At 39.8% G+C, this 57,671-nt stretch carries 58 protein-coding genes and 2 pseudogenes (1 of these 60 running past the window's edge); 14 read left to right on the forward strand and 46 right to left on the reverse strand.

Going from position 1 to position 57,671, the window contains the following annotated elements; all coding sequences use genetic code 11:
- Nucleotides 1-731: 731 nt before the first annotated feature.
- The 4 genes from HMPREF9703_RS06965 to HMPREF9703_RS06980 all read right to left on the reverse strand — a co-directional run bounded on the left by HMPREF9703_RS06965 (nucleotide 732) and on the right by HMPREF9703_RS06980 (nucleotide 3,809).
- Complete coding sequence (locus HMPREF9703_RS06965) at nucleotides 732-1,478, reverse strand: hypothetical protein (protein WP_004636677.1); 747 nt, start codon at nucleotides 1,476-1,478, stop codon at nucleotides 732-734.
- Nucleotides 1,479-1,638: 160 nt separating this feature from the next.
- Entirely contained in the window at nucleotides 1,639-2,991 is a 1,353-nt protein-coding gene (locus HMPREF9703_RS06970) for a glucose-6-phosphate isomerase (protein WP_004636678.1), read from the reverse strand.
- Nucleotides 2,992-3,022: 31 nt separating this feature from the next.
- A complete protein-coding gene (locus HMPREF9703_RS06975; RefSeq protein ID WP_004636679.1) occupies nucleotides 3,023-3,406 on the reverse strand; it encodes an NUDIX hydrolase in 384 nt (127 codons plus the stop codon).
- A gap of 22 nt (nucleotides 3,407-3,428) precedes the next feature.
- On the reverse strand, nucleotides 3,429-3,809 hold the full coding sequence (locus tag HMPREF9703_RS06980; protein ID WP_004636680.1) for a CvfD/Ygs/GSP13 family RNA-binding post-transcriptional regulator: 381 nt from the start codon (nucleotides 3,807-3,809) through the stop codon (nucleotides 3,429-3,431).
- A gap of 134 nt (nucleotides 3,810-3,943) precedes the next feature.
- Here HMPREF9703_RS06980 and HMPREF9703_RS06985 point away from each other — a divergent pair, with 134 nt between their 5' ends.
- Entirely contained in the window at nucleotides 3,944-4,816 is an 873-nt protein-coding gene (locus HMPREF9703_RS06985; RefSeq protein WP_004636681.1) for a formylglycine-generating enzyme family protein, read from the forward strand.
- Nucleotides 4,817-4,897: 81 nt separating this feature from the next.
- Here HMPREF9703_RS06985 and HMPREF9703_RS06990 read toward each other — a convergent pair whose 3' ends face one another.
- From HMPREF9703_RS06990 to HMPREF9703_RS07055, 14 genes are all read right to left on the reverse strand, one after another.
- Nucleotides 4,898-5,764 (reverse strand): ROK family protein, encoded by an 867-nt coding sequence (locus HMPREF9703_RS06990; RefSeq protein WP_004636682.1) that lies wholly within the window; start codon nucleotides 5,762-5,764, stop codon nucleotides 4,898-4,900.
- A gap of 18 nt (nucleotides 5,765-5,782) precedes the next feature.
- Nucleotides 5,783-6,376 (reverse strand): peptidylprolyl isomerase, encoded by a 594-nt coding sequence (locus HMPREF9703_RS06995; RefSeq protein WP_040377036.1) that lies wholly within the window; start codon nucleotides 6,374-6,376, stop codon nucleotides 5,783-5,785.
- A 111-nt stretch (nucleotides 6,377-6,487) separates the two neighbouring features.
- A complete protein-coding gene (locus HMPREF9703_RS07000) occupies nucleotides 6,488-7,909 on the reverse strand; it encodes an alpha-L-fucosidase (RefSeq protein WP_004636684.1) in 1,422 nt (473 codons plus the stop codon).
- An 11-nt stretch (nucleotides 7,910-7,920) separates the two neighbouring features.
- On the reverse strand, nucleotides 7,921-8,874 hold the full coding sequence (locus tag HMPREF9703_RS07005; RefSeq protein ID WP_004636685.1) for a glycosylasparaginase: 954 nt from the start codon (nucleotides 8,872-8,874) through the stop codon (nucleotides 7,921-7,923).
- Between the two features lie 15 nt (nucleotides 8,875-8,889).
- A complete protein-coding gene (locus HMPREF9703_RS07010) occupies nucleotides 8,890-11,097 on the reverse strand; it encodes a GH92 family glycosyl hydrolase (protein ID WP_004636686.1) in 2,208 nt (735 codons plus the stop codon).
- A gap of 13 nt (nucleotides 11,098-11,110) precedes the next feature.
- The gene (locus HMPREF9703_RS07015; protein ID WP_004636687.1) at nucleotides 11,111-13,801 is read right to left on the reverse strand and encodes an alpha-mannosidase; all 2,691 of its coding nucleotides are present in this window, start codon (nucleotides 13,799-13,801) and stop codon (nucleotides 11,111-11,113) included.
- Nucleotides 13,802-13,818: 17 nt separating this feature from the next.
- Entirely contained in the window at nucleotides 13,819-15,222 is a 1,404-nt protein-coding gene (locus HMPREF9703_RS07020) for a glycoside hydrolase family 1 protein (protein WP_004636688.1), read from the reverse strand.
- A 2-nt stretch (nucleotides 15,223-15,224) separates the two neighbouring features.
- Nucleotides 15,225-16,523 carry a glycoside hydrolase family 125 protein gene (locus tag HMPREF9703_RS07025; RefSeq protein ID WP_004636689.1) on the reverse strand — a complete coding sequence of 433 codons (1,299 nt, stop codon included), beginning with the start codon at nucleotides 16,521-16,523 and terminating at the stop codon, nucleotides 15,225-15,227.
- A gap of 169 nt (nucleotides 16,524-16,692) precedes the next feature.
- A complete protein-coding gene (locus HMPREF9703_RS07030) occupies nucleotides 16,693-18,345 on the reverse strand; it encodes a type 2 periplasmic-binding domain-containing protein (protein WP_004636690.1) in 1,653 nt (550 codons plus the stop codon).
- A 49-nt stretch (nucleotides 18,346-18,394) separates the two neighbouring features.
- Nucleotides 18,395-19,330: a carbohydrate ABC transporter permease gene (locus HMPREF9703_RS07035; protein ID WP_004636691.1), complete on the reverse strand. Its 936-nt coding sequence runs from the start codon at nucleotides 19,328-19,330 to the stop codon at nucleotides 18,395-18,397.
- A 21-nt stretch (nucleotides 19,331-19,351) separates the two neighbouring features.
- A complete protein-coding gene (locus HMPREF9703_RS07040) occupies nucleotides 19,352-20,317 on the reverse strand; it encodes an ABC transporter permease (RefSeq protein WP_004636692.1) in 966 nt (321 codons plus the stop codon).
- 362 nt (nucleotides 20,318-20,679) lie between these two features.
- A complete protein-coding gene (locus HMPREF9703_RS07045; protein ID WP_004636693.1) occupies nucleotides 20,680-22,914 on the reverse strand; it encodes a helix-turn-helix domain-containing protein in 2,235 nt (744 codons plus the stop codon).
- An 18-nt stretch (nucleotides 22,915-22,932) separates the two neighbouring features.
- Nucleotides 22,933-23,577: a YesL family protein gene (locus tag HMPREF9703_RS07050; RefSeq protein WP_004636694.1), complete on the reverse strand. Its 645-nt coding sequence runs from the start codon at nucleotides 23,575-23,577 to the stop codon at nucleotides 22,933-22,935.
- Between the two features lie 78 nt (nucleotides 23,578-23,655).
- Nucleotides 23,656-24,159, reverse strand: a complete 504-nt coding sequence (locus HMPREF9703_RS07055; protein ID WP_004636695.1) for a hypothetical protein — start codon at nucleotides 24,157-24,159, stop codon at nucleotides 23,656-23,658.
- A 163-nt stretch (nucleotides 24,160-24,322) separates the two neighbouring features.
- Between HMPREF9703_RS07055 and HMPREF9703_RS07060 the strand changes: the two genes are divergently transcribed.
- The 4 genes from HMPREF9703_RS07060 (at nucleotide 24,323) to HMPREF9703_RS07075 (ending at nucleotide 26,751) form a co-directional block, all read left to right on the forward strand.
- Nucleotides 24,323-24,580, forward strand: a complete 258-nt coding sequence (locus HMPREF9703_RS07060) for a hypothetical protein (protein ID WP_004636696.1) — start codon at nucleotides 24,323-24,325, stop codon at nucleotides 24,578-24,580.
- Between the two features lie 139 nt (nucleotides 24,581-24,719).
- Entirely contained in the window at nucleotides 24,720-25,211 is a 492-nt protein-coding gene (locus HMPREF9703_RS07065) for a divergent PAP2 family protein (protein ID WP_004636697.1), read from the forward strand.
- Between the two features lie 20 nt (nucleotides 25,212-25,231).
- Nucleotides 25,232-26,218 (forward strand): NAD(P)/FAD-dependent oxidoreductase, encoded by a 987-nt coding sequence (locus tag HMPREF9703_RS07070; RefSeq protein ID WP_004636698.1) that lies wholly within the window; start codon nucleotides 25,232-25,234, stop codon nucleotides 26,216-26,218.
- Between the two features lie 17 nt (nucleotides 26,219-26,235).
- Complete coding sequence (locus HMPREF9703_RS07075) at nucleotides 26,236-26,751, forward strand: phosphatidylglycerophosphatase A family protein (RefSeq protein ID WP_004636699.1); 516 nt, start codon at nucleotides 26,236-26,238, stop codon at nucleotides 26,749-26,751.
- Nucleotides 26,752-26,800: 49 nt separating this feature from the next.
- Here HMPREF9703_RS07075 and HMPREF9703_RS07080 read toward each other — a convergent pair whose 3' ends face one another.
- The 3 genes from HMPREF9703_RS07080 to HMPREF9703_RS08780 are packed head-to-tail and all read right to left on the reverse strand — an operon-like array spanning nucleotide 26,801 to nucleotide 28,709.
- Nucleotides 26,801-27,433: a TIGR01906 family membrane protein gene (locus HMPREF9703_RS07080; RefSeq protein WP_004636700.1), complete on the reverse strand. Its 633-nt coding sequence runs from the start codon at nucleotides 27,431-27,433 to the stop codon at nucleotides 26,801-26,803.
- A gap of 12 nt (nucleotides 27,434-27,445) precedes the next feature.
- Complete coding sequence (gene nucF, locus HMPREF9703_RS07085) at nucleotides 27,446-28,213, reverse strand: 5' nucleotidase NucF (RefSeq protein ID WP_004636701.1); 768 nt, start codon at nucleotides 28,211-28,213, stop codon at nucleotides 27,446-27,448.
- Between the two features lie 28 nt (nucleotides 28,214-28,241).
- Complete coding sequence (locus tag HMPREF9703_RS08780; protein ID WP_004636702.1) at nucleotides 28,242-28,709, reverse strand: YutD family protein; 468 nt, start codon at nucleotides 28,707-28,709, stop codon at nucleotides 28,242-28,244.
- Nucleotides 28,710-28,871: 162 nt separating this feature from the next.
- On the opposite strand from HMPREF9703_RS08780, the gene HMPREF9703_RS07095 reads away from it, so the two are divergent.
- Nucleotides 28,872-30,086, forward strand: a complete 1,215-nt coding sequence (locus tag HMPREF9703_RS07095; RefSeq protein WP_167535655.1) for a YncE family protein — start codon at nucleotides 28,872-28,874, stop codon at nucleotides 30,084-30,086.
- A gap of 66 nt (nucleotides 30,087-30,152) precedes the next feature.
- Here HMPREF9703_RS07095 and HMPREF9703_RS07100 read toward each other — a convergent pair whose 3' ends face one another.
- The 5 genes and pseudogenes from HMPREF9703_RS07100 to HMPREF9703_RS09295 form a co-directional block, all read right to left on the reverse strand.
- A complete protein-coding gene (locus HMPREF9703_RS07100; protein WP_004636704.1) occupies nucleotides 30,153-31,463 on the reverse strand; it encodes a nucleobase:cation symporter-2 family protein in 1,311 nt (436 codons plus the stop codon).
- A gap of 138 nt (nucleotides 31,464-31,601) precedes the next feature.
- Nucleotides 31,602-32,318 (reverse strand): DNA/RNA non-specific endonuclease, encoded by a 717-nt coding sequence (locus HMPREF9703_RS07105; protein ID WP_004636705.1) that lies wholly within the window; start codon nucleotides 32,316-32,318, stop codon nucleotides 31,602-31,604.
- Nucleotides 32,319-32,516: 198 nt separating this feature from the next.
- Nucleotides 32,517-33,026 carry a GNAT family N-acetyltransferase gene (locus tag HMPREF9703_RS07110; RefSeq protein ID WP_004636706.1) on the reverse strand — a complete coding sequence of 170 codons (510 nt, stop codon included), beginning with the start codon at nucleotides 33,024-33,026 and terminating at the stop codon, nucleotides 32,517-32,519.
- A gap of 32 nt (nucleotides 33,027-33,058) precedes the next feature.
- On the reverse strand, nucleotides 33,059-33,544 hold the full coding sequence (locus tag HMPREF9703_RS07115; protein WP_004636707.1) for an NUDIX hydrolase: 486 nt from the start codon (nucleotides 33,542-33,544) through the stop codon (nucleotides 33,059-33,061).
- A 65-nt stretch (nucleotides 33,545-33,609) separates the two neighbouring features.
- Nucleotides 33,610-33,717: pseudogene (locus HMPREF9703_RS09295) on the reverse strand (restriction endonuclease subunit M); the annotation flags it as partial.
- A gap of 676 nt (nucleotides 33,718-34,393) precedes the next feature.
- Here HMPREF9703_RS09295 and HMPREF9703_RS07120 point away from each other — a divergent pair.
- Nucleotides 34,394-34,594 carry a hypothetical protein gene (locus HMPREF9703_RS07120; protein WP_004636708.1) on the forward strand — a complete coding sequence of 67 codons (201 nt, stop codon included), beginning with the start codon at nucleotides 34,394-34,396 and terminating at the stop codon, nucleotides 34,592-34,594.
- 120 nt (nucleotides 34,595-34,714) lie between these two features.
- On the opposite strand, the gene HMPREF9703_RS07125 is transcribed toward HMPREF9703_RS07120, so the two are convergent.
- Nucleotides 34,715-35,347 carry a copper homeostasis protein CutC gene (locus HMPREF9703_RS07125; protein ID WP_004636709.1) on the reverse strand — a complete coding sequence of 211 codons (633 nt, stop codon included), beginning with the start codon at nucleotides 35,345-35,347 and terminating at the stop codon, nucleotides 34,715-34,717.
- A gap of 106 nt (nucleotides 35,348-35,453) precedes the next feature.
- Between HMPREF9703_RS07125 and HMPREF9703_RS07130 the strand changes: the two genes are divergently transcribed.
- Entirely contained in the window at nucleotides 35,454-36,038 is a 585-nt protein-coding gene (locus HMPREF9703_RS07130; protein WP_004636710.1) for a ribonuclease H1 domain-containing protein, read from the forward strand.
- A 4-nt stretch (nucleotides 36,039-36,042) separates the two neighbouring features.
- Here HMPREF9703_RS07130 and HMPREF9703_RS07135 read toward each other — a convergent pair whose 3' ends face one another.
- Together HMPREF9703_RS07135 and HMPREF9703_RS07140 are read right to left on the reverse strand one after the other, a co-directional pair.
- Nucleotides 36,043-36,849 (reverse strand): aldo/keto reductase family protein, encoded by an 807-nt coding sequence (locus HMPREF9703_RS07135; protein ID WP_004636711.1) that lies wholly within the window; start codon nucleotides 36,847-36,849, stop codon nucleotides 36,043-36,045.
- 87 nt (nucleotides 36,850-36,936) lie between these two features.
- A complete protein-coding gene (locus HMPREF9703_RS07140) occupies nucleotides 36,937-38,520 on the reverse strand; it encodes a peptide chain release factor 3 (RefSeq protein WP_004636712.1) in 1,584 nt (527 codons plus the stop codon).
- Nucleotides 38,521-38,782: 262 nt separating this feature from the next.
- On the opposite strand from HMPREF9703_RS07140, the gene HMPREF9703_RS07145 reads away from it, so the two are divergent.
- Nucleotides 38,783-39,247, forward strand: coding sequence for a GNAT family N-acetyltransferase (locus HMPREF9703_RS07145; protein WP_004636713.1), 465 nt, complete (start codon nucleotides 38,783-38,785; stop codon nucleotides 39,245-39,247).
- Nucleotides 39,240-39,692 carry a GNAT family N-acetyltransferase gene (locus tag HMPREF9703_RS07150; protein WP_004636714.1) on the forward strand — a complete coding sequence of 151 codons (453 nt, stop codon included), beginning with the start codon at nucleotides 39,240-39,242 and terminating at the stop codon, nucleotides 39,690-39,692. Before HMPREF9703_RS07145 ends, HMPREF9703_RS07150 begins: the two co-directional genes overlap by 8 nt.
- A 41-nt stretch (nucleotides 39,693-39,733) precedes the next feature.
- On the opposite strand, the gene HMPREF9703_RS07155 is transcribed toward HMPREF9703_RS07150, so the two are convergent.
- From HMPREF9703_RS07155 to HMPREF9703_RS07165, 3 genes are read right to left on the reverse strand one after another with little or no spacing between them, the layout of a single operon-like run.
- The gene (locus HMPREF9703_RS07155; RefSeq protein ID WP_004636715.1) at nucleotides 39,734-40,633 is read right to left on the reverse strand and encodes an RluA family pseudouridine synthase; all 900 of its coding nucleotides are present in this window, start codon (nucleotides 40,631-40,633) and stop codon (nucleotides 39,734-39,736) included.
- A complete protein-coding gene (locus HMPREF9703_RS07160; RefSeq protein ID WP_004636716.1) occupies nucleotides 40,623-41,435 on the reverse strand; it encodes an NAD kinase in 813 nt (270 codons plus the stop codon). Before HMPREF9703_RS07160 ends, HMPREF9703_RS07155 begins: the two co-directional genes overlap by 11 nt.
- Before the next feature lies 1 nt (nucleotide 41,436).
- The gene (locus HMPREF9703_RS07165) at nucleotides 41,437-42,066 is read right to left on the reverse strand and encodes a GTP pyrophosphokinase (RefSeq protein WP_004636717.1); all 630 of its coding nucleotides are present in this window, start codon (nucleotides 42,064-42,066) and stop codon (nucleotides 41,437-41,439) included.
- A 92-nt stretch (nucleotides 42,067-42,158) separates the two neighbouring features.
- Here HMPREF9703_RS07165 and HMPREF9703_RS07170 point away from each other — a divergent pair, with 92 nt between their 5' ends.
- Together HMPREF9703_RS07170 and HMPREF9703_RS07175 are read left to right on the forward strand one after the other, a co-directional pair.
- Nucleotides 42,159-42,746 carry a CYTH domain-containing protein gene (locus HMPREF9703_RS07170; RefSeq protein WP_004636718.1) on the forward strand — a complete coding sequence of 196 codons (588 nt, stop codon included), beginning with the start codon at nucleotides 42,159-42,161 and terminating at the stop codon, nucleotides 42,744-42,746.
- A 93-nt stretch (nucleotides 42,747-42,839) separates the two neighbouring features.
- On the forward strand, nucleotides 42,840-43,466 hold the full coding sequence (locus HMPREF9703_RS07175) for a DsbA family protein (protein WP_004636719.1): 627 nt from the start codon (nucleotides 42,840-42,842) through the stop codon (nucleotides 43,464-43,466).
- A 123-nt stretch (nucleotides 43,467-43,589) separates the two neighbouring features.
- Here HMPREF9703_RS07175 and pepF read toward each other — a convergent pair whose 3' ends face one another.
- The 12 genes from pepF to HMPREF9703_RS07230 all read right to left on the reverse strand — a co-directional run bounded on the left by pepF (nucleotide 43,590) and on the right by HMPREF9703_RS07230 (nucleotide 54,452).
- A complete protein-coding gene (gene pepF, locus HMPREF9703_RS07180) occupies nucleotides 43,590-45,404 on the reverse strand; it encodes an oligoendopeptidase F (protein ID WP_004636720.1) in 1,815 nt (604 codons plus the stop codon).
- Nucleotides 45,405-45,489: 85 nt separating this feature from the next.
- Nucleotides 45,490-46,602 (reverse strand): competence protein CoiA, encoded by a 1,113-nt coding sequence (locus HMPREF9703_RS08635; protein WP_004636721.1) that lies wholly within the window; start codon nucleotides 46,600-46,602, stop codon nucleotides 45,490-45,492.
- A gap of 102 nt (nucleotides 46,603-46,704) precedes the next feature.
- Nucleotides 46,705-47,349, reverse strand: a complete 645-nt coding sequence (locus HMPREF9703_RS07190; RefSeq protein WP_004636722.1) for an adaptor protein MecA — start codon at nucleotides 47,347-47,349, stop codon at nucleotides 46,705-46,707.
- A gap of 102 nt (nucleotides 47,350-47,451) precedes the next feature.
- Nucleotides 47,452-47,844, reverse strand: coding sequence for an ArsC/Spx/MgsR family protein (locus tag HMPREF9703_RS07195; RefSeq protein WP_004636723.1), 393 nt, complete (start codon nucleotides 47,842-47,844; stop codon nucleotides 47,452-47,454).
- A 24-nt stretch (nucleotides 47,845-47,868) separates the two neighbouring features.
- A complete protein-coding gene (gene lplA, locus HMPREF9703_RS07200) occupies nucleotides 47,869-48,888 on the reverse strand; it encodes a lipoate--protein ligase (protein WP_004636724.1) in 1,020 nt (339 codons plus the stop codon).
- A gap of 272 nt (nucleotides 48,889-49,160) precedes the next feature.
- On the reverse strand, nucleotides 49,161-49,298 hold the full coding sequence (locus HMPREF9703_RS08985; protein WP_004636725.1) for a hypothetical protein: 138 nt from the start codon (nucleotides 49,296-49,298) through the stop codon (nucleotides 49,161-49,163).
- Between the two features lie 731 nt (nucleotides 49,299-50,029).
- Nucleotides 50,030-50,392 carry a 50S ribosomal protein L20 gene (gene rplT / locus HMPREF9703_RS07205; protein WP_004636727.1) on the reverse strand — a complete coding sequence of 121 codons (363 nt, stop codon included), beginning with the start codon at nucleotides 50,390-50,392 and terminating at the stop codon, nucleotides 50,030-50,032.
- A gap of 30 nt (nucleotides 50,393-50,422) precedes the next feature.
- Complete coding sequence (gene rpmI, locus HMPREF9703_RS07210) at nucleotides 50,423-50,623, reverse strand: 50S ribosomal protein L35 (RefSeq protein ID WP_004636728.1); 201 nt, start codon at nucleotides 50,621-50,623, stop codon at nucleotides 50,423-50,425.
- Between the two features lie 26 nt (nucleotides 50,624-50,649).
- Nucleotides 50,650-51,156: a translation initiation factor IF-3 gene (gene infC / locus HMPREF9703_RS07215; protein WP_004636729.1), complete on the reverse strand. Its 507-nt coding sequence runs from the start codon at nucleotides 51,154-51,156 to the stop codon at nucleotides 50,650-50,652.
- 241 nt (nucleotides 51,157-51,397) lie between these two features.
- Nucleotides 51,398-53,512 (reverse strand): polyribonucleotide nucleotidyltransferase, encoded by a 2,115-nt coding sequence (gene pnp, locus HMPREF9703_RS07220; protein ID WP_004636730.1) that lies wholly within the window; start codon nucleotides 53,510-53,512, stop codon nucleotides 51,398-51,400.
- A 154-nt stretch (nucleotides 53,513-53,666) separates the two neighbouring features.
- On the reverse strand, nucleotides 53,667-53,936 hold the full coding sequence (rpsO, locus tag HMPREF9703_RS07225) for a 30S ribosomal protein S15 (RefSeq protein ID WP_004636731.1): 270 nt from the start codon (nucleotides 53,934-53,936) through the stop codon (nucleotides 53,667-53,669).
- A 177-nt stretch (nucleotides 53,937-54,113) separates the two neighbouring features.
- On the reverse strand, nucleotides 54,114-54,452 hold the full coding sequence (locus HMPREF9703_RS07230) for a DUF4298 domain-containing protein (RefSeq protein WP_004636732.1): 339 nt from the start codon (nucleotides 54,450-54,452) through the stop codon (nucleotides 54,114-54,116).
- Nucleotides 54,453-54,659: 207 nt separating this feature from the next.
- Between HMPREF9703_RS07230 and HMPREF9703_RS07235 the strand changes: the two are divergent.
- Nucleotides 54,660-54,974: pseudogene (locus tag HMPREF9703_RS07235) on the forward strand (transposase); the annotation flags it as partial.
- 350 nt (nucleotides 54,975-55,324) lie between these two features.
- Nucleotides 55,325-55,678, forward strand: coding sequence for a hypothetical protein (locus HMPREF9703_RS07240; protein WP_004636733.1), 354 nt, complete (start codon nucleotides 55,325-55,327; stop codon nucleotides 55,676-55,678).
- A 123-nt stretch (nucleotides 55,679-55,801) separates the two neighbouring features.
- On the opposite strand, the gene HMPREF9703_RS09300 is transcribed toward HMPREF9703_RS07240, so the two are convergent.
- Nucleotides 55,802-56,131 (reverse strand): LytTR family transcriptional regulator DNA-binding domain-containing protein, encoded by a 330-nt coding sequence (locus HMPREF9703_RS09300; RefSeq protein WP_077862722.1) that lies wholly within the window; start codon nucleotides 56,129-56,131, stop codon nucleotides 55,802-55,804.
- 170 nt (nucleotides 56,132-56,301) lie between these two features.
- Nucleotides 56,302-57,671: the 3' portion of a PTS fructose transporter subunit IIABC gene (locus HMPREF9703_RS07245; protein ID WP_004636734.1), read on the reverse strand. Its footprint extends 601 nt past the window's final position; the window shows 1,370 of its 1,971 coding nt (coding positions 602-1,971); its start codon lies beyond the right edge, outside the window; its stop codon occupies nucleotides 56,302-56,304.

The following is a 57,671-nucleotide window of genomic DNA, read 5'->3' on the forward strand; positions in this document are numbered from 1 at the left end:
AACTTACAAAAATATGAATTGTCCTGATTCGATTGAACCAGAGACCCTTGCACATCTTGGTTGTATTCTTTTGTTCAGTTTTCAAAGATCTATGCCGTCGCTTTGTTTAACAGCGACATTTACCATTATATCATCGGTAAATTATTTTGTCAAGAGAAATTTTGAATTATTTTGAATTAATTTTTTTCTTCCTTTGACAACAACACTGATTATTGTATCATTTACAAAATATGATGTCAAGTGTTTTTTAGAGAAGTTTTTCCCTAAATCACTCAATTAATTCTACAACATTTTGTCTTACTTGTCAACAAATATTTCAGTGTAAAAATTAATTTTTATGATACTTGAGTCGTACATGTCTCAAGCGACAATAATTATTTTACCATCATTATAAATAAGAGTCAAGCCTTTTTGATAAATTAATTTTTTTAGCAATATTATTAATCCTCTGTAAGGTTTATCCAATAGAGGATTGGCTAGTAACTGGCAAGTCTAGCACTCACTCTATCATGAGATACGGTTCGATGGACAAGGGTTCCTAGACACAAATAATTACTGAGTGTAGTTTCTTAAATCAATTAATGAATTCTCTTCTCCTTGCGTTACTCACTTACAATTTCTACATCGAAGTTTGAAATGGGCTTTAGCCAACAAGTTATCACACCTCATGAGTACACTAAAAAACGCAAGTTCCCAATAAATGGTTACTTGCGCAAAGTTATTTCGTTTAACTATTTAAAAAATCCATCTTGGAAGAAATCTACCGTACTTCGTTGCGTTAATGTGGTTGCAAGGCCTTTAGCCAGTAAACCAACAAGAACAACGAGCCCAATCGACAATAATAGTGTAATAAATGGAATAGTTCGTAACATAAATATACCAAGACCTCCGACAATAATGATGGAAAGTCCTGCAATTATCCAAGTAAGACGAGTGGATCGATAATGAATACCAAATATACCTGCTAGTGATACCATTGAAATTGTAAAGAATGATACACTCCACGTACCCAAGATTAGCTGCATGACATGAGCAAAATTAAATACACTAATCTGGCTATTCAAGACAGGCAAGATTGACTCTAACAAAAGAAAGACTCCACTTCCAACCGCTAATGCGAGCAACATCTGTAGTAGCATCTTGCCTACAAAAATAACAAGTTGTAAAAGAAACATAATACCTTTTCCACCTGGTATTTGGAAAGATTGAATTTCTACTACTCCTATAAATTGTTTTACGAGTTGGTTATTCATTAATAGGGTACCATAAATAACTGCACTTGCTAAAGCAGCTGTTAATCCCCAAGCAATAATCGTCGCATATGAATTAATTGATCCGTCAAGTGTTACATTGGATCGACCAATTATTGTAAATAGGTATAAACTAAACAGATAAATAGCTCCAATCACGGCCGGAAACCATTTTACTTCAGGTGGAGATTGACGGTTCATATATGTTTTTAAGATAGTTTTTATCATATTATTGGCTCCTTTTTATTGTTCTATCTAACTAAGTGCTTCTCTATTACGTTGACTTTGGCTGAAGCTATGAACAGCCACGTGTTCCAAAAAATTAAATCCCCTGAAGTAGACGCCTCAGAGGATTTAAATTTCTATTTAGATACTTAATCGTTTACTCTTATAGACGGTCGTTCAATTCTTCTGCTAATGATTCAAAGCCTGGTTTACCAAGCAATGCGAACATATTTTTCTTGTAAGCTTCTACGCCTGGTTGGTTGAATGGATTAACAGCATTCAAGTAACCAGAAATGGCAACTGCAATTTCGAAGAAGTAGAACAAGTAACCTAATGTATAAGCTGACATATCTGGAATTTGGATGATAAAGTTCGGCACATCCCCGTCAGTATGCGCTAATAATGTTCCTTCATAAGCTTTCGTATTGACGTAATCAACACCTTTTCCTTCCAAGTAACCTAGACCGTCTAAGTCTTCTGGTGCACTTGGTACATCAATATCTTCAGTCGGTTGCTCGACTTTAATGACCGTTTCGAATAAATTACGTTTACCTTCTTGAATATATTGACCCAATGAATGTAAATCAGTCGTGAAGTTTGCGCTAGATGGGTAAATACCTCGCTGATCTTTTCCTTCAGATTCACCGAATAATTGTTTCCACCACTCTGAGAAATATTGAAGTGTTGGTTCATAATTAATTAATAGCTCTGTATCTTTTCCTTTGCGGTTCAAGACATTTCGAAGGGCAGCATATTGATAAGCTTCATTTTGAGCTAGATCATCGTTGTCGTATGCATTCTGTGCATCGCGAGCTCCCTGCATCAAGTCATCAATATTCGCACCACTGACTGCGATCGGTAGTAAACCAACTGCTGTCAAGACAGAGAAACGTCCACCGACATCATCTGGTACAACAAATGTTTCATAACCTTTTTCATCCGCTACTGTTTTTAGCGCACCTTTTGATTGATCAGTTGTTGCAAAAATACGTTCACGCGCACCCTCTTCACCATAGCGCTCAACAAGTAAGTCTTTAAAAATACGGAATGAAATAGCGGGTTCAGTTGTCGTTCCAGACTTCGAGATGACGTTAACTGAGAAGTCACGTTCTCCAATCACGTCAATCAAATGCTGAATATACGTTGAACTCAGACTATTTCCAGCGAAGAAGATTTGTGGCATGCCATCTCGTTCTTCTTTTGGTAATTCATTATAAAAAGTATGGTTTAAGAAATCAATCGCTGCTTTAGCCCCTAAGTAAGACCCTCCAATACCGATCACAACCAATACATCGGAATTGCCTTGAATTTTTTTAGCGGCCTCTTTAATTCGCGCGAACTCTTCCTTGTCATAATTTGTTGGTAAATCAACCCAACCAAGGAAGTCACTACCGGCACCAGTTCCTTCACGTAACAATTTGTTAGCAGCTGTTACTTGTGATTGCATTTGGTCTAATTCATGCGCTTGGATGAATGTATCGATAACATTAGCTTTATTGAATGTAATATGTGTCATTATATCTTCTCCTTTTTTTAAACTAACTTTTTTAAATAACTTCAATTGTCAATTCTGACAACAGGGGCACACCTTCGATTTCATAATCTTCGAATGTTTCTTTAAGTTCTTTAAAATCGCCCCACTTAAATGGTTTATCAACTTGAAGATTTGGATCATCTCCAACGTATTCAAAGACGTATAAAGGAATACGTGATGACTTGTAAACTGTATTGGTCAATTCCACCAGTTCCATCTGATCAACTGATATACCCGTAATCTCTTTAATTTCTTCAATTACACTTGCCAGTGCTGTGCAATTTTCAATAATTTCGGTCGCAGGGAAGAATTCTTTCTCGCCGGCAAACTCTTGCATTAAAAATACCATGCGATTATCTAACCCTTTCTTCATAATAGTACCTGCTATTAAATGCATCTGTGTCTTCCTTCCATCTCCGTTATTCTTCTGATTGTTCACTGATCTCCTTCAGAGCTGTATCAATCCAACCCGGCATTTTCTCAGCCACTGTATCGAAGCCAATCCCTCGCTTACGATCAAACCGTGGATTTTTACGCGGGTTGGAGAAGGGATGATGGACGGCTTTAATCATGCTGCGAATAGATAGACTGATTTTTTTACTATATTCATCAATATCCATAATCATGACATCTACGTCTTCTCCCACTTCAAATAACTCATGTAAGTCTTTCACATAGGCATGTTTTACTTCGGAGATATGAATTAATCCTTGGGTCTGTTCATCGAGTTCGACGAAGACGCCGTACGGTTGAATGCCCGTTACTTTACCACGAACACGATCTCCTATTGTATATTCCATCTCTTCACCTCACATCACTAGTATAAATTATAACACGTTCTACAATTTTTTTGAATCGTTACGGTTGATCATTTCTTCACTAGAATTACATCACCATTAGCTATATAATGTAGAAAAAGAAAGTAGGGGTTACTATGTCTGATATATTCACAACGATTCCCAGTGGCTCTTTTAAGATGGGGACTATCTGCCAAGAAGGATTTGCAACTGATTTAGAAACGGGTTCAGTAGACGTCGCACTAGAGTCATTCCAAATAAAAACAACGACCGTAACTAATCGCGAATTTAAAGCCTTTATTGCTGCAACTGATTACATAACAGATGCTGAAAAATTTGGCTGGTCATCAGTTTTTCATTTACTTATTCCAGAAGAAGATCGCTTAGACTCCTTAGCTGTGCAAGGGATGGAATGGTGGCTAATTATTAAGGGCGCTTGCTGGCATGCCCCGGAAGGACCCGGGAGTTCTATTGATGGACGACTGGATCATCCCGTTGTTCATGTTTCACGCAATGATGCACTTGCCTATTGTCGGTGGGAAGGCTCAAGACTACCGACTGAAGCACAGTGGGAATACGCTGCACGGGGTGGTTTAGAGATGAAACGTTATCCTTGGGGAGATAATTTACTCATCGATGGAAAATATCCACTTAATATTTGGCAAGGACAGTTTCCTATAAGTAATACGGAAGAAGATGGGTATCTCGGTACTGCCCCAGCTAACAACTACACCCCAAATGGCTACGGCCTCTATCAGATGGTGGGGAATGTTTGGGAGTGGTGTCTGAATCCAGGCAAAATCCCCCTCAATCAGTTCCAAAAACACACGTCCGAGGACTTTTTTAACTACTTTAACCGTTCTTCTCATGGTAAACTTTTCGCCATAAGAGGTGGTTCCTTCTTATGCCACGATTCTTACTGTAATCGTTATCGTGTCGGTGCCCGTAACAGTGTAACTGATGATTCCAGTGCTAGTAACATTGGTTTTCGTACGCTAAAACCTCTTTAACCAAATTTGTCCCGTTTAACCACCAAAAATAAGCAGCTGGCTACTCCTAATGAGTAGCACATGCTGCTTATTTTTATAGTATTAAGATTGTAAGGCGCGTTTTGCAAGTAACAAGCCACCTGTAATTCCGGCATTATCTTCTAATGCTGGCGGTACTAAATACTCATCGAGTGGTGGTGTTGCTACATAATCATTTAACTGCTCTTTAAAGGCTTTTTTCAAGAATCTAAATATTTGGCGTTGCTTCATCACTCCGCCCCCTAATACAATCCGCTCTGGGCTAAGCGTCAAGGTAATATTCACAATCGCTTGTGCCAAGTAGAAAGCTTCTAATTCCCAAACATGGGCTTCTTCCGCCAATTCCTGACCTGACTTCCCATATCGTTGCTCAATAGCTGGTCCTGCCGCCACACCTTCCAAGCAGGTGCCATGAAATGGACAAAATCCATCAAAAGCCGTATCTTCTGGGTGCAGTCGTACCAACATATGTCCAAGCTCTGGATGTCCATATCCTTCCAGTGGTTTACCATCGACAACGGCACCCCCACCGATACCTGTTCCTACTGTAATATAGACACAAGAATTGGTTCCTTGTGCTGCTCCGAGTTCATATTCACCAAGTGCGGCAGCATTCACATCAGTAGTCCAGCCCATTGGTATATCATAGCGAGCTTTCATTCGACCTAAGAAATCTGTATCTTGCCAAGCTAATTTTGGGGTAGAGGTAATGTACCCATACGTATCAGATTCTTTATTAACATCAATTGGACCGAATGACCCAATACCGATTGCTTTCAGTTCATCGTATTGATCAAAAAAGTTAAAGATATGTTCGAATGTTTCATCCGGTGTAGTCGTTGGGAACGAAACCCGTTCAATAATATTTAACGCGTCGTCACCGACTGCACACACTATTTTAGTTCCACCTGTCTCAATTGCTCCTAACATCTCACTAAACTCCTTCCGCTACGGGGTTGAAATATCAATCGTCTCAATAGTCACATCTTCCAGTGGTTTATCAGCGGCATCGCGCTCCACATTTTGAATCGCTTGTGCGACATCTTCACCAGCGATTAGATGACCAAAGACGGTATGCTTATTATCCAACCAAGGTGTGCCGCCACGTTCTTTGTATGCATCAATAATTTCTGCCGGAAAACCTGCCGCTTCAAGTTGTCCAACCATTTGTGCAGGCACTTCATCCATCGTCACAATGAAAAATTGGCTGCCATTTGTATTCGGTCCTGCATTCGCCATTGAAAGTGCTCCGCGTAAATTAAATAATTGATCTGAGAATTCATCTTCGAATTGCTCACCGTAAATACTCTTGCCCCCTCGTCCCGTACCGGTGGGGTCGCCACCTTGAATCATAAAATTCGGAATGACACGGTGAAAAATAACCCCATCATAGTAACCATCTTGCGCTAATTCAACAAAATTTTTAACTGTTTTTGGTGCAAGCTTATCGAATAATTGAAGGGTTATATCCCCTTTATTGGTTTTAATTGTTGTGGTTGTTCCTGTTTGTTTTTCTAGATGTAACTGTGGAAATTCACTCATCATTATCTCTCCATTCATTGTTTTATAAGTTGTCAATCTACGTTTAGGATGTTACTTAACGCACTGACATTACTATTAGTATACCGAACTTGGCCCTATTCACCAACTGATTTATTTATCCGCAATAATCCCGACTGCACTGATCGCAATCGTTGAGCGGTATTGCTTAATTGCAATCGTTAGATTATCTGTCTGGACAGTAGGGAACTCGATAAATTTTTGGTAACCAATACTACGAGCTTCTGCTAGAATATATTCCTGTCCATCAATCACTGTGCGTATTTCGATGTGTTCAATCTGTTGACCGGCTGGAATATATTCGCGCAAAATAACTGTATGAAGAGCCTGCTTCTCTGCGAATGTTAATTGAATATTCGGTGTTTCATCCTCTGGGCTTGGTCGCCACGGTTGGCCATCCAATGACAACTGACGTAGCTCTTCCATATCAACACTAACTGCCTCCGATGACCATTCAATCTTAGCTTGATCAATAATATTACGTTTATAAAACTCATTAATTTGTCTACCTAGATTTTCTAGTCTTTGCACATCTGGGTCAGCAAATAAGCCATCTGGGTTGGGCGGAATGTTCAATAAGAATGTACAGTTATTCCCAACGGATTGTTTGTAAATTGACCATAAATTATCCAGTGACCGAACTTCTTCATCTTCAGTTGAATGATAAAACCATCCTGGACGAATAGACACATTCAGTTCAGCCGGGTACCAGACCAGTTCTCCGTCATATGAAAAGAGGCGTTCACGACTCCCTAAATCTTCATCAGCAGAATCAAATAATTTCATAGTTGATCCATCTGCTTCTTGTTGACTATCGGCTGCAATTTTTTCATTATCTTGGAGCGATTTCGGAACGACACTCCACTCATTAGCACGAGAATGTCCCCCTTCATTACCAACCCACCGCACATCAGGACCACAGACGCTGATCACCGCTTGTGGTTGCAGTCGGCGAATTAATTGGTAATAAGCCTCCCAGTCATAGGTTTGAACTTGTCCGTTCTCTCCTTCACCACATGCCCCATCGAACCAAACTTCGAACACATCTCCATATTGCGTCAATAGCTCTTCTAATTGATTTAAAAAATAGGTATTATAGGCTTTTCCTTGACCATATGTCGGATGATTCCGATCCCATGGTGATAAGTAGATCCCAAACTTGAATGACTCGGCCTGGCACGCCTCACTAAATTCACGGACAATATCACCTTGGCCATCTTGGTAAGGAGCGGCTGCGACTGAATAATCCGTATACTGACTCGGCCAAAGACAAAACCCATCATGATGTTTTGCTGTTAAAATGGCACCTTTCATTCCCGCTGCCTTCATGCTACGAACCCATTGACGTACATCTAAGTTCTTAGGCTGAAATAATGCGGGCGAATCCGTCCCGTCACCCCATTCTTTATCCGTAAATGTATTTAGACCGAAGTGAATAAATCCGTAAAATTCCAATTGCTGCCACTGAATTTGTCTAGAACTTGGCGTCACGTTTGCCATTTTTTGTAAAGTCATCATCACCCCTCCTATTCTGCTTCCGTCTCAATTTTGGTCAAGAAATCAGCCACAGCCTCACTACTCATGGCTTCAATTGACAGCTCACCATCATCGGTACGATCTGCTATATAGATAGTTGGCTCTTGTTCAGCAGTTGCCACAACGAATGTAAATTCACAGTTCGTCGCAATCCCCCATTCACCTGCACGATTCATACAAATGACTGACATTGCCCCGACTTTTCCATATTTGCGTTCTAGTTTTTTCTCAAATGTAGTAAAACTCTGCTTCGCAGCTTCCATTGGTGAAAGTCCTTTTTCCATCTGACAGACAATATCGTACGAGAGAATTCCCTTCATCAAGTCTTCCCCTAGGCCAGTTGCTGTGGCAGCTCCAACATCACTATCGGCATAAAAGCCTGAGCCAGGCAGTGGTGAGTCACCAATGCGACCGGGTTCTTTCATAAATAAACCCGAGCTTGACGTTCCGGCACAAATAGAGCCATTTTGATCCACAACAACTGTTCCAATCGTATCATGCCCGTCATAAGGGCTTAGTTCACCAGTTGCCACTTTTTCTGATCTGTCTTTGTATCGATCCTCAGCCTTTTCACTTAACAAATCACTTGCTTCAAATCCATGACTAAGGGCGTAATCATCCGCGCCTTTTCCGACTAAGAAACAATTAAAGCGCTCCTTACTCAATTGTCTTGCTACAGAAATCGGATTAGCTACCTGTTCCATACCAGCCACCGCTCCAATCGCCAAGCGATCACCATCCATAAAAGCCGCATCCAATTGTACGACACCCTTCTTATTCGGTAATCCTCCAAGACCAACCGAAACAAAGTTAACAAAGTTTTCAACTTCATTAATTGATTGTTCCAAAACATCCCCAGCGTACGCTCCACCTAACAAAGCATCATATTGATTCTTCACACCAGAATAGGCCATTCGCCAAGTTGCAATCATGCCATAAGTCATCATTATTCCTCCTTTTTATCTTTTTGTTTCTATATCTGTATCTGTTGTTAATGAATACGGTAATTGATCGTTAGAATAGGTTCTTGTCCGTGGAAGCAAACTCAATCGAACGGTCATCTGTCCCCCTTGCATCAATTGCTCATGGGTTATAAATAAGCGCTGATAATCCGTCTGATTAAGGGTCACCTGATCGACAAACGAATATTGCGGATAATTATTAATTGTTTCTACCGTAAATGTTTTATTATTCAGCAAATGAATGGTCACCTCATCGAACTGAGGAATCCCTAACACGTACTCTCCCGTTCCCGGAGTAACAGGGTAAAATCCTAATTGACTAAACACATACCACCCACTCATACTCCCATTATCTTCATCACCTGGGAAGCCATCCACGTCCGTCGAGAACAGATGGGTACATAATTGCTTGACCACATGTTGCGTATAATCTGGTCGTCCCGCATACGTATAAAGATAGGGTAAGTGAAAGCTCGGTTGATTCGAAATCCCCACTTGTCCCATATTGGCCACACTCAACTCACTCATCTCATGGATTTCCATCCCATAATTACCAATGCCAAAGATAGGTTCTTCATTTGCAAGGGTAATTAATTGAGCTAAAAAAGCTTCTCTCCCGCCAATAAGTTCCATGTACCCTGCCACATCATGATAAAACCCAAATGCATTCTGCCAGGCACTACCTTCTGTATAATCAAAGCCCCAATCTTCGGGAATAAATTGCTCTCGCCATGAACCCATCTCATCTTTTCCACGCAAAAAGCCTGTCTTCGGATCAAAAAGATGTTGATACTGAAAGGCTCGTTGCCGATATGTTTTTGCGATCTTAGATTTTCCTAGGAGTTGGGCAACCTTCATAATCGCAAAATCACTATACGTATTATCAACCGTTTGATTGACGTTTTCTCGGTGTGCAGTTGTTACATATCCATGATTCAGCATATCTTCAACACCCGCACGACCAAATTTTGCATCTTTAGCTGGAATGTTCGCATCTTGGATCATTGCTTGTAAGTATTCTGTCATCATATCTTCAGTCAGAATCCCTTTGACCGCAGCATCGGCAATCACACCATTAATAAGCGTTCCCGGCATAATCCCGCGTTCATCCGGACTTAACCATTTCGGCAGATGACCGACTTCTCGATAAACATGCAGGTAACCACTCATCATCTCCTGATGGCGCTCAGGAATAATCAATGAAAAGAGCGGATAGACAGTACGAAACGTATCCCAAAAACCATTATTCGTGAAGTAGACCCCTGCGCTCACTCGTTCATTATACATATCCCAATGTATCGGTTCCCCTTCCTTAGATTCTTCATAAAATGTCATTGGGAATAAAAACAACCGATACAAATAATGATTGAATGCTTGAACTTTTTGTTCGTCACGATCAGATACTTCGATTTTTCCGAGGAATTCATTCCATTCAGCTTGTGATCTTGCAGCAAGATCGTTGAGTGTTAAATGTCCAACTTCTTGATCTAAATTATAGCTAGCTTGTTGAGCGCTAATAAAAGACGTCCCGAAAGATATAGTGGCTTCATTTTGCTCATTTGCGATTTGAACCCAGACAGGACCTGTTGTTGCTGTATCAACTGACTGCCACGTATCTTCTTGATAACTTAAGAGAGAGACCGGCGCATCAAAGACATACTGGATATAGAAGGTTAAGGTTGAAGCGCCATCTCTTACCGGTTGCTTAATCGTTACTAATAAGTGATGCGGTGACAATCCTCTCTCCACAGTCATCGCTTGATCGCTCGAAAGCACGAGTCCTAATGATTGATTATTTTTCTGTTTTATGACGATTTGACCCGCTCGTTTAGTCGGCACAATCGTCGTATTTAATTGATATTGCTGACTGGTTAGCGAGACACGATTAGGCTTGAATACGGCTGTTTCTCGATGATAAGAAGATCTAAGGGCATCCAATGATACACCATTGGGCTGACCAGTTATAGGGGTCATCATGATTGAACAAAAATCTCCCATCCACGGACTCGGCTGATGCGTCAGCCGAAATCCTTGGAAGACAGGAAACGTCGGATTAAAAAATATCGTTGATTGGTCATCTGTTTGGGGGACAATATAATTCATCCCAAAAGGAACACCCGCATAAGGTAGTGTATTCCCATTCGAAAACTGGTAACTATTCAGTGTCCCATGTCGTGTGTCGACGAAGCTCATACGGTTCACCATGACTTGACTCCCTCTAGATTTGATGCCACTTGTGGGTTACAATTTCAAACGGTCGTACCTTTCCATCATCAGCTTGCTCAATTTCTTCCAAAATATTAGATTTTTTCCGGTTAAATCCAGCAATCTGCAAATCATATTGTCCTTCATTCGGTGTAAAATTGTATAGACGTGTAATAATGTCATCCATTTCTTTATGACGCTTTAGCGTTGTCAAGGCAATAGCCTCTCCTTCCACAGATAAGAATTGCTTCGTTGCTGGCAACTCACCACCACTAATGGTTGTTTGGGTCGTAATCAATTCTTGTGCACTATAAATTGCTTGCTGCAAGGTTGCTTGACGATCTGCTTTTCCGTGGAAGCTCAAGCGATAATTAAATGTATAGTGGTGGTCTAATGTTTGCGCTCCAGGTGTAGGGAAGTAACCCCAATCTCCTAGTTCACCCACTGCGCGGAATAAGCTGACCGCCAATGTTTGAGCACCTTCGACATCAACGATCACTTCATATTCGTTCAAGCCATTTGTAGAGACAACGACTCCATCACCAGATTCATCGACTATATTTACAAAACGGTGCATTCGCTGTGCATTCTCTGGATTGGTCCAAGCTGCACTAACTCTATTCGGACGCTCAACGGTCTCGAAAACAGTATCTGCATAATGAACCTCTGAAGTATATCTAGTCGGGAACAGCACGCGCAAACGGTGATCTTTCATTTCATTTTTCAGTGTCGTTTCAAAATCTAACTGCTGGCTTCTGGCATCTAACGTAACAGTCGTATAGATATCCAGTGGTTTGGTTTCACTAATACGTTGAGCTTTTCGGTCACGGAATTCAATAATTTTGCGCTGTTCTAAGTCAAGTTGTTCATCCGCTGAGATTGGCACATCAATTCGATGATGTAAGGATAAAACTTGACGAACGGTACTCCGCTCAATTACCTCTGCCTTTATTAGAGCATCCGTTGACAAAATGGGCTCTTCTCCAACAGGTCGCTTGTACACATATTCATTTCCAATATCACCTAAGTCTTCAAAAATCAACATATTTTCTTGAACAGTATCGTGTACTTTATCAGTAACCGTTAATGTGCCATTATCAGCGACAGCTACTTTTAAATACTCATTTTCAAGTGCTGTTGACTCATCAGAAACTTGTTCGACAGTCTCATCACTCGGTACTAAATACAGTGTGCACCAAGATAACGCAGGGGCCTGTTCAACTAATACCTTCACTTGTAGATTACGCGCCATGTATGGTTGACGGAATTTATCTTTCGGCAAATCGTAGTTAAAGCGTGGATCAAGCTCCACAACATCAGCCGGCAACTCACGGCCCTTACTATCGATAACTTTGTAGCTAGCTGGACGTTCTAGTTGTTCCAGACGTTCGTAAGCTTGAGTTGGGAATTCTTGCTCAAAAGGAATGCGATCGACTTCTAAGGTGATTTCGGCCACACTTGTTTTCTCACCACCTGTTGTATTGAAGACGATAAAAGGAGTGCCTTGCTCAGGAGCATCCGTCTCGGTATCGATTGCATCCGATAATTCACGCAATGACTCAATAATGACATGTCGTGCTGTATTCGCTGCTCTCTCAAAGCGCGACTCCATCCCATCATGCACTTCATCCACTCCACTCGTACAAATACTGTCATGGAACTGATTTTGTAGCACGAATTTCCAGGCATACTCTAACATATTATGTGGATATTTACCGGTTACTTCATACGCCAAGGTGGCAAGTGGCTCTGCAACCATCTCTAACAAACGTGTCGTTGCTTCATTCTGTTGTTTTAAGTAAGAACGAGAAGAAGCCGTATTCGTTAATGTATACCACCCTTCTGTTTCTTGTGATGTCAATTCTCCGTGCACTGTATCTAAATCTTCTGGCACATTTTCCAATAATGCCTTAATATACGTTGGAAAATCAGAATGAATAAACTCATAATCGTCATATAATTCATTAGCTACACGAATTGCTTCAGAGATATCCCGTTGAACAGGCTGATGGTCACAACCATTCATCATCAGCAAGTGATCCGTCGAAGCATAACTCTCTGCATCGGCTAATTTTTGTGTCCAAAAGTCTTTTGCTTGTTTGGGATCAGTCGGAATTTCATTCCCATTACTGTACCAATTCGCGAATAATAAACCAAGCACTTCTGTTCCATCAGCACCGGCCCATTTCATCTCAGAATAGCTCGATACAAAGTTATCTTCCTCATTCGAATCATTGGCAAATCCGGTTGGTTTCACCCCGCGACCATAAGCAACGACATCAAACCCTAATTGATCCATCAACTGTGGCGTCTGCCCAACATTTCCAAACGTATCCGGATAGTAACCGATCTCTGTCGTTTGCCCCCAACGTTTCGCATCTGAGTGACCTTGTAAAAAATTACGAACATGCGACTCACTAGATGATAAGAAGGCATCTTGTAAGGTATAAAATGGCCCTATCCGCAAACGTCCCGCTTCGATGTATTTTTTAAGAAGTGACTCATTCTCCGGTCTAATCTCTAAATAATCATCCAACAAAACCGTCTGACCATCTAAATAAAACGACTTAAACTCCGGATCTGTCTCGAATAATTCTAAGATACTATCGATTAACTCAACTAATAACATGTGATGGCGTTCATACGGCAAATACCATTCACGATCCCAATGTGTATGTGAAATAATGTGTACCGTTTTGGTCATAAAAATCTCCTTCTCTACTATTTTCTTTCGTGATTTAGTTCAGGCAATTCTCCTGAAGCAATAACATCTTTTATCCAGTGGGCACTTTTTTTCGGTGTGCGTTCATGCGTTTCAAGATCTAGACGATAATACCCATAACGATTCTTAAACCCATTCAACCATGACCAACAATCGATAAAGGTCCATAAATGATACCCAAAGCAATTAGCTCCTTCTTCCATTGCTTGAAGAGCATATTCAAGATGATCGTGAATAAATTCAATGCGGTAATCATCTTGTACTTCCCCTGATGCATCAATGAAACGCTCTTCTTCAGCAACCCCCATACCATTCTCAGAGATAAACCAAGGAATATTATTGTAATCTTCTTTAATCATCATCGCAATGTCATAAATACCTTTAGGATAAATCTCCCAGCCACGATAAGGGTTCATCCGTTTCTCAGGCCAATCATAGTGTCTGGAGAAATCTTCTAAGCTCTGCGCTGGATGATGACGCTCTGCTTCCGGTACTTCTTTCACACGAATGGGTTGATAATAATTAACCCCTAAAAAGTCGACCGCTCCTTGTGCAATAACTTCTAAGTCCTCTGCTTCTGTCTCTGGCAATAAGTCATGCTCTCGTAGCAAAGTGACTAAGTGCTCTGGATAAGTTCCGTGAACAGTTGGATCTAAGAAGCTCTTCACATGAATAGCATGCGCATCTTTCGCAGCCTTCAAATCTTCTGCACGCTCACTACGCGGATAGACAGGCGATAAGTTTAAAATATTGCCAATTTTCCCGTCTAAATCTAACGTTCTAAATTCAATAACCGCTTTAGCATGCGCGAGACACGTATGATGAGCCACTTGCACCGCTCGTTTTAAATCATGAACTTTTGGCCAATGATAATCCGCCAGATAACCACATGTCACATGGACAATCGGTTCATTAAATGTGGTCCAATAGTGGACAATATCGCCGAATTGTTGGAACGCAACCTTCGCATAATGCGCAAAGTGATCCGCTGATTCACGCGCTTCCCAACCGCCACGCTCCATCAACCACCACGGCATATCGAAGTGGAATAAATTAACAATCGGCTCGATGCCTTCTTCCTTCATTCGCTTAAAATAATCCCGATAAAATTGAACGGCTTTTTCGTTCACTGTCTTACCATCTGGCAATAAGCGATTCCACGAAATAGATGTTCGATGTGAATTATGGTTAATAGCTGACATCAACTTCACATCATCTTGATATCGCTTATAGACTTGGACTGTTTCTTGTGGGCCTTGATCCTGATTGAAATATTCTGGCTCTAGTTCAAACCACTTATCCCATGTACTCGGCGTACGCCCGTCTTCATACTGCGCACCTTCTGATTGTGGTGCACTTGTTGCCGCCCCCCATAGAAAGCCTTCTGGAAATTTTCGATTCATCCTTACACTTCCGCTCCTTTCAATTTATAGCCATAGTAATCTAACATCAATTCAATAAATAACATATTGGGCCATGAGAACCATTCACGCGTATATTGCGTTGGGTCATCTTTATGAAATCCTTCATGCATTGCTTTCGTATCGGCATCCGTTGCGACCATTAAATCTAACATCGCTTTTTTCTCTGCTTTATCGGAGCTAGTTAACCCCCGCATCGCTAACGCCATATGCCAAATAAAATCTGGTGGGGTATGTTCAGAACCAATTCCGCTAGCTGCCGTTCCTTCATAATAATATCTATTTTCTGAACTATACATTGTCTCACGCGTCCGTTGATAGAGCGCATCATCAATTGTTGTATAACCCAGATAAGGAGCTGAGATGAGATTTGGAATATTGGCATCATCCTCAATCGTATAGTGTCCTAACCCATCCACTTCGAAAGCATAAATATCGTCACCTGCTTTATTTTGAACAATTGCATACTCTCTAATCCCCGCATCAATGGTTTCTTTCAATGCTGTTGTCCGACTCAATAAGTCCTGTTTTTCTGGATAAGCTTCTGTTAATATCTGCTCTGCATAACCTAATACCGCAACTGCGAACATATTAGACGGCACTAAGTAATGATACTCACAACGGTCATCACTGGGACGGAAACCACTCCACGTCATGCCCGTTTCAGCAACAGGTGTCCCCAAACCTCCATTCACCAGTGTATCTGCATCACGCCAAGTATCTCGCTCAAAGCGATACGGTGAATTCTCATGATTTTGTTCCACTTCCCATGTCTCAATAATAGCTTGCAAGCCATTTAAAAAAGTGGTATTAAAAATACTCGTATCATTCGTTTCTTGCCAATACAAGTAAGCAAGTTGCACCGGATAAGCAAGCGAATCGATCTCATACTTACGTTCCCAGACAATCGGTCTCATCTCAGTCTGATCCGTCTGATGTCCTGCATTATTGGGGGCTTCATTGAACGCATTTGCATACGGATCGATGCTAATCATTTGAAAATGACGTTCAATCACGCCTTTAATCAGATCTCTAATATCTTCTGAGCGATTGGCTAAGAATAAGTATGGTCGAATTTGTGCAGTTGAGTCTCGCAACCACATGGCCGGAATATCACCTGTTAACACATAAGTCGTCCCATCATCCTGACGCCGCACAGTATTTTGTAATGTATCTAAAAAATTATGATTAAAAATATCTAACCACTCGGGATGATCACTGGCTAGATCGTTAATCTCCGCCATGAATACCTCTACTTCTTTGGGTAATTCTTGTTTCGTCATGTCCCTACTCCTATCTACCTTTATTTATCTCTAGTTTAGTGATTTATTCACCAATGTCAACCGTTACCAATTATCTATTTCTTCATAACAATAGCCCGCAATTCTTCTGAAAGAAGAGATGCGAGCTATTATATTCTATACTACTGTTATGAGCCTATTAAGATTCAAATTAGTTGATTTGTTCTCCTGCTTCAACCCAACGATTGTAAGCTGCTTGGTATGCTTCAACTAATGTGTCTAATCCCATACTTTCAATTTCTTGCAAGTATTGCTCCCAGACCGCATCATCATTAATGTCTTTTTGACCCGTGATGAATTTTGCTTCTTCTTGTTCGATGAATGTTTCTAAGTCACCAATAATAGCTTGTGTTTTGTCGATCTCTTCTTGTGACAAGTACAAGTCTGGTAGTGGCACTTCACCGTATGGATCGATCTTGTCAGCAGTTTCTTGCTTCACGAATGTAAGGAATGGGTTCTCTTCGTCACCAATTGTCAAGTCTGGACCATCGTAGTCTTCTTTATCTTGGTGGTAGCCAGGGAATTCAAGTCCATAGTTTGGCGCAACTTTTGAACGAACTTCTTCAACGTCTCCTTTTGCTGCTTCTGTGTACTGACGTTTACCATTCTCGTCTAATTCCCAAACATGTCCTTCTGGTCCCACACTCATTAAGTTAGCAATTTCTGGATCATATAGACCATCTAACCAGCGCATGGTTGCTTCTGGATGTTCATTAGCTGTTGTAATAGCTGCCGTTGAACGATTAATACCCGTCTTAATTGGTGCCAATGGTTCAGCTTGCCATTCACTTGTTAGTGGATGGAACATTGGATCAGTCACTGCTTCTTCTTCCTCTTTACCTGATGTGAAGTAAGAGAACCAGTCGTGGTAAACTCCGAGACGATCAGACTCTCCTTTAGCTTTCTTCTGATCACCACTTTGAGAGAAGACTTCTTGGTCTAGTAATTTCTCTTCGTACAATTTGTTCATAAACTTGTAGTACTCACGTGCATCTTCACTAGCAGGTGCGTAACGAACTTCTCCGTCTTTTTCTTCCATATCAAATTTCTTAATACCGAAACTTGGTACTAAGTATTGACGTAAGTAAGTCATCCCATCGCTTCCAGATAGAGGAATTTCATCCTGTTCCCCATTACCATTCGGATCATCGTCACGGAAGCGAACTAATAAGTCATAGAACTCATCCAATGTTTTTGGCACTTCTGCATCTAAAGCATCTAGCCATTCCCCGTTGTACCAAATTGGCCCGGTTACCCAAGCTGCAGAGTATTCTTCTGAAATAGTCGGTAGTGCATAGATATTTCCATCTGGCGTAGTAATTGACTGACGAGCATCTGGGCGCTCTTCTAAAATCTGTTTCAAGTTTGGCGCATAATTATCAATTAAATCATTCAATGGAAGTAACAACCCTTGTGTTCCGTAATCAACTTCCATTGCTGGTGTTAACGCACCAGTTGGAGCTAAGTAGAAGTCAGGAAGTTCGCCACTTGCAAATGACAAGTTAAAACGCGTCTCAAAATCACTTAACGGTGGATTGTTGTACTTAAGTGCAATATTAGTCATTCCTTCGTACTCTTGCAGTGCTGGCATGTCTGACCATTCTGTTCCGGTACTTGGAGCCATTAGGGTTAATTCAAGTTGGTCTTCAACAATTGGCAACCCTTCTTGTGCTACCCCCTCTGAAGTTTCTGATTCAGCAGTTCCTGCTGATGACTCTGGTGCACCAGATCCCCCACTACACGCTACGAGCAATCCCGTAGATAGAAGTAAACCTGCAACTAACTTACCATTTTTTTTGAACATTGTATTTCCTCCTAAAGAAATGTTTTTTTAATAGTTTGTTCTAAATTTATTATCCTTTAATAGACCCTAACATAACCCCTTTTACAAAGTATTTTTGTAAGAATGGATAGACCATAATAACCGGTGCGGTCGCAACGACCATGACCCCATACTTCATGACAGCTGCTAATTGCTGTTGTGAGTGAGCGTAGAGTGCTTGTTCTTCCGAAATAACATCTGGGTTACTTGCTAAGTCTTGTAAGACCAGAATTTCACGTAATACCATCTGAAGTGGGTAAAGTGAACGATCATCTAAGTATAGCAAGGCATTGAAGAAGTTATTCCAATGTCCTATTCCGTAGAACAATGCCATTACTGCAATAATCGGTTTAGATAGCGGCAACACAACTGCTGTAAAAATCTTAAAGTTGTTGGCTCCATCCATTACAGCTGCTTCTGTCAATTCATCAGGAATTGTTGTACTCATAAAAACTCGAGTAATAACGATATTGTAAACCGATGCCGCCCCAGGTAAAACTAGCGCCCACATCGTATTCGTAATCCCTAAATTATTAACTAAGATATACGTCGGGATCATACCACCACTAATGAACATAGTAATAACCATCATCTTTGTTACGAAACCTTTTAACTGGAAATCATCTCGTGATAGAACATAACCAGCTGGAATAGTCAGCAACAGGTTAATACTTGTTCCAACTACTGTATAGATAATCGTATTGTAATAGCCACGCCATAAACTAGCATTCTGAAGAATAACGCGGTACCCTTGTAACGTCACATCTACCGGCCATAAAACCATGCGTCCAGTTCGAACTGCTGCCGGATCAGACATCGAAGCACTTAAGATATAAATCAATGGATACAAGGTCACAATTAATGCTAATGTGACAAAAATATACACACAAACGAGAAAGATACGATCGCCAACTGATTCTTTAATTAAACTATTTTGAGGTTGACTACTTGCTAGTGAATCTGCCATAAAATTACTCCTTTCTTCTGATTAAATAAGTTGGGTATCACTCAGTTTACCGGAAATCCAGTTCACTAAGAGAAGCATCGTTGAGTTAATCGCTGCGTTGAATAAACCAATTGCTGCCGCATAACTATATTGTGCTTCCAATAGACCTGTCTGGTAAGTAAACGTCGAGATAACATTGGATGTTGCTAAGTTCAATGGATTCTGCATTAAGAGAACTTTCTCGAATCCAACTTCCATAATTCCCCCAAAGTTCATAATCAGTAAAATCACCATCGTTGGTACCAGTACTGGCAAGTTAATATGCCATAAACGTTGTAATCTTGAAGCCCCATCGATCGTCGCTGCTTCATGTAACTGTGTGTCAACACCGGATAAGGCCGCTAAGTAAATAACCGTTCCATATCCTGTACTTTGCCATACACCTGACCAGACATAGATTGATCGGAACCATCGTGGGTCTTCCATAAAGGCATAGGATTCAAATCCTAATTTATTTAAGAAGACGTTGATAATCCCCGATGATGGTGACAAGAAAGACGTAATCATCCCAACAATAACTACGACCGAAATAAAGTGTGGAGCGTAAGTAACTGTCTGAACGAATTTCTTATAGAAACCATCTTTCATCTCATTAAAGGCTAACGCCAAAATAATCGGCGCCGGGAACCCCGCGATTAATTGGTATAAACTTAAACTAATCGTGTTCCAAATCAAATCCCATGAATAATAAGAATTGAAGAACCGTTCGAAATGTTGAAGCCCTACCCAAGGACTCCCCCAAATTCCGTGAATCGGCATATACCGCTTGAATGCAATTTGCACCCCGTACATCGGTATGTAGGCGAATACAAAGAAGTATAAAACAACTGGAAAAATCATTACATATAATTGCCAATTGCTACCTGCTTGCTTTAGACGTTCTTTGAACGTTTTCTTTACATTTTCTGGAGGTGCTACCCTCGAAGTGTCTGCCACATCTTGTGCCATAAATACACTCTCCCTTCCTTTACTCTGAAAACGAGCTCGAAGTCCATTTAGTCTTGAAGCCGTTTTCTTAACTTGTAACTCTATCTTATCTAAAATATGAAAAATCATCAATATGTAAAAAATGTTTTTCTTTCTTGAATTGAAACCCTTTCACATCAGTCTTTACAGCCTGTCCAGTTCTGCATTGTCAAATTTGACACACTATTGGACAAACATTTGACACCTTTTTGAAGAAAACATATCTTGTTTTCTTCATTATTTTTTATTGTTCATCATATTTTATGTCTAAATTTTGACTTCAAGTTGTTTTTTATAGGCAAAAAGGGCAAGTCCCTTTTTGGACTCACCCATTGTGGTCATATCTATTTTGTTTGATGGTTTTTACGGTATTGGCCCGGTGTCATATCATGTTCAATTCGAAACTTCCGAGTAAAGTTCGATACATCGAAATACCCCACTTCAGCCACTAATTCTTTTATTGGACGATTTGTACTCACTAACAATTTCTTAAATCGGTCCATACGCAAGTTTTGAACAATATTACTGAATGACTCCCCAGTCTCTTCTTTTACTAACTTACTGGCATATGAAACGGAGATATTATTCTCACTGGCAATATTTTCTAGTGATAGATCAGCTGATGTATAGTTATCATAGATTGCTTGAACAACATTTTTTTCAATTTCACTACTTTCAGCTTTTTTAAGAGCTGCCATTTCTCTACATATTTTCACTATAAACTGATCTAATAACTGCCTTGCTTCAGTCAAGTCAGTAAACTGACTCAGTTCGGTCAACAGTTGGCCCTCTTCTGTTAGAGCAAAAGATTCAGCGAATTGAATTAATTCATTCCAAACATAAGCCACATTTGCTTGTAGCAAGAAATCATTTGTCGGTGGTAAGGTCTGCAAATCTGCAAATAATTGTTCCACAACTTCTTGAGCGGTTTGTAGATTAGCTTGTTTCAAACTTTGGATTAACAATAATACATCTTTTTCTGGATAATGAATCGTCTCTTGGGTTGATTGTGTTTCTAATTCCTTGAAGAAGTATACTGTTTTGTCATCATTCTGCTCGGTGTTCAACCGCTCTAAGGCTGCACTCGCTTGAATGTATGAATTATTCAAATACGTATACTCATCTGACGCTAGCCCGATTGCAAACTTTAACCGATCTTTATCCACCCAATTAAACTGACGGCAAATTTTACGAATATAATACATAATCTGGATCATCGAGTCATCATTATTCACATCAAAGTTAGCAATAATATAAAGTTCATTATTTTTAAATAGTGGAATAACTGGCTCCAATGAATAATATATCCGATTCAAACGATCTCTAATGGCTGAGGCAATATGCTCAACCGTCTCGCTTGCTTCTCTTACGGGATTATCACCAAATTCGACAATTATAACTCCCTTATATCGAAAGGGCAGTTCAATTTCATAGCTTGCAGCATGTTGTTTAAATTGATCATCTGATGTATATTTTCCTTCAATTAAATCTAGTAAAATGCTATTGCGAATAAAGAGCGCTTGTTCATTCATCTTAGAACTCAATGATTCTACGTTAGAAAACGTACTCGTCACTTGCTTCTGTAAAAATTGCCATTCGTCACCTGTACGCTCTTGATCGTCACTATCTTGACTTAATAAATCTGTTAACTTCTCAATTGGTTGATAATGTCGTCGTGCCAAATAATAAGAAATCGCTAATCCGACTAATAACAATACGAATAGACCCATTCCTACGCCACCCAATGCTTGATAAAATGAACGATAATGCTTATTAATATCTGTCAGTGCTACAAATTTCCAACCCGTTCGTTCATTTGTTCGCTGTGTAATATGATAATTAATCCCATCCAAACGTGCCGTCATTTCATCCTCAAATGAAAAATCAATGTCTTCAATCATCTCAGCATCAAGTGTTTGATAATAATCTGAATTGAGCACAATATCATTATTTTCATTCAATAAAAGGGTCATACCGACTTCGCGACTACCTAATGTTCCAAGTAAATCACGTACATGACTAGCATTGACCACATACATAATCTGCGCATAATTCGAAGCGCCAATGGGTAACGTATAATATATCTTATTACGCTCCGCATACAATTGTTCATCAGCTGTCATCATCATCTCACGCAATCGTTCGGGGTTATCCGCACTTTTGAACTCGGGACCATATTCCAACAAAGCTTCAATAGAATTCGTTCCGTGCGGTGAAAAAATAAATGATTGATTGGGATAAATAATGAACATAGACTGAACTGAATCAACTGCTTGCCGGTAGACACGCACTAAATTATTATATTCATTGTATTGATTATTCATATAAACTGCACCGGCTGGAAAACTATTTTCATGATTAATAAAATCACGCATACTATGCAAATCATCAAATGTACGATCAAGTTCATCATCCAATTGTGTCAGATAGGTTTCATTAAGTTGCGTAATATCCTCTCGAATATTTTGAATATAAATCGTATTAATCAAAAATACTAATAAAATTAAGGGAATAGAGAACACAAAAATATAAGATAACATATATCTTTTCAAAACACTGGGCTGTTTCTTTCGCGTCATGCTTCTTCCCTCCTAATGTTATAAATTATCCCGCTTATACTGTTCGACCCGATTGAATCCTGTATGATTGAACCACGCTAACGGTAGTAAAAATAATGTAAAACCAAAAAACACCCCAATAAATGGAAACGCATAAATGATATGATACACCGCAAATAAACCAAATAGTCCCGCCAGCGTATGCATAGGTGTCGCTAAACTTAAGAAAAATGACTGCTTCAACGTTTCCTTATAACTCACATCGAAGCTAGACATAATAGTAAAGATATAACTTGTCAAAAACACAACTCCGACCATAACAGCAATCAAGGCATAGCCTAAGCCCACTGATTCAATGTGCATCTTATTCACATACCAATCAATTCCTAAGAATGCATACAGCACCGCCACCGTATAACCTACCAAATTAGCTAATTTGAAATTTTTTTGCCATGAACGATGAAATACTTTGAAATTCTCATGCTTGGCATATGGATCAAGAATCCATGATAATAACACTTTTACGCCAGCTGTCAGTGCAGGGAATAAGCCTAAAATTACTCCGCCTTTTATTGTGCCGAACAGAATATAAATATGTAACAAGAAGGCATCAGCAATCCATCCCCCTATATTCGTTAAAAATGTAGTGAACTTACCCGGTCCTTTTTTTCCTTGCGTACTCATTATTTCGCTCCTAGCTCTCTTTATATAAATTCTACCATCTCATTATACTACGAATCAGTCGTTATTTAAAGAAAGGGGTTACTGCTTTTGCTTAATAAACTCATTTTCAGTTACTTGACTTTCAGCAATCAGCCAGTTTTGATTCTCTTTCACTAATGTATAATTGGTTTCTGACACATGATCGCGGTAATGATCTGCCTCTGGTGCTTGATCAATCGCGACTGTTTGCAACAACACTTTAATCAGCATCTGTTCTGGCTGTTGATCAGCTACTTTTATACCCAAAATTGTATGTTCTAACTCATAGGCGTCGAAAAATGGGATCAACTCTTTGCGAGTATCTGCTCGCGCCTCTGACACAATTGTCGCTACATAACGCTCAATATCTCTATCTTGGGCGGCTGCTAAATTCTCTTTAATAACTGTTATTGCTTGCTCTACTTCTGCTTGATCTGTTATTTCGTCGGCTCCTTCAATCTCATAAGTTACGGTACTTGGATCAGTATACTGTCTATTTTCCGGCGAGACACAGCCCATTAACATCCACGCTACCCCCATAACTAGCACACTCATTTTACGCATAAATTGTAATCTCCTTTAAAATCATAAACTTTTACGATGATCATCATTCATCTTAACAAATAACCCCTACCGATACAATATAAATAATTTGTTATTATAACAATGGACCCGCTTTCTTTTTCATGATATACTTGTATTACTTAAATGAAACGGAGTGATTATGATGGACGATCCAAATAGCCAAAACAAATATGCGGGTCAGAACCTAGCTGGAACAGATGCTGTTTCCAGTTATGCTCAACGAAAAGGGATGTCTGAATTGACAAAGAAAAAGCACGAAAAAGATGAAGGTCTTGATCCAGAAGAGCACCAAGGTAAGACAGAAGGTGAAAAACAAGCTGAAAGTGTCCCAGAAGATTATGAAAAATTTAATCTCGATGCTATTGATGATACGAAGGCAAATGACACCGATAAACATTAAATTTTATATAAATGACCAAAGGAGCTATCCAACTCAGTAAAAGGGTTGGATAGCTTTTTTTATGGCTTTTCCCTGATTTTTTTCTTTATAAATGGTATGATGGGTAATAGATTACTAAAAAAAGAAGGACGTTTTAAACATGATATCGATATTCAATAATTATCCACTCATTGCAGCATTATCATCGATTCTTATCTCACAATTGATTAAATATCCAATTGGTTTATCCTTAGGTAAAAGTGTGCAACCCTCTATTATCTTCTCAACAGGAGGCATGCCTAGCTCGCATTCGGCCGGAGTCGTCAGTGTTATGACTGCTCTTATTATCGAATATGGATGGACCTCTCCACATGTTGCTATTGCGATCACCTTTGGCTCAATTGTTATTTTCGATTCAATGGGGGTCCGCCGACAAAGTGGTGAACATAGTATTATGATTAATGAATTATTTAATGATTTCAAGGAATTGCGCCAGAGTTTTGTTAACTTAACCCAAGAAGGGATGAAAGAACTTCCTGCAATTGAACGAAAATCACGCGAAATGCTCGGACACAAGCCGATTGAAGTATTCTTCGGTATACTGTCAGGCATTATCATTTCGGTAGCAATCTATTACTTATTTTATGTGTAAAAAATGAAGGAGGAGTTAACATGTCAACCCTATACGATATTACAATTATTGGTGGTGGCCCTGTAGGAATGTTTGCCGCCTTCTATGCTGGGATGCGACAAGCTTCGACTAAAATTATCGAATCTCTCCCTATCTTAGGTGGACAACCTCATATTCTTTATCCTGAAAAAATGATCTATGATGTTGGGGGCTATGCGAGTATAACCGGAGCTGAACTAACTGACCAGTTAATCCAACAAATGAATCACTTTAACCCTACGATCTGTTTAGAAGAAAAAGTATTACTGATCGAAGAGGAAGCCGATCAATTCAAACTTACAACCACTAAAGGTACCCACTACTCCAAAACTGTTATTATCGCAACAGGTCAAGGATCATTTAAGCCACGTCGCTTGCCATTCAATTACCCTGAAGTATTTGAGCAAACTAATTTGCACTATATTGTGCGTAACTTAGAACAATACCGAGATAAAAAAGTGGCGATCTGTGGTGGTGGAGACTCGGCTGTTGATTGGGCGCTAGCTCTAGAAGGAGTTGCCTCTGAAGTGTCTCTCATCCATCGTCGCAACCAATTCAGAGCTCATGAAGGGGCCGTCCAACAGTTAGAACAATCATCAGTGCAACTACTCACCCCTTATATTCCCAAACAACTTCACAGTTCAGATAATCGACAGATTGATCAACTAACATTGAGCAAGAAACGTTCGAACGACACACTAACTATCGATATCGATTACCTCATCGTTAATTACGGCTTCGTCTCTGCAATGGATGAAGTAAGTGACTGGGGCATCCAATTAGATAGTCGCGGTATTCTTGTCGATCGCGCCATGACCACCACAGTCCCGGGTATGTTTGCTATCGGTGATGTCGCTCACTATGATGAAAAAATAAAATTAATTGCAGTAGGTTTCGGTGAAGCACCGACCGCAATCAATCATGCCATGTCTTATATTGATCCAACTGCACACAAACAACCCATTCAAAGTACTGAATTATACTTATAACTAAAGGAGAGCTAACTATGATTCAAATTCAATCAGATAAAACATTAAGCCAAAAAGCTATTGCCCGCATTCAAGAACGTGGTGTTACTCTTGAAGATATTGCCGAACTGGTCTATGACTTACAAAAGCCGTACCTAAAAGAATTATCCATGGAACATTGCTTAGATAATGTCAAAAAAGTCTTGGAAAAACGAGAAGTATGTAATGCCGTTCTAACGGGTATCGAGCTCGATATCCTAACAGAAGAAGGCAAACTCTCTAGCCCTCTCAGTGAAATTATCGCCTCTGATGAAGGACTATACGGTATTGATGAAGTCTTGGCACTGTCTATTGTTAATGTCTATGGCTCCATTGGGTTTACGAATTTCGGATACTTGGACAAGACCAAACCAAAAATCATCTCTAAACTCGATACACATCTTGATTCTGACATGACTCATACGTTCTTAGATGATATTGTGGGCGCTATTGCTGCAGCTGCTGCCAGTCGCATTGCCCATGCTGATCCTGGTGTCTCCGCGATTATGCAATAATCTTATTAAACAAAAATCGTTTATCTTTGCAAAAAGATAAACGATTTTTTTAACGCGACTGACTAACCTTCCCTATTAAATAACCTCCAACCAGCATACTCTCTAACAAAATAAAGGCAAATAAAAAACAATACATAAAGAAATCTTGCGTTAGGACCGTAATAATGGGGTCTGTTGCGGGATTAAATAGCCAATCCTCATTGTTAAATAAAATTTGGTGGAACAAAACAAACATATAATCAAAGCTGAACGCTAAAAACACTGTCAATCCTATCGGCACAACCATTGCTACCTTAAAAGGCTGTCGCAGCGACCACAGATAGTGTTGTTGCTTCAAATAATTCACATAATATATTGAACCTATCGCACTTATAAAAAGGACCGCATAATTAACCCCAAATAACACCTTCACTTCATAAAAATGAAATGCTCCACTGGCAGATATCGGAAAATCCGGCATATTCAATTCATTAATCCATGGTACGTGTAAATAGCGTAATAGCACATAATAATTTTCCATAATCGTCTCATGAGACAGCCCAACTTGTTCGGGAATATTCCCAATATAGAGTGACCATTCAAACAGTGGCACAAATAAAATCGTTAACGCAATACTGAGGGTCAAAATTGTCAAAAACAAACTAGTCTTGCCTAATAGATGACCCAGTTTATATTTATTCACTCGCTTCACAACCTATTCTATTTCCCAGTCATCTAATGTTTCAATGACATAAGTGGGTTGTTTCTCCACCTGTTCCAAGTCTTGCTTTGTGGTAAAGCCACTCAAAACAAGTAACGTATCAATTTCATTATCGAGCCCAGAACGGATATCCGTCTCGTAGTTATCCCCCACCATTAAAACTTCTGAGGCTTGACAACCTAATTTTTCCAGAGCTTTTTCCATAATAATAGCTTCTGGTTTCCCGATGAATTTTGGCGACACATCTACTGCTTTTTCTACGAACGCAACTAATGCCCCATTGCTCGGCGACATTCCCCGCTCAGTTGGAATATTAGTATCTTTATTCGTCGCAAAAAATTGTGCTCCCGCTTGAATAAGTAATACCGCTTTTTCTAACTTTTCATAAGTCACTTGGCGGTCTAATCCAATCACTACATAATCAGGTGCTTGATCATCGAAGATCAGTCCTTTTTCTGACAGGGCATCGAGTAAGCCCTTTTCCCCAACAGCATAAACCGTCTTTCCACCTAACGAAGCTAAATAATCGGCTGTGGCCAATGAACTGGTATACACCTCTTCAGGATAAGCCTCTACCCCAACCCGACGCAACTGCTCTACCTTATCACTTGGATGTCCGGTCGAATTATTTGTTAAGAACAAAAACGGCACCTCTTTTGCACGTAAGCGCTCAATAAAGCCGGGTGCTTCTTTAATCGGATCTGCACCGCGATACATGGTTCCGTCCAAATCAATAATATATCCTTGATAATTTTTTTTCACGTGATTGCACTACCTTCCGCTATTTTAGTTATTTTGATTTATGGGGCTTCTTTTTAAACTTCGCTTTTTTCTTATGATACTGCTGGTTGTCCTTGCTATTATAGGGTTTAAAGTGCTTTTTAGGCGCCAACCGTTGCAAAACAAAATACGGACAACCAAAATTACAAAACTCAGCTAAATAATCTTCTAAATACGAAATTCGCATATCAACCGGTACTTTGCGTTGATGATCAGCATAAAATCCGCGTAACCTTAAGGCTTCACGCGATAGATCACCGACAATATAGTCATATTTTTCAAAAAATTCTGTGTAACGATTTTCTAGCACCTCTATAGCTAGTGCCTCTTTATAATTTTGTACAATTTCATATTTAACACCATTAATCATTAAGTGGTTACTGTCAATTTTTTTAATTAATCGTTTAGTTTCAGTTAAATTTACTTGCTCTTCAATGAGTTGGTCTGTTTTTTTATCTACTGATTTCTTCTGAATCATTAATTTCCCCACTTCCTTAACTATTCTCTTCCATTTTATCATAAGTCATGGTGCAGAAAACACTGATAACAATTATGATGCTCGCTAGATCATTGTAAAAATAATGATATGATGTGCTATTCTTTGTGATATAGTGTTATGCTATTGACAGCGGGTCTGCTTATGGGCTGTTCACATATCGATCACTATCAACAAGCCCTTAGTGGTGACTCGAATGAAGCCGATAGTACCCAGTCATCATCCAATGTTGCCCTATCGGAAGATACAGCTGAACAAACAGATACAGCTAAACAAGCTACTAGCAAGTCTGAAGAAGAACTAGAACAAGAGACTACTCTCCCTTCTAATACTACTCAGCTTGAATTAGTAGATATTTTAGACGGACATCCTATTACACCTAAATCAATTGTTTCTAATGGTCAAGGCAAGTTATTGACAAATAATATGATGTATTCGCACAATGTCGCTTTATTTGATGCTGAGACATTACAGTTGGATCATGTCTTATCAGATTCTGTTGATTTTTCTGCATTCGATGTACCTGGTTATGAAGATTATGTTGGAGAGATTGCCGGCGCACCTGTAGAAGCGGTTTGGACCGATGATGGACAATATGCTTATGTATCGAACTATTCTCTAGCTGGTGTAGGCGCAAGTGCTGATGATAATTGTTCTCATGGAGATGCGATTACTCCTTCTGTTGTTTATCGTTACTCACTCGCCCAACAAGATTGGGATCAGGTCATTCCAGTCGGGCGTGTACCGAAGTATGTTGCCCTGTCGCCCGATCAATCAAAATTACTCGTATCTAACTGGTGTGATAATTCACTATCCGTTATTGATACGAAAACAACCAAAGAAATTATGCAGATTCCTCTCAATACTTTCCCTCGAGGAATTGTTGTCTTACCTGATAATGAGACAGCTTACGTGACTGCTATGTATGCCCATGAAGTTTACCGCGTGAACTTATCAACGGGTGAACATGAAGTAGCCTTTGCAACAGGGGACTATTCGAAGCCACGTCACTTAGTACTCAGTCCAGACGGCAAAACGGTTTATTTAACATTATCTGCATCGAATGAATTATGGTCATTCGATGCTACAAGTGGGGAAATTTTGCAAAAAACAGCAACAGGACTTGAACCTCGAACAATGGAAATTTCTGAAGATGGAACGGCTCTTTATGTCGTTAATTATGATGAAGCAACCATGTCTAAATTTGATGCCAATAGTTTAGAGGAGATTCAGCGCGTTGACACACATGCTAGTCCCATCGGTGTAACGTATGATCAGACAACCGATACCGTGTGGGTAGCTAACTACAATGGGACACTTCATGTCTTCGATGATACCGCCGAACAATCAACAAACTAACTTATTCATACAAAAAAATATGCTACTTAAGGTCGACTCTACCGTTAACCATTAAGTAGCATTTTTTTAGGCACGTTTTTTCAAAACAATATTCAAGATTAAAGCAGCTAATGTTCCGGTTGAAATACCTGATGATAGGACCATCTGGACAGCTGCTGGAAGTCCATTCAACACATCTGGGCGTACAGTAACGCCAATACCCAGTGCAAAGGCAACAGAAATAATCAACAGTTCTCGATCGCCTAATTCGATTTGCGATAAGACTTTCAATCCTTGTGCCGCAACTAAACCAAACATAATAACACCCACACCACCTAAGACGGGTTGTGGCATTACTGAGATCAAGGCACTCAACTTAGGAAAAACACCTAACCCTGCTAACATAATTCCCGCAACAATCATCACATGACGACTTGCAACTTTTGTCAAGGCAACTAATCCCACATTCTGGGAGAAAGCCGTATTAGGTCCTGCACCGAAAACTCCAGCTAACAGTGAGCCCACTGCATCCGCCAATACACCACCAGCTGTTTGTTCGCTATCCACTGATTCATTTGCCGCTTCTCCAATTGCCATCATAATACCGAATGTTCCAATCATCGAGACCACATAGGCCGGAATAAAAGAAAGAATTGAGGCTGGATTGAATACTACCCCATAGCGAAAAATATTAGGCAAAGCAAACCAAGATGCTTCACTAACTGCTGTTAAATCAACCATGCCTAGCGGTAAACAAATTAAGTAACCAAAGACCATCCCAATAAATACTGACGCTGTACTTGCAATACCTTTCCCATAATGATTCAAAAATAAAGTAAATAGCATAATAATAAAGGCAACCGTAATATTTTGCAGTGAGCCGTAATCTTCAGCCCCTACGCCACCTGCCGCCCAATCAATCGAAACAGGCAATAGCGTAATCCCAATTAAGGCAACAACCGTCCCTGTAATGAGCGGTGGGAAAAATTTTGTCAATGGTTTAATAAAACGACTCAAAATAGCTTCAACAAGCGATCCACCTATCGTTGCACCAACAATCCCTGCCATACCAAATTGAGCTCCAACACTGATTTGAGGATTTACAAAAGTGAAATCTGTTCCCATCATACCGGGAAGACGTGCTCCAATTGGGCCAATACCGTACGATTGAATAACTGTCGCTACTCCTGCAGCAAAGATTGTTGCACTCACAATCACGCCAGTTTGCTCAACGTCAAATCCTAATGCCCCCGAAACCACGAGTGGCACAGCAATAATTCCCGCAAAAGCTGCTAAGATATGCTGCAATGCTAATATAATGGTTATTCCTAGTGGCGGCCGGTCCTGCACACCATAGGCTAATTCTTGTGTCTTATGTGCTGATGTTGTTTGAGACATCTTATCGCTCCATTCGTTTTTTAATTATTTATCATCTCTTTCTATTAATATACATTAATTTCATTCGGTTTTCAATAGATTAATCGAATATTTTTAATTTTATATTATTTAATGTTCGTTTTTAGTCTGGTTTCAACTTTACTCAAGGTAGCTGCTTCCATCACTATAATCAATCATCACACCGGCTTGTTCATTGGGCACAAAGATATTAAATTGCAAAGTCTCACCATTATCATCCTGCGACCAGCCCATCATTTGAACCCCATGTGGGACGAGATTATCGTTATCATAAATTGGTATAACACTGTAGACGACACGCATTCCTTGTTCGACCACATGAGCGACAAAGTTCTCAAACGGCAACATCCCTTCCGCATTGAATTGACGCGTGCCCGTGATGAAGTTCTCATAATCATTATTCCCCGTTAGCTGCCAACCTAACAAGTGCGACCGATTATATAACCAGTTCCCTGAAACTATTTCATAGTTTGCTTGTTTCCATCCACTTGGTTCAAACGTTGGGTTATCTCCGCGTTGTTCTGGTGGTAATAATTCTTCATCGAGTAGCGCAATTGCGGCTTGTGCACGACCGAATTGATCCAGTGGCGACAAGTCATAAAATGGCTCCTCCGCCTCCAATAACTCTGAATCAAATACGGGAATATTATCATTAATCTCTATATACAGCTCTCCCAATGGCAAGTCATCAGCACGAGGAATCTCGCCCGCAGGATCTGTATTCTGACCCGTCTGGACACTCCCCATTGCTGACCGATCTTGACTATCTAAATAATGACACCCCATCAAGAAGCCGGACAGCCCCAGGAAGAGAGCCATAAACATGTATTTTTTCATAGATAACTCCTTCTCTTCTATCTAACAAATAACAATATAACAACAGCAAACATTCACTACAACAGCTGCTCATTCCGATTCATCAGTTGTAGAACTGCCACCTGTAAAATCAATGGTTAAAGCTGCTAATTTTTAGATCTATTCAGGTGGATTACTATCATTGTAAACTGAGATTCATGTAACAATTTTATGTAATTATCATTTTAATTGTCTTTCCATTATAACAATTGTTCCCTGACCGTTATCGCTTTCTATTCCTTTTGGTACGAAATTATTTTTATTCCAAAATGCCGCACTTTGAGAGTTTCCTTTCATATAACCAAGTCGGATTGCTGAAAAACTAATTTCCCTTAATTCTGAGAAACATTCATCTATAGTCTCTGTCCCTACTCCAGTTCCTTGTTTATCAGATAATACCATGAATAATCCAATAAATGCGGTGTCTTCATTAGGATAATACAGAATCAAATCCATAATAGCAATAAGCTCCTTTTCTTCAAAGAAACCAATATAGTATTTATCTTCTAAGCTCTTTTTTGGTGGCAAAGCTTTCATATCATCTAACACACTCTGTATGTTCGGAGTAGGAGGACAATGCTCAAAATAAAGCGGGTTTGTACATTCTAGTTTTAATACAGCTGGAGCATCTGATGCCTTTAGTTCTTTTACTTTATATTTTGTAGATAATTTGTTTATTTCTATTCTCATGCTAACACTTCCGCAAATTGCAATTTAGATAATTATAATCTTTCATCTGTCACAATGTGTAAAATTTCTTTATGTTTAGATTGTAAATATGACTTCATAAATACAGGATATGCCACAACCTTATCAAGGTCTTCAATGGGTACCCAATGCATATTTTCTTTAACTCCTTGAGTAAAACTATTACTCATTAATTTTTGTGTCCCTCTTGATTTCATTAAAAAATAAAAAGCTATTTCATGAGAATCTAATCCTTTATATTTTCCTGTAGACTCAACAAAGAAATTTTCATGGATAATTGCAAGATGTTCAATTTCATAATGAATTCCCGTTTCTTCAAACACTTCTCTTTGCACGGCTTCTTCGGCCGTTTCACCAATATGAACTCCTCCGCCAATCGAATAGTAATAGTCATTTATTTCATTTCCGGCAAATAGAACACAGTCATTTTCAACAATAATTGCTGCAGCTCTATACCTGAATCTTTTATTTTTACTTTGAAAACAACAATCTTTCTGCATCTTTATTCTATCCTTCTCTTTATGTTGATGTACTGTTTACAACATTTATTTTTGTAATAACCGCTCTAAACAGCACACCAACTATTTATTTTTTGAGTTTTAAACTTTGGTAGAAGTCTTGAACTCCTTGTATTTACACAACTATTTACCTCTATCACTATTATGACACGAAACCCTTTGGACACATCCTAGCATCTGTCAGCTCACGATAGTCCAAGTATGTACAAGAAAGATCAAGCACTAGCGTCAACTCATTGTTTTAGCAACACTTTTCTTGATCATTATTGGGCAAGAAATCAATCACATTAAAGCATAGCGTTCGAATTTGTGGATACGTCATACAAAAGAGCGTCTGTCTGAATAGATTGATCTCATACTTATGCCAATGCCTCACTTGCTTAAGCTAATTATACATTTGATCAACTTGGTGCGTGTCATACGGAACACCTTACAGCGCATGCTTGTGCTTGCGTTAATTGCTTGCGATGTCATAATAATCTAAATTTCTTACCAGCTTTCAACGGAAATCACACCTTCCTGATGTCCACAATACAAGACATCGCCTGGACATCTATTCGCTTATCATGTACAATGTCAGTGTAACATAGATGGAAGCGAATAAAAAGCAGACAAAGGGAGTGATCACATTGAAGTAATCCATTAAAATCCCCGCCGGCAATTATTCATTCTCTTTCACTAAGATGCTTCACTGATTGATAAAGTACGCTACTATAAAAAAGAAGACTATACAATGAATATCAAAAAAAATTATTACCACCTTATCTACTGTTGCGATTTGCAGCTGTAGGTTGTGGACTATCAGCTTTAACCGATTAGGAGGTGATTATAATGATCAACCGTAAGTCATTCAATTTTACATCGACATTTATTGTGTTCCCGCTAGCGAGCCTGATCGCGTTTATCATATTTATGCTGTTGTGTAACCAATCTTTTATCATGGCGGGATTGATCATGACGGTGATTTACTACATTACCGTTAGTATCATAATTGCAACGAAATATCATGTGACCCTCATTGAGAAAGAATAGCCTAGCATTCAATTATGAGCAAAACGCTCCCTTACCCATACCAAATATAGAAGAACCAGCAATTCCCTAATCATACTTATAGGAGTTGCTGGTTTCATTTATACTGACAATATTTATAGTCTAATAATCTACAATCTTTGTGCCGTGGAAGTTTTCAGTTGCAATGTGTTGTCTCACGTCTGGTAAATTCTGGTAATTCACACCGCCACCCACCAATATGTCAATCCGACCATCTGCATGCTCAATTAAGTCATTCAGATAAGCAGCATTATCCAGCACTGTCCCGTCCACACCGCCATGCGTTAGAATACAATCCACATCATGATCCACTAACCAGTCCAAGGCTTCTTTTTGTTGTTCAGGAGTAATATGATCGAATGCCATGTGACAAGTGACCTTCAGATTGCCTGCTTCTGACAATAACAACTGCATAGCTTCTTTATCCAGCTCTCCAGCTTCTGTCAAACACCCAAAGGCCAATCCTTCCACGCCAATGTCACGGCACATCTTGATATCTTCTTGCATCATCTCTAATTCAACAGCGGAATAAACAAAATCACCGCCACGTGGTCGAATCATGACACGAATTGGCACATTACGGCCAGCACAATATTGTTGTGATGCTTTAAGTACTCCTAGTGAAGGGGTGGTTCCGCCCACCGCTAAGTTATCACATAACTCCACTCGATTTGCTCCGGCATCCAGAGCTTCTGGTACATCGGTAAAATTCTCCGCACAAAATTCAATAATCATCTTTATTTTCCTTTCTACAGCTTATGTCCAATCCATTCTATCCAATATTTCCCTTGACAATCGGCCAAAATTCTCCTACATTAGAAATACAGTAAAGGAGCATTCGATGACTAAGAAAAAATACTACGCAGTAAAACACGGACGACAACCCGGTATTTATACAACTTGGAATGAGACCAAAGAACACGTACACGGGTTCCCCAGCGCTAAATACAAATCATTCTCTACTCGACAAGAGGCTGAAGAGTGGCTTGAGCCTCCTACTTCTAACGACACTGGTTTGCAAGCCTATGTAGACGGCTCTTATGACAAAAAAACAGGTCGTTATAGTTACGGTGTTGTGTTGCTTCAAGGCGGGATTGAATTAGCACGACTGGCCAATTCAGATAATGATTCCCGTTACAGTACAAGTTTCCAAATTGCCGGTGAATGCTTTGGCTGCTTGAATGCTATGCAGTGGGGAATTCGTCATGGTTACACAGAAATAACAATTTTCTACGATTATCTCGGTATCGAAAAATGGGCCACTGGTGAGTGGCGTGCCAATAAGCCTGTTTCACAAGATTATATTCGCTACTACCAACAGTTCAAGTCACGTATAGAGGTTACCTTTGTTAAAGTTAAGGCGCATAGTGGCGTTGAAATGAATGAACTAGCTGATCAACTCGCCAAAAAGGCCTTAAAACAATAACAACTTACAATGCTTTAATTTTTGCTTTATCTTCTGATGATAATTCAAAATCAAAAATGGCTAAATTATCCACTTGGTGCTCTCGATCGTGCGATTTCGGAATAACTACTACACCACGTTGTACGTGATAACGTAACAAAACTTGTGCCCATGATTTATTATAGCATTGCCCAATCTCAGCTAATTGCTGACGTTGGGCTTTTTCTGCCTTCAGCGGACTCCACGCCGTTACTGCTATATTTTCTTTTTGTAAATAAGCAATTAAATCATCGTTCCATTCTGTTGGGTTGGATTGAATCTGATTCACTTCCGGCATCACTTTCGCAAAGGACTTCATCTCTTCAATCATTGCCTCGGTAAAATTAGAGACCCCGATGCTCTTAAGAATCCCCTTCTCATAATACTCTTCCAACACTGACCAAACAAGCTTCAAGCGCTTAACCGAATCGAATGGATGGTGCACTAAGTACAAATCTAAATAATCCGTCTCAAAATGGTCTAAGCTCTGTTCGATCGTTTGATGCACTGCGTCTTCACTGATCGTATACTGATCATCAGTCGGAATTTTGGTGGTCAAGAAGACTTCCGAGCGCTTCACTCCGCTATTAGCTGCCGTATGTCCAACCCCTGCTTCATTCCGATATGAGATAGCTGTGTCAACTAAGCGATAACCGACTTCCAGTGCTGTCTCTAATGGCGTAAAATCTCCATTTAATTCGCCGCGATATTCAGCATCCACTTTCCCAAACGTATTGGTTCCTGTCCCGACTAACGGCATATTCGTCCGGTCATTTAATTGTATATAGTCCATATCCTGTCACCTCTCCTGAATAAAATGCTTTCATTCAGTCTATCATATCTTTCTGATTTTTCATAATCAAAGCTCATAAAAGATATCTTAGAGCAGTGAAGTTAGCTCTACTTCTGGATATTTGTCTGAGAACCAGCGCTCAGCAAACTCGTTCTCAAATAGGAATAACGGTTGATCAAAACGGTCATACACTAATGTATTACGGCTTGAACTCATCTTTGGATCCAACTGTTCGGGAGCAATCCATCGCGCAATTCGATTACCAATTGGCGTCATATCAATATCAGAATTATATTCCTGCTGCATACGTGTCTTCAAGACTTCGAACTGCAACTGACCAACTGCTCCGACAATATAATCATTAGAGTGATGGAGGCGATATACCTGAATCGCTCCTTCTTGCACTAATTGCTGCAAGCCTTTATGGAATGATTTTTGCTTCATCACATTTTTGGGCTGAATCTTCATAAAGAGTTCAGGCGTAAACTGAGGCAGATCTTCAAATTCAATTGTTTCTTTGCCGGTATGAATGGTGTCCCCAATCTGGTAAGTCCCTGTATCATAGAGACCGATAATGTCCCCTGCTACAGCCGTTTCAACAGTCTGACGGTCTTCCGCCATAAAATTAGTTGAATTATTGAGTCGAATTTTTTTATTCAATCTTGGTAGTTGGACATCCATCCCACGCTCAAACTCGCCGGAAACAATACGTAAAAAGGCAATGCGGTCGCGGTGATTTGGATCCATATTGGCCTGAATCTTGAAAACAAAACCACTAAATTGGTCCTCAGTTGGCGTAACTTCACGACCTGATTTGTCTGCTACACTTGTTGGACTTGGCGCTAATTTTAAGAATGCTTCTAGGAATGTTTGGACCCCGAAGTTGGTTAATGCTGAGCCGAAGAAAACAGGTGTCAACTCACCGGCACGTACCGCTTCTTCTGAAAAGGTGTTCCCGGCTATTTTAAGTAACTCCACTTCTTCCAGTGCTTCACTATAGACACTCTCTTCCTTGAACGGATGATCACCGGCGATTTCACCTGCATCATCTACCGCAATAAGTCGCTCCCCATGATTATCACGGTCAGGATGAGCCACTTCGATCCGATTATTGTGCAAATCATAAATCCCTAGCAACGTCCGTCCTGACCCCATCGGCCAATTCATCGCATACGCATCAATGCCTAAGACATTCTCCAGCTCTTCTACCAATTCTAGTGGCGTACGCCCATCACGGTCTAACTTATTCATAAAGGTAAAAATTGGAATACCTCGCATACGACAGACTTTAAATAATTTTTTGGTCTGTGCTTCGATCCCTTTAGTACTATCAATCACCATCACAGCCGCATCCACTGCCATCAACGTACGATATGTATCTTCTGAAAAATCTTGGTGACCTGGTGTGTCAAGAATATTGACACGTTTTCCTTCGTAATCGAACTGCATAACGGAACTGGTTACAGAAATTCCACGTTGTTTTTCAATTTCCATCCAGTCAGATGTCGCAAATTTACCACTTTTTTTGGCTTTAACGGTTCCCGCTTGTCTGATCGCCCCACCGAATAATAGCATCTGCTCCGTAATTGTTGTTTTCCCAGCATCCGGGTGTGAAATAATTGCAAATGTTCGTCGTTTATCAACTGTTTGTTTTAAAGATGTCTCTCCCATAAAAACTCCCTCACTACTTGAATATCTATTGACAGTATGCCTATTATACCATAACCGCTCAACAATACCACCACCTTCGTCACTTGCAGCCTGACAAAAATCACTGAGACAACTGTAACTATTTATCCCTCTGGCCGTCAAACAAGAAGAAATCGGGTCCAGCACTTAATTATTTATGCTCAGTTTATAACGGTTTTTACCGCTGAAATATCTTGACTAATAAAGATAGACATGCTATATTTTTAGCGATAGGAGGAATTTGATGGCAACATTTAAAACAACAACCGATATTCATGATTCAGTATTTAAGGAAGCCGCTCATATTCGTAGTCTTGTTTTTGTACAAGAACAAGGATTTGAAGAGAATGAGGAGGCGGACGATATAGAACGTGGCTATGAGCATATTCATGTCGTCGGATATATTGACGATCATCCATTAACCACTGCACGACTTCTACCAACAAAAGATGGACAAACTTACTTAATTGAACGCGTTGCAACCGTTGAAGAGGGGCGCGGCCAAGGATTAGGGGAAGAACTCTTTCACTTTATTGAGTCATTCGCTCGCGAAAGAGGCGTGCAAGAATTAGTTCTGGATGCTCAAGATGCAGCCCTTATTTTTTATGAAAAATTAGGCTACACGATTGCTAGTCCAGGGTTCTTCGAGTACGGGCGCCCACACCATACGATGCATAAGATCTTACGCGAGGATCCCACCAATGCTTGAGTTTAAGATGACCCAAGACTTGACGAGTCCAATTTATGCTGATGCCTTAATGATTCGACGTCGTGTCTTTATTGATGGACAAGGTGTTCCCGAATCGATTGAAGTGGACGATATGGAAGCTCAAGCTCGCCATATTGTTGGCTACCAAGAAGGCGAACCCGTAGTCGTTGCTCGTTTAATCGATAAAGAATTGGGCAAAACTTATAAAGTCCAACGCGTAGCTGTCTTAGCAGATTGGCGCAAACATGGATTCGGTAAGCAATTAATGCTCTATATCGAAGACTTTGCGCTCGAACAAGATGTACGCTCACTTGTACTCAATGCTCAGAATACGGCAATTGGCTTCTATGAATCATTGGATTACGAGATTATTGGCGATGTCTTCTTAGAGGCCGGCATCCCACATCACACCATGCGCAAGACATTATCCGACTACACACTCTAACGAGACAGTCTAAAAAATACTAGATTAGCTACTGAGCTAATCTAGTATTTTTGATTGTTTTTATGAATAAGTGACTGCAAATCATTCGGCAAATCTGCCACTATATGCAAAGACTGGCCTGTTAGAGGATGCGCCAACGTCAACTTCCGACAATGCAAAGCGTGTCGTTGCAACAATTTTAGATGTCCTCCGTACAAATCATCGCCAACTAATGGGTGACCAATATGTGCAAAGTGGACCCGAATTTGATGTGTTCGCCCTGTCCATAATTTTACATCAACAACCGATAAGTGCTTACGCACCTCGCGTACCCAATATTCTGTCTTCGCCGGCTTGCCTGCATCCGAATCATCCACTATCCGTTCAATAATCGACTCTTGGCTCCGCCCAATTGGAAAAGTCAATATTCCATAATCAGGAGTAACTTGTCCCTCAACAACGGCTACGTATAACTTATCGAGCGTCCGCTTGCGCAATTGCTGGTCCATCAAGGCATGAATAAAGCCATTCTTCGCAAACAGCATCACCCCGGACGTCTCTCGGTCTAAACGCGTCACGACATGCACCGCTTGATGAGGATAAGCCTTGTTGCTGATATAGGCAGCCACCCGATTCACCATCGTATCTTCGCGATGTTCAGGAGACGGCACCGAGGCCACACCACACGGTTTATTCACCACTAATAGCGCCTCATCTTCGTACAGAATATCGAGCGGTTTATCTGACAAGACAACTTGCTCATTACGCAACTCAGGTGGAATCTCAATAATAACCTGATCCCCTTCATTGATCGGCACCGTCACCCTAACCGGATCATCATTTAACCAAATCTCTCCCTCGAATTTCAGCTTAGCCAATAACTTACGTGACACCCCTTGCTTTCGCAAAAACTCACGCAATAATTTGGGGTGATGACTACCAACCGTCCACTTAACTCTCATGTCGCTTCTTCGCTCCTAAAAAAGCATCCTCCACCCGATCCCAGAAGTGCGTATGCTCATACCGCGCAAAACGAATCGTCTTATCAGAAATACGATACTGCACTGACTTCACGTGATGCTCATGATACACATTCTGATCAATTGACAACATAAAACTATCCGTATTAATCGGCTTCAAATTAATCCACTCATCCGGGGCAATAACCAGTGGCGAGCTCAGTGTTCGAAATACACGGTTATTTAACGAAGCCATCTCTGTGAGTTGAAGTGCTTTTAGTCGGGGATGCAAGACCGCCCCGCCTAACGATTTATTTAAACCAGTTGATCCTGTCGGCGTCGAGACACATAGGCCATCGCCACGAAATCGTTCAAACAACTCATCTCGAATGCCCACATCACAAACCAACGTACTATCATGCCGCTTAATCGTTGACTCATTCAGAGCCAAATAATGACGTGGCTCTTGCCCTTGCGTACAAAAAACCGTCACATCTAACAATGGATATTCAATATATTCGCCTGTATCTTTTTTCAGGCCTTCTATGAGTCGCTCTAAATCATACTCGCGCCAATCCGTATAAAATCCTAAATGTCCCGTATGTAAACCAATAAATCGAACTGAATCAATCAAATCTTGATGCTTCTCAAACGCAGACAGTAACGTGCCGTCGCCTCCGACCGTTATAATAATATCAGGCTGTTCATCCACTAACTGAAAGTCTTCTGCTAACAAAAGTTCTTTAAGTTTCGTAAATACAGCAAGAGATTTCTTTGAATAATTATGGGTCAATTTTATACGCATCTTATCGCGACTCCTCTTCTAAATGGTGTTGGGCATCAATTTCTCTAATCTCCCGTCTTAACTGTGACATCTCTTCATCTAACAAAAAAACAGACTCCGCGACTGATTGCAATCGCTCAGCAATATCTTCTGGATAATATTGATCATCTTTTTTATAGTGAAGCGAATGTTCAATCGATGCCCAAAAATTCATCGCCAACGTACGGACTTGAATTTCAACTAACACAAATCGTCGTCCTTCTACTAATTCAACAGGATAACGGCAAATCAAATGATACGACCGGTACCCACTTTTTTTCTTATGTGTAATGTAGTCCCGTTCTTCAATAATTGTCAAATCTTCGCGTTGATCAATCAAATCAACGACTTCATAAATATCCTCAACGAACGGACACATAATACGCAAACCGACAATATCTTCCATCTCTGACTCCAATTGATCTAACGACATGTGGCGACGCTGCGCCTTATCGATAATACTCTCGATTGGTTTCAGTCGACCTGTTACGAATTCAATAGGACTTGGCCGATTTCTAAGACGGTACATGCCACGTATACCTCTTAATTTTACTTTTAATTCTTTTAGCGCTAATTCATACGGATATAGCGTCTTATCCCAGTTACGTTCCATATAAACTCCTCATTATTATGTCTGTTTCTTTACGAGTAACCACTTCTTATTGTATCATAGATATGACGAAAACCTAATAAAAGGAGATTATTATGTCACAAGAACTTGAGATTGAATATAAAAATTTGCTGACCAAAACAGAATATGACCAAATAATGACTGAGTTCCAGCTTAATCACGAGAATCAGTTCACGCAGACCAATTACTATTTTGACACAACCGATTTTCAATTAAAAGCTCATCACTCCGCCTTGCGTATTCGTACGCGACCCGATCAATCCTATGCTGAGATGACTTTAAAAACACCTAAAGAGGGACAATTATTGGAAACAACTACTCAACTTACTATGGAGCAAGCTCAGTCATTCATTCAACAACAAACCATTGAACCCACAGCAGAAATTGTACAAGAGCTTCAAAAAATTGGCTTAGAGCAGAGCGAGTCGCTCACGCTATTCGCTGAATTAACAACCACGCGCCGTGAAAAACAGGTTCCCCAAGGTACGATTGTCCTCGATCATAGTTGGTATGGTACGCAGGAAGATTTCGAATTAGAGGTTGAATCAACAATGGAAACAGATGGTCTAGAGCTATTTCAAGCGATCTTACAACAATGCAATATTCCCCATCGTCAAACCCCGAATAAAATTAGGCGGGCCCAACAAGCACTTCAATCATGAATCAGTTAAGTGCATATCATTAGGCATTTGTCACAATCTTTGATAAGATTAGTTTACTTCAAGAAATATATGACGAACTAGAAAGGACTCACTATGGTATTCAGACAGATGATTGAACTCTTCGTCTTCATTAATCCTCTCGATCCTGAGTGTTTTAAAGCTAATCAGATGATTATCGAATTCGCCCAAGAGCGTACCGAAAAAGTGAATATTCGCTTCGTGACCAGTGTACTTAGCCAAAATTCACTGCGTCAACTGCACTATGCTTATTTGAAGAAAATGCAGCGTGATGACAATCAAATCTTCAATGCTGACTTCATAGCCAGTCTAGCTGTTCAAGCTGCCACCATGCAAGGCAAAAAACGTGGCATGCAATTTTTAATGACACTTCAATCTCGTTTGTTTGAAGAAGGGGATTCTTTTTCAGAAGCACTTATTATAGAGGTTGCTCAGCAAGTAAACCTTGATCTGACGATGTTTCAAGAGGACTTATACTCAAACTTAGCTAAAAAAGCTTATACGAGAGATCAACACTTAGCCCAAAAAATGCAAATCACCTCCACGCCAACTTGTGTCTTATATCAATGTAATAGTAGCAATAAAGCTATCAAAATGTCGCACCACCTGTCGAAAGAAACCTTGCACCAAGTCTGTGGAGATACCTTTGATAACTTAACTACCCAACAATTTAATCAGCATCCTTTCTTTCAAATCTTATAAAAAACAGTCATCAACGAATGACTGTTTTTTTTTGATACATTATCCATAACAAATAGCCCTATCCCTTACACCATATGCAGTGTGAAGGATAGGGCTAAAATATTTTATTTCAATGTGAACTAATTATTTAATTTCTTTAACAACTTCCTCTAGCTGGTTCAAGCGTTGTTCGAAGACATCCATAGCTCGTTGCAAGTAATCTTTGTTCGTCATGTCGAGACCAGCTTTTTTCATCACTTCGATCGGATAATCGCTACTACCGGATTTCAAGTAACCTAAGTACGCATCTAGCGCACCTTCTTCTTCATTTAAGATTTTGTCCGCTAACGCCGTAGCTGCACAGAAACCAGTTGAGTATTGATATACATAGTAACCCATATAGAAGTGCGGAATACGCGACCATTCATATTGGATCTCTTCATCATTAACTACAACATCGCCATAAAACTTATCATTAATCTCTGCATAGGTTTTATTTAAGAAATCAGCAGTCAATGGTTGTTTCTCTTGCGCTGCGGTGTGAATCTTGTGCTCGAATTCAGCAAATTGTGTCTGACGGAAGACTGTTCCCTTGAATCCATCTAAGTATTGGCTTAGAATGAGAGCTTTCTCTTCAGGTGAGTCAGCTTTTTTCAAGAGATAATCTGTTAATAGATTCTCGTTTGTAGTGCTGGCGATCTCAGCTAAGAAGATCGAATAGTCCCCATACACATACGGCTGATTGTTGCGCGTGAAGTAACTGTGCGCACTATGGCCTAATTCATGCACTAAGGTGTACAAGTGATTTAAAGAATCATGCCAGTTCAGCAAGATAAACGGATTCGTATCATACATTCCTGATGAATACGCTCCACTGCGCTTCCCTTTATTCTCAACCACATCAATCCAACGCTCATTGAATGCCTTATCTAAAATCGCTTTGTACTCATCACCCAATACACTTAACCCTTTGTATGTTGCCTCTTTTGCTTCTTCAAATGAGTACTCTAAGCTATCATCCCCCGTAATCGGTGGGTATAAATCATACATATGCAACTCATCAAGACCCAGTAATTCCTTACGTAACGCCATATAACGGTGTAAGAGTGGTAAGTTCTCATTCACCACTTCTAACAAGGTATCATGCACGCTCTCTGGAATGTGATTGTTCGATAACGCTTGATGGCGCGCTGAATCGTAATGGTGCACACGTGCTAAATAATTATTTTTCTTCACATCGCTCTGAAGCGTTGCCGCGAATGTATTATTTAAGCCTTTGTAGACTTCATACATTTTCTTGAAGGCTTCCTGGCGTACTGATCGATCCGTACTCTGAATCAACTCTCCGTATAAACCGTGTGATAATTGGACTTTCTCGCCTTCTTCATTCGTCACTGTTGGAAATTCAATATCGGCATTATTTAACATCGAGAAGGTTTGGCTTCCAGATGATAAGATATCGCTAGCCCCAGCCAATAACGCTTCTTTCTCAGCACTTAAGACATGATCTCGATCAGCTAAAATTGTTTCAATTTCATGTTTGTAAGGTTGCAGCCCTTCTGCTTCAGCAAAGTACTGATCAATCGTCTCCTGTGAGAGTGATAGCAATTCTGGTGTAAACCAAGACCGTGCTTCTGCAACTTCAGCATATTTCAAGCGTGCGCGGTCATTAAGGGTCTGATACGTTGAATTTTCAGTATCTTGATCACTTTTTAAGTGTGAGTATACAAAGAGTTTACTCAACTTACGATTCAGATCCAATAATGTCTCAAATGCTGCTAGAAAATTATCGGCCCCGTCACCCAAAGTACCTTGGAAGTTGACAAACTTATCTTTCAAGTCATCAATCGCTTCAAAATCTCGTTCCCAAGCTTCATCACTTTCATAAATAGTTGTTAAGTCCCATGTTTTTGCTTCTTCTACTTCATGACGTTTTGGTAATTGTTTTGTGTCTGACATATAACCCCTCCATCTTATTTATCTCTTATGATATCACAAAACAATTTATTTTCCTAAAAAGACGAATTTCACCACACGTCATTCGTTATTCCCGATGAGCCGCAGTAAACTTCTCTTCTAAGGAATTGAAGCGTTTGGCTTGACCACGCCGGCAATAACCAATAGCCCCTTGCTTTTTTAACACACCAGAAGATACTAATTCATCCAAAAATTCCATCAGTGGGGTTATCTTAATCGATTGATCTAATGTTGGCAATCGATAATAAACAATATGCTCTGCTTGCACTTGCTTACTAAGCCATTTAGCCAGTCGTTTAGGGGTAATAACGTGATATGTCGCCAAAGATTCTACCCACTTCAATAAGCGATAACGCCACTCGAAGTCATGTGTTCGAATCATCCAATCTGAAGCTAATGGTTGATATAATTCTCTCGGTATCGAAATCAATGACTCGCGATCTTCATACAATAATTGCAAGAAGGGCAATAGCGATTGATTACGATAAAATGCTTCTCGTTCTAATTGCTGATGCCAATACTTAATCTGTCGTTTCTCTAATTCTGATCGTTGCTCCGTAGATACTGACAGCTGCAACCAATCAGCAAATATCTCAACCGCATCAGTAGCTATCTGTGTCGTGAATAATTGTCGCATACGTGGAGTGGCCAGCCCAGCATGGTTAGCGTGTATATTTAAATACAATAATTTAGGAGGGCTCTCTTGATGGCTGAATAACAATGATTTTTGCAAAGCTGTTAATGATTTACTTGCCATTACCGGACTACCGGCAATCCATATCACACGATAATGATGCTTCTGATAGCCCGCTGTCCGTTTAGCAACTAAGTCAACCGGAATCGGACTACATTGAAACTCAATAGCTAGACGTTGATCAGGCAATAATAAATCCGGTCGCTGTTGCAACTCGGGCAAATACGGTTCGAGCTCCACTTTGGCGAAGGACCGGCTGAACAGTTGATAGAGCCATAATTTTCCTTGGACATGCTCAAGCGTCTCCCCTTCTGAAAATTGCTGACAATTACTTCCCGGATAATGGCTAAAATGAGCCATTTTATGCGTCCCCTTTTTTAAAAACACAGCCTCCTGACACCCCGGACAATAATAAGTCTTCGAATGGTTCAGTGGCACTTCAAGGGCCATCATCAGTTCCTTCTGTTCATCCATTGCCATTAACATCAACTCACCCTCTCTACCTTATAAATACACCATACTTTCTGGTATTCACTTTCTAAATTAAAAAAGCCTATCCTCATAGAGAGGATAGACTCTTCGTGCACATTATTCTGATTTAAAATGCTCTAACAAGACATTTAAGGCATTTTGTTCAATAATAGGCTCGGCGTACTCCGCAACCACATCGCTGGATACTTGGCTGAGTTGTGCGAATTCCAAAGCTTTAGCTCGCAAGAGATGCTTGTATGTCTCAGTTAGCTCACTGCCATGATCATTGAAGCGCAAACTCAAGTAATAATTCGTCGCTTCGCGGTAAAGCGTCGCCTCGAGATACTCCAAGTCAATATCTTGAGCTAACATAATGGCTTGTTCGATATTGTCAAACATCAAGACAAACTCTTCTAACGACTCTTCTTCATCGCTATCTGCTACTTTAATCTTTTTCTGTTGACTGACCTCAAGCTCTTTCATCACTGTATCGTCCAAGTATTCAATCAAATCATCGGTCATCTGAGCTCCTTTCGTAATAAAGAGCTCCATTCCGTTATTTTTGGGCATGACTTGAAATGTCAGCGCATCTGAGTCTTTGAATGAATCATCAATATCCACTTCATCCAAAATACTGTGGAAAAACTGTTCAATTTGTTGTTGATTCCCCAGTAAATCCAAAAAAGTAACTCCACGCTCGAGTAAATCCTCATTATCGATCTTCACCCGTATCGTATCTTCATTAATATGCTCTATTTCCATTACTGAGACACCTCCTTCTTACCTATTATCGTTAGACATATTTCATTCATTATAGTCAAAAAAACAACTCCTGACAAATCATATACAACTTCATACAACACATTATTCTTCAGTAAAATAATCCAATTCTTCAATCGACAAAATTTCTTTCGGAATAAATTTTTGAATTTCATCTTCATTAAATCCCGTCATTAGTCGCTTATCATCAAATATAATGGGATTTTTTAACAACCGAGGTTCTTCTTGAATAAAATCAATGAGTTCTGACAAAGAGACGGTCTCATTAGCGACAGTCCCTTTCACCAATGATAAGTATTCTGGCGCAATCAGATCTTCCGCCCCTAATTCCGTTAAGGTCATCATTTGCTTAATCTCATCCAAGGTGACTAATTCATCAAAATATTCGCGCTCAACATAAGGGATATCACTTTCATCTAGCCATTCTTTCGCTTTCAATGACTCAATGGATATCGGATTGGTAAAAATAGTAATCATTAAATCCGCCCCTTATCGACTATCTTAGTAAATTAATTCAATTAATTCATCGACTGTCACATTTCCGAAGTATTTATCGAGATCAATCGTTTCAAGTACTGACTTTATGCTTTCAGTCTCATATTTTATGCCGATCAACTGCTCTTCGACATCAGCAATTTCGCCCATACCGAAGAAATCACCATAAATCTTCAGATCACTAATTTCACCGTGGTCAATATCGAGCTTCACTTCAACCGTCCCACAACTTAGACGTTCACTCCGTTCAAGTTCAAAGTCGGGAGAAGAACCATAATTCCAGTCCCAGTTGTCCGTATACTTCGCCGCAAATGCTTCAATATGTGTCCAATCTTCGTCAGTTAACTGATACTCTTTCACTTCAGATTGATCATCTACTTCGAACAGATCCAATAGCAGTCGTTGGCGGAAATCTTTCGTATTTATCCCTTGATACTCATCACCTAAGTAGGGTTTGATATTCGTTACTCGACTACGAATAGATTTGATACCTTTGGATTCTAGTTTATGTTTTTTAGGTCGCAAAGCATCCACAACTGCTTCGATTTCAGAGTCGAATAGAATCGATCCATGAGCTGTCATGCGCCCATTTTTCGTATACATCGCATTCCCAGAGAATTTTTTGTCATCAATAATTAAATCATTGCGTCCTTGTAGTTTGGCACCATCTGCCCCCATCTTATGCAAGGATTTAATAACCGGTTCCGTAAATTTTTGGAAGTTACGGAATGACTGCCCATCATCTTCGGTTATGAAGCAAAAGTTCAAGACACCTAGGTCATGATAAACTGCTCCACCCCCGCTGAAGCGACGTACCACTTTCACGCCATTCTCTTCCACATAAGTCGTATTGACCTCTTCATACGTATTTTGGTTTTTACCTACAATAATAGAGTTATCATTAATATAGAAGAGTAAAACTGGTTCATCGAGCTTTACTTCATTCAATAAATAGTATTCAATTGCTAAGTTTAAGGCTGCATCATGAATTTCTTCTCCATTGCGCTCATTTTTTACATAATACATCGAATCGTTCCTTTCATGATCATTTAGTCTATCAGACACTCACCTAAAGTATACCACACATCTGATGATTTGTTAGGTAATTTAATTTTTTTCTTGAAAGTTTTAGAAATTAATAATATCTTCAAGATGCTCTTCTACTGATGAATGGAGATGATGCGTGATCATAATAACGGTTAGATCCAGATTTATCAGCAGTGTTTCCTCAATTTCAAGCGCCATTTTTTCATCAAGATTGCTGGTTGTTTCATCTAATAAAATAATATGTGGATTTCTCAATAATCCATTTGAACAAGTGCATCAAATGCATAAACAGTTAGTATACCCGTTGCAACTTTAGCTATAGTAGCTATGAGAATAACAAAATAGAGCGCCAAACCTTCTTTCCATTGCTTTTTTATATACTTTAACATCCGCTTGCCTCCTGCTGATGAAATGTAAGAAAATTAAACACTTTTCTATCATTTTCTGTCGTTAACACTCGCTTATTACAAAAAATTTCAATATGCGTATCAGTTAAATTCCCTATGAGTTCTTTCTTTAATCTAAATATATTATTCATTGAAATTACCTCTTTTTTTCATCTTTATTGTACTTTATTTCAAATTTTAGTACAATAAATACATCAAAATAATGTGATTATTATTTTGAAATTTACAGAAAGGCGTTGACGGCTATGAGAATCATTAAGAGAAAAATAAACTATAGTATTGGAGACTTCCGATTCAAAATTAAAATTGAACTTAGCTTTAATTGAACTTAGTTTTAATTGAACTTAGCTTTAAAAGTAACTAAATGATGAGCTGGAAGATTTCTTAGTTTTACAATATTTGGTGTTGGTGCGATAGGAATTGCAACTACCCAAACATCAACATCGACAGATCCAATCCTTTCATGAAAAGATTTGGTCTGTCGATGTTGTGTATATTAGTTAATTTTCAACATATAGTACATAAGTAATGAAAAATACTTTGATACATAAAATCGTTGATGAGATATTTACTCTAATAAAAAACCGTTCAAATTTTATCTATTCATCAATGTCATTGAAATGTCATTGACTAGATAAAACTGAACGATTAATTTTGTTACTTATCGGTTGATTTCAACACCCCCAACACTAAATGTTAGGGGCCAAAAAATATTATTGGTTATTTAATGCTTCTTGTGCTTGGTTAGCTAATGACTCAAATGACTCCGCATCGTTAACTGCCAAGTCAGCAAGTACTTTACGGTTTAAATCGATGTTTGCTAATTTCAAACCGTGCATAAATTTAGAGTAGCTTAAGCCATGTTGACGTGCTGCCGCGTTAATTCGTGTAATCCATAATTTACGGAAGTTACGTTTGTTTTGTTTACGGTCGCGGTATGCATACATGTATGACTTCATAACTTGCTGTTTAGCAACTTTGAATAATTTATGCTTCGCGCCGAAGTATCCTTTTGCTAATTTCAATACGCGCTTACGGCGTTTTAATGTGACTGTTCCACCTTTTACTCTTGCCATTGATCTCTCTCCTTGCTACTTATTCAATTATTATTTCATGTAAGTGACTTGTTGCTTAATACGTTTGTAATCGCCCTTCGATACAAGTTTTGATTTACGCAATTGACGTTTTTGCTTTTGTGTTTTGTTTGCGAACAAGTGACTTGTTTTCGCACGAGAACGTTTTAATTTTCCAGATCCTGTACGTTTAAATCGTTTTTGACTACCTTTGTGTGTTTTCATTTTTGGCATAATTTATTTCCTCCTAGATATTGCGTTTATTTATCACTTTTAGGAGCCATCATTAAGAACATACTACGCCCATCCATCTTTGGTTTCTGTTCAATGTCTCCAACGTCTTTTGTCTCTTCAGCAAAGCGTTCCAAGACTTCACGACCGATATCTTTGTGAGTAATGGCACGTCCGCGGAAGCGAATTGTCGCTTTCACTTTGTCGCCATCTTTTTCTAAGAATTTACGGCCTTGACGCAATTTCGTATTGAAATCGTGATCATCAATTGTAGGGCTAAATCTAATTTCTTTCACTTCAATTGTTTTCTGATTCTTACGCTGTTCCTTTTCTTTCTTCTGTTGTTCGTATTTGTACTTACCGTAATCCATAATACGAGCAACAGCAGGGTTCGCGTTCGGTGATACTAGCACAAGATCTAATTCAGCTCGCACTGCAGCATCCAATGCTTTCTCACGTGAAACAACTCCAATTTGCTCTCCATCATGTCCGATTAACCGTACTTTACTATCCTTAATACGGTCATTGATAATCATTTCTTTTATGACCCTTCACCTCCAAAGTATTTGCGAGAATAACAAAGAACGGGATCTCTATCCACATAGATATCCCGTTCCGTTAGGGAGAAAGTCTACAGCAAACTGCATCTAACTTTTCTCCAACGTGTCTATTAGCCCATGGACAGTATCCATTAGGCGAGAAGCGGGACTTCTACTTTGTTTTCTCTACAACAACCATTGTATAACATACTGGAATGATTGTCAAGTGGTTAAAAAATTATTGCTCATTTTTCTTCTCAATCGCTTGCTTCCGTGATAAATTCACACGACCCATGTTATCAATCTCAGTCACTAGGACTTCAATTTCCTCGCCCATTTTCACTACATCCGTCACATTTTTCACGTAACCATCAGCTAATTCAGAAATATGGACTAAGCCATCTGTCCCTTTAATCACTTCAACGAAAGCACCAAAGTTTTCAATGCGGACAACTTTTCCTTTATAGATTTTGCCTACTTCGACTTCTTCGGTTAGTTCTTCAATAATTTCAATGGCGCGATCAATCATCGCTTGATCTTCACCGTAGACAGATACTTTTCCGTCTTCTTCAATATCAATCTTCACGCCGGTTTCATCAATAATTTGATTAATTTGGTCGCCGCCTTTACCGATGACAATTTTAATTTGGTCTGGTTTAATTTGGATCATTTGAACTTTTGGTGCGTATTCACTAAGTTGCTCTCTTGGTTGACCAATTGTATTCATCATATTATTCAAGATTTCAAGACGGGCATTTTTAGCTGATTCGAGTGCTTCAACTAAGATATCACGTGTAATTCCTTCAATTTTAATATCCATTTGTAGCGCGGTAATACCTTTAGCAGTTCCGGCAACTTTGAAGTCCATATCACCTAAGTGGTCTTCTAATCCTTGAATATCGGTTAAGACCGTATATTGATCTTCACTATCCATTACCAGTCCCATAGCGATTCCAGCAACAGGGGCTTTAATCGGCACACCACCATCCATTAGCGCAAGCGACCCGGCACAAATACTTGCTTGTGAAGAGGAGCCGTTCGATTCAAGTACTTCAGCAACAAGACGAATCGTGTATGGGAAGTCCTCTTCGTCAGGAATAACAGCTTCTAAGGCACGCGCACCTAAAGCACCGTGTCCAATTTCGCGACGGCCAGGTGATTTCGGACGTCCAGTTTCACCGACTGAATAACTTGGGAAGTTATAGTGATGAATAAATCGTTTTTCTTCTTCTGAACTTAGACCATCAATCACTTGGTGTTCTGCTAGTGGTCCCAATGTTAAGACGGACAGTGCTTGCGTTTGGCCACGTGTGAAGAGTCCTGAACCATGCGCACGTGGTAAGTAAGCCACCTCAGAATCAAGGTCACGAATTTCATGCAAGTCTCTGCCATCAGGACGTACTTTATCCTCGGTAATCAATCGGCGAACTTCAGCTTTTTCCATGTCTTTGATGATTTGCTTAACATCTTTCATAATACTGTCTAGTTCGTCATCATCAGCAAATTTTTCTTCGTAAGCTGCGACAATTTCATCAGTTAAAGTTTCAACTTGTTCTGCTCGAGTCATCTTATCTGGATTTTGCACAGCCGCGATCATTTGTTCACTATACTCAGCTTCGATTGCTGCTTTCAAGTCTGCATCAGGTAAGATGAGTTCAACTTCCATCTTCTCTTGACCAATCTCTGCAATGATTTCATCTTGGAAAGCACACAACTCTTTTACTGCTTCATGCCCGAATAACAAGGCTTCTAACATATCTGCTTCGCTTACTTCTTGCGCTCCAGATTCTACCATATTAATCGCATCTTTCGTTCCTGCGACAATTAGATCAATATCAGACGCAGCTAATTGTGCTTCAGTTGGATTGATCACAAACTCGCCATCCACACGACCAACCTGAACACCAGCAATCGGGCCATTGAATGGTAATGAGGATAAACCTAATGTCAGTGAGGAACCGAACATGGCTGTCATTTCTGGTGTCGCATCCTTATTGACGCTTAAGACAGTATTATAAATTTGGGTCTCATATTTGAATCCTTCAGGGAACATGGGACGAATCGGACGGTCAATTAATCGAGCGGTCAAAGTCGCATGCTCTGATGGACGACCTTCCCTCTTAATGAAACCTCCAGGAATCTTCCCGACTGAGTACATTTTCTCTTCATAATTCACCATTAAAGGGAAGAAAGGCAACGTTGATGGCTCATCACCATTAACAACTGCACTTAAAATAACCGTATCGTCATAGCGAATCGTCGCTGCCGCATTCGCTTGTCGCGCCACCTGTCCAACCTCAACAGTTAACTGACGTCCAGCAAACTCTTTCGTAAATTCTTGTTTATTTAACATAAAAAGCTCCTCTTCTTGTTCATCATTCTGTCTTACTGTACAAAAATCAATCTTCTTTAGAGTGCCATAAGAATACTCATATTTGAACAGTAGGACGTGATTTTCTTTTAAAAAATAAGCGAGATTCGATAAGAACCTCGCTTTTTCATCGTTATTATCGACGTAAGCCTAAACGTTTAATCAATTCACGGTAACGTGCGACGTCTTTGTTACGTAAGTACGCAAGTAAGTTACGACGACGACCGATTTTTTTCATCAATCCACGCTTAGAACTAAAGTCTTTTTTGTGTTCTTTAGCATGTTCGTTTAATTCATTAATTTCTTCTGTTAAGACTGCAATTTGAACTTCTGGAGAACCTGTGTCTCCATCGTGCAGTGCATATTCATTAATGATTGCTGTCTTTTTCTCTTGTGAAATTGCCACTTCTTCCACCTCTTTCTGTTAAATTACTCCTCTCACTGAGATAACGTTGGTGATTCGTCTATCCAAGTGAAGGATTGTGATTCAATGGCTTGTTGAACACATTCCTTATCATACGTCATTTCCTTAAAAAATGCAAGCCTAATCTGTCATAATCTCTCAATTTAACTCGTCGCGTTACTAGCTCTTTTCGCGACCTAGTTTTATCATTCTTAACCCCTGCTCCATCAAACATACTCCCGCTTCATAATAATCACCTAATAGATTATACAACCCATCTTCACTGAGTACACCGCTTGTTCGACTCTCAGGAAAACGCTCAGATTCTGAAAAGTCTTTATCCAACATCCAATTAGAACTACTATAATACTCGCTCAAAGCAGTAGCCGTCTGTTGCGTCTCTTGCAACGTCTTCAACAACTCTTCTAAGTCTTCCATATCCTCTGCTAGTTCCGCCATCAATTGTTCATAATGAGCAATACGCTCAAGTTGTTGCTGTTCCCCTTCATTCAGTGTCATCTATCCACTTCCTCACTCATTTTCTTTATTGTATCATGAATTAATAATTGATTTTATAACGGTTCATTATATGACATGTTTCTTATTCCCAGTCTATATTTATTATAATAGAGATAAAATTTTTTCCTCCATTGTCAAATTAAATGCAACAAAACATATGATTCGATAAGTACACTTATGATTAGTTAAATGTGGGAGGGTTTGCCCCCTTATCGTACAACGATTCACAGTGATCAGGGGTGGCATTATCAACATCGTGCATGGATCAATTGTTTAAAGGAGCACGGCATTTATCAAAGCATGTCTCGGAAAGGAAACTGCCTTGATAATTCACCGATGGAGAATTTCTTTGGGCTCTTAAAGCAAGAAATGTATGATGGTCAAGACAAAGTGTCTTTTAATGACCTCAAGCGCAGAATCGAAAACTACATTCATTTCTACAATAACGATCGAATAAAAGTAAAATTGAGCGGCTTATCTCCAGTTAATTACCGGAAACAAGCCACTCAATCACGTGCTTAATCATCACTATTCAAAACTCCAACTTTTGGGGGTCACATCAATTTTTATGTCTTTTTTTATTTTGCTTAGGTGTTGCATTTCATTTTACAATCCACCTAATGAAATTTATTTTAAGCATTTTCAAAAAACGCTTGCATTTTTTTATCGTTAAGTGATATTATGAAAGTGGATATATTAGGAGAGAAGTGAAGTAGAAGTCAATTAATATGGAGGGGTATTCATGAATATATGTAGCTACTCAAGCACTAGCCAATGGTCAGGGGATGGTTATGGGTGTTGATTGGAACGGTTCATTCCCGAATCCAGTAGTTGATACGTGGGGATAATAGTTCAATAAGGAGGAGAAAGCAATGTATACTCAGTTTAAACAAGGATTATTCTCGCTAATGGTCTCGTATGCCGCTATGATGTTCTACTATCTTCCTTCTGCAGACAATCCGTTATTTGACACTTTACATTTGACGTTGATTGTGGGGCTGTTTATTCACGGTTGTTACCGCCTTTATCATGACGGATCCTCAAATAGTGATATGACAAAACTCCTTGTTCAAGTTGGATTATTTACAGTTTTATTTAATCTAGCTTTACCAACTATACGAGATATGTTCAATACAACAATTATGTTTATTGGAGGTTATCTACTAGCAATTCTGATTTTAAAGTATGTAGAAAACAGATTGTATCGTATTGATCGGCACAATTAAACAAATAGGAAATTTGGGGATCTATTTTTGATGTTAAAAATTCCTATCACTACAACTCTAAAAAATATAATACAAACATAATCGGAAGAGAAATCCCTTTATACAAGGACTTTCTCTTCCGATTTATTTATTATTATTTCTTAAAACGTGCTTTAACAGCTTTTCCTTGGCGGACGGCGTATTGGACAATGTGGGTGCCTGATAGAGTAATATCGCACGTTTATAGTCAGTCAACATGACATTTTCCGGGTTAATGAGGGTAGATTTCGAGACGCGAAAGAATTGGGAATAATTCGCTTCACACTCAGCAAGTTTGCCTAGGAATTCATACTTAGTCGTTGTCGTTGTGAGCACTAATTTGTGTAAGTCAAAGACACTGGTTTGCAAGGACAAAATCTGATCAAAATCAACATGAATCGTCTCTGAACCAATTGTCAGTGAGAAGAAAGGAATTTCACAATGTTAAATATTATTATTGTCATTTTATTACTATATATCTTAGGTGTATGCGATAAATAGAAAGGACCCCACATTATGATGAATGCTTAGTAGACACATAAAAATGCGCCTTGAGAGATCTACAATCAGATTTCTCAAGACGCATGTATGATGTGTTTATTAAATTATTTCACGGCATCGTGGTTGCGCAAGGTGAAGTATAGACCGAGTGCACCGATCGCGCCTCCGATTAACCAAGCAAGCAAGTACATCACTGGGTTGGACACACCACCTGCTAAGATGGCAAAAATTCCACCGTGAGGAACTTGACTAACTGAACCGAAGAACATGCTTAAGGCTCCTGCTACACCTGAACCAATTGCAAGCGGTGGAATCACACGCAATGGATTGCTGGCTGCGTAGGGAATCGCACCCTCAGTAATGAAGGCTGCTCCCATTACGTAGTTCACATACGCACCATTACGTTCCTGTTCAGTCCACAAGTGCTTATTAACCGTCGCTGAGAACGCAATGGCAAGCGGAGGCACCATACCTCCGATCATAACAGCAGCCATCACATCCGATCCAGCTCCATTAGAGGCAGTAATTAGCGCCGTTCCCGTGACATAAGCCGCTTTATTAATTGGACCACCCATATCGATCGACATCATCGCCGCCACAACAAAGCCAAGAATAATAGAGTATTCACGCGGAATATTGCTTAAGAAGTTCATAATACCGTTCATCACCCAAGCCATTGGAGCATTGACTACGAATAACATCAAGACACCAATGAACAGGACTCCGAGCACTGGGAAGATAAAGATTGGCTTCATGCCCTCTAGCGATTTTGGCATCCAAGCAAAAGCTTTACGTAAAGCCAGAATAATGCCTCCAGCTAAGAACCCAGCAACCAATGCCCCTAAAAAGCCAGATGGTTCAATGTTTTCCATAACACCTTCTTGGGAAAAAGCACCTAAAATACCAGGATTAGCAAAAATCCCACCCATAAATCCGACAACTAGTCCTGGGCGATCCGCAATCGATTGGCCGATAAATCCGGCTAACATCGGAAGCATCATGGCAAAAGCCATACCACCAATATTATTCAGCACGTGAGCAATTTCGTTATACTGCTCATGTGTGACATCAGCTGCATACAGTCCCCAAGAGAAGGATAATGCAATCAGAATCCCCCCAGCAACAACGAATGGCAGCATGTGCGACACCCCATTCATTAAGTGCTTGTAGAAACGACGGCCTAATGATTCACCCTCACTGCTCTCATCGGCACTCGTCTGTTCTCCTGCTTTAGCGTGGTAAGTAGAGGCATCAGCCTGAGCCGCTTTTTGAACTAATTCATCAGCCTTATTGATCCCATCTGCTACTTTTCGGTTCAAGAGTGGCTTACCATCGAAGCGGGTCATCGCGACTTGTTTGTCAGCAGCGACAATAACTGCCGTTGCACGTTCAATATCCGCTTTAGTTAATTTATTATTAACCCCATTCTGACCATTCGTCTCAACCTTGATCTCGTAGCCTGCTTTTGCAGCCG

The sequence above is a fragment of the Dolosigranulum pigrum ATCC 51524 genome (genome assembly GCF_000245815.1).
GTDB lineage: Bacteria > Bacillota > Bacilli > Lactobacillales > Carnobacteriaceae_A > Dolosigranulum > Dolosigranulum pigrum.

Bases quoted from the DNA above. Each gene is read 5' to 3' on its own strand.
- HMPREF9703_RS07145 (WP_004636713.1), top strand. From the start codon at position 38,783: ATGGCAACATTTAAAACAACAACCGATATTCATGATTCAGTATTTAAG.
- HMPREF9703_RS07070 (WP_004636698.1), top strand. From the start codon at position 25,232: ATGTCAACCCTATACGATATTACAATTATTGGTGGTGGCCCTGTAGGA.
- lplA (WP_004636724.1), bottom strand. From the start codon at position 48,888: ATGTATTATGTAAAAAATGAGCGCAATGGAGAAGAAATTCATGATGCA.
- HMPREF9703_RS07110 (WP_004636706.1), bottom strand. From the start codon at position 33,026: ATGAGAATAGAAATAAACAAATTATCTACAAAATATAAAGTAAAAGAA.
- HMPREF9703_RS06975 (WP_004636679.1), bottom strand. From the start codon at position 3,406: ATGCATTTAATAGCAGGTACTATTATGAAGAAAGGGTTAGATAATCGC.
- HMPREF9703_RS07170 (WP_004636718.1), top strand. From the start codon at position 42,159: ATGTCACAAGAACTTGAGATTGAATATAAAAATTTGCTGACCAAAACA.
- HMPREF9703_RS07095 (WP_167535655.1), top strand. From the start codon at position 28,872: ATGGGCTGTTCACATATCGATCACTATCAACAAGCCCTTAGTGGTGAC.
- HMPREF9703_RS07045 (WP_004636693.1), bottom strand. From the start codon at position 22,914: ATGACGCGAAAGAAACAGCCCAGTGTTTTGAAAAGATATATGTTATCT.
- HMPREF9703_RS07125 (WP_004636709.1), bottom strand. From the start codon at position 35,347: ATGATTATTGAATTTTGTGCGGAGAATTTTACCGATGTACCAGAAGCT.
- HMPREF9703_RS06990 (WP_004636682.1), bottom strand. From the start codon at position 5,764: ATGTTAGGAGCAATTGAGACAGGTGGAACTAAAATAGTGTGTGCAGTC.
- HMPREF9703_RS06970 (WP_004636678.1), bottom strand. From the start codon at position 2,991: ATGACACATATTACATTCAATAAAGCTAATGTTATCGATACATTCATC.
- HMPREF9703_RS07130 (WP_004636710.1), top strand. From the start codon at position 35,454: ATGACTAAGAAAAAATACTACGCAGTAAAACACGGACGACAACCCGGT.
- HMPREF9703_RS07035 (WP_004636691.1), bottom strand. From the start codon at position 19,330: ATGGCAGATTCACTAGCAAGTAGTCAACCTCAAAATAGTTTAATTAAA.
- HMPREF9703_RS07195 (WP_004636723.1), bottom strand. From the start codon at position 47,844: ATGATTACTATTTTTACCAATCCGATATCCATTGAGTCATTGAAAGCG.
- HMPREF9703_RS07010 (WP_004636686.1), bottom strand. From the start codon at position 11,097: ATGGTGAACCGTATGAGCTTCGTCGACACACGACATGGGACACTGAAT.
- HMPREF9703_RS07055 (WP_004636695.1), bottom strand. From the start codon at position 24,159: ATGCGTAAAATGAGTGTGCTAGTTATGGGGGTAGCGTGGATGTTAATG.
- HMPREF9703_RS06985 (WP_004636681.1), top strand. From the start codon at position 3,944: ATGTCTGATATATTCACAACGATTCCCAGTGGCTCTTTTAAGATGGGG.
- HMPREF9703_RS07050 (WP_004636694.1), bottom strand. From the start codon at position 23,577: ATGAGTACGCAAGGAAAAAAAGGACCGGGTAAGTTCACTACATTTTTA.
- HMPREF9703_RS07105 (WP_004636705.1), bottom strand. From the start codon at position 32,318: ATGAAAAAATACATGTTTATGGCTCTCTTCCTGGGGCTGTCCGGCTTC.
- HMPREF9703_RS07030 (WP_004636690.1), bottom strand. From the start codon at position 18,345: ATGTTCAAAAAAAATGGTAAGTTAGTTGCAGGTTTACTTCTATCTACG.
- HMPREF9703_RS07150 (WP_004636714.1), top strand. From the start codon at position 39,240: ATGCTTGAGTTTAAGATGACCCAAGACTTGACGAGTCCAATTTATGCT.
- HMPREF9703_RS07005 (WP_004636685.1), bottom strand. From the start codon at position 8,874: ATGACTTATGGCATGATTGCAACTTGGCGAATGGCCTATTCTGGTGTG.
- HMPREF9703_RS07240 (WP_004636733.1), top strand. From the start codon at position 55,325: ATGTATACTCAGTTTAAACAAGGATTATTCTCGCTAATGGTCTCGTAT.
- HMPREF9703_RS07155 (WP_004636715.1), bottom strand. From the start codon at position 40,633: ATGAGAGTTAAGTGGACGGTTGGTAGTCATCACCCCAAATTATTGCGT.
- HMPREF9703_RS06980 (WP_004636680.1), bottom strand. From the start codon at position 3,809: ATGGAATATACAATAGGAGATCGTGTTCGTGGTAAAGTAACGGGCATT.
- pepF (WP_004636720.1), bottom strand. From the start codon at position 45,404: ATGTCAGACACAAAACAATTACCAAAACGTCATGAAGTAGAAGAAGCA.
- HMPREF9703_RS07175 (WP_004636719.1), top strand. From the start codon at position 42,840: ATGGTATTCAGACAGATGATTGAACTCTTCGTCTTCATTAATCCTCTC.
- HMPREF9703_RS07000 (WP_004636684.1), bottom strand. From the start codon at position 7,909: ATGACTTTACAAAAAATGGCAAACGTGACGCCAAGTTCTAGACAAATT.
- infC (WP_004636729.1), bottom strand. From the start codon at position 51,156: ATGATTATCAATGACCGTATTAAGGATAGTAAAGTACGGTTAATCGGA.
- HMPREF9703_RS07060 (WP_004636696.1), top strand. From the start codon at position 24,323: ATGGACGATCCAAATAGCCAAAACAAATATGCGGGTCAGAACCTAGCT.
- HMPREF9703_RS07040 (WP_004636692.1), bottom strand. From the start codon at position 20,317: ATGGCACAAGATGTGGCAGACACTTCGAGGGTAGCACCTCCAGAAAAT.
- HMPREF9703_RS07160 (WP_004636716.1), bottom strand. From the start codon at position 41,435: ATGCGTATAAAATTGACCCATAATTATTCAAAGAAATCTCTTGCTGTA.
- pnp (WP_004636730.1), bottom strand. From the start codon at position 53,512: ATGTTAAATAAACAAGAATTTACGAAAGAGTTTGCTGGACGTCAGTTA.
- HMPREF9703_RS08985 (WP_004636725.1), bottom strand. From the start codon at position 49,298: ATGTTAAAGTATATAAAAAAGCAATGGAAAGAAGGTTTGGCGCTCTAT.
- HMPREF9703_RS06965 (WP_004636677.1), bottom strand. From the start codon at position 1,478: ATGATAAAAACTATCTTAAAAACATATATGAACCGTCAATCTCCACCT.
- rplT (WP_004636727.1), bottom strand. From the start codon at position 50,392: ATGGCAAGAGTAAAAGGTGGAACAGTCACATTAAAACGCCGTAAGCGC.
- HMPREF9703_RS07020 (WP_004636688.1), bottom strand. From the start codon at position 15,222: ATGAATCGAAAATTTCCAGAAGGCTTTCTATGGGGGGCGGCAACAAGT.
- HMPREF9703_RS07100 (WP_004636704.1), bottom strand. From the start codon at position 31,463: ATGTCTCAAACAACATCAGCACATAAGACACAAGAATTAGCCTATGGT.
- rpmI (WP_004636728.1), bottom strand. From the start codon at position 50,623: ATGCCAAAAATGAAAACACACAAAGGTAGTCAAAAACGATTTAAACGT.
- HMPREF9703_RS07135 (WP_004636711.1), bottom strand. From the start codon at position 36,849: ATGGACTATATACAATTAAATGACCGGACGAATATGCCGTTAGTCGGG.
- HMPREF9703_RS07140 (WP_004636712.1), bottom strand. From the start codon at position 38,520: ATGGGAGAGACATCTTTAAAACAAACAGTTGATAAACGACGAACATTT.
- HMPREF9703_RS07015 (WP_004636687.1), bottom strand. From the start codon at position 13,801: ATGACCAAAACGGTACACATTATTTCACATACACATTGGGATCGTGAA.
- HMPREF9703_RS07165 (WP_004636717.1), bottom strand. From the start codon at position 42,066: ATGGAACGTAACTGGGATAAGACGCTATATCCGTATGAATTAGCGCTA.
- HMPREF9703_RS08780 (WP_004636702.1), bottom strand. From the start codon at position 28,709: ATGATTCAGAAGAAATCAGTAGATAAAAAAACAGACCAACTCATTGAA.
- HMPREF9703_RS07065 (WP_004636697.1), top strand. From the start codon at position 24,720: ATGATATCGATATTCAATAATTATCCACTCATTGCAGCATTATCATCG.
- HMPREF9703_RS07230 (WP_004636732.1), bottom strand. From the start codon at position 54,452: ATGACACTGAATGAAGGGGAACAGCAACAACTTGAGCGTATTGCTCAT.
- HMPREF9703_RS07025 (WP_004636689.1), bottom strand. From the start codon at position 16,523: ATGACGAAACAAGAATTACCCAAAGAAGTAGAGGTATTCATGGCGGAG.
- HMPREF9703_RS07115 (WP_004636707.1), bottom strand. From the start codon at position 33,544: ATGCAGAAAGATTGTTGTTTTCAAAGTAAAAATAAAAGATTCAGGTAT.
- HMPREF9703_RS07120 (WP_004636708.1), top strand. From the start codon at position 34,394: ATGATCAACCGTAAGTCATTCAATTTTACATCGACATTTATTGTGTTC.
- HMPREF9703_RS07190 (WP_004636722.1), bottom strand. From the start codon at position 47,349: ATGGAAATAGAGCATATTAATGAAGATACGATACGGGTGAAGATCGAT.
- HMPREF9703_RS08635 (WP_004636721.1), bottom strand. From the start codon at position 46,602: ATGTTAATGGCAATGGATGAACAGAAGGAACTGATGATGGCCCTTGAA.
- HMPREF9703_RS06995 (WP_040377036.1), bottom strand. From the start codon at position 6,376: ATGAGTGAATTTCCACAGTTACATCTAGAAAAACAAACAGGAACAACC.
- HMPREF9703_RS07075 (WP_004636699.1), top strand. From the start codon at position 26,236: ATGATTCAAATTCAATCAGATAAAACATTAAGCCAAAAAGCTATTGCC.